This window comes from Rahnella ecdela, from assembly GCF_019049625.1.
In the GTDB taxonomy this organism is placed as follows: Bacteria; Pseudomonadota; Gammaproteobacteria; order Enterobacterales; family Enterobacteriaceae; genus Rahnella; species Rahnella ecdela.
Genome location: NZ_JAFMOY010000129.1, coordinates 57,672 through 115,342 on the forward strand (window position 1 = coordinate 57,672; position 57,671 = coordinate 115,342).

General features: G+C 54.2%; 48 protein-coding genes (2 of these 48 cut by a window edge). 30 read left to right on the top strand and 18 right to left on the bottom strand.

All coding sequences use genetic code 11. The annotated features are described in order from the left end of the window. The 7 genes from J1784_RS16115 to malK form a co-directional block, all read right to left on the bottom strand. Nucleotides 1–391, bottom strand: partial view of a methylated-DNA--[protein]-cysteine S-methyltransferase gene (locus J1784_RS16115; protein WP_217150084.1) — the 5' portion only. Its footprint begins 95 nt before the window's first position; the window shows 391 of its 486 coding nt (coding positions 1–391); the start codon lies at nucleotides 389–391; the stop codon falls past the left edge of the window. A 162-nt stretch (nucleotides 392–553) separates the two neighbouring features. After that, entirely contained in the window at nucleotides 554–1,252 is a 699-nt protein-coding gene (locus J1784_RS16120) for an acid phosphatase (RefSeq protein ID WP_217150085.1), read from the bottom strand. 70 nt (nucleotides 1,253–1,322) lie between these two features. Beyond that, complete coding sequence (locus J1784_RS16125; RefSeq protein ID WP_217150086.1) at nucleotides 1,323–1,760, bottom strand: DUF2000 domain-containing protein; 438 nt, start codon at nucleotides 1,758–1,760, stop codon at nucleotides 1,323–1,325. 51 nt (nucleotides 1,761–1,811) lie between these two features. Next, entirely contained in the window at nucleotides 1,812–2,651 is an 840-nt protein-coding gene (locus tag J1784_RS16130) for an AraC family transcriptional regulator (RefSeq protein ID WP_217150087.1), read from the bottom strand. A 120-nt stretch (nucleotides 2,652–2,771) separates the two neighbouring features. Next, nucleotides 2,772–3,668 (bottom strand): maltose operon protein MalM, encoded by an 897-nt coding sequence (gene malM, locus J1784_RS16135; protein WP_217150088.1) that lies wholly within the window; start codon nucleotides 3,666–3,668, stop codon nucleotides 2,772–2,774. A gap of 229 nt (nucleotides 3,669–3,897) precedes the next feature. Next, the gene (locus J1784_RS16140) at nucleotides 3,898–5,196 is read right to left on the bottom strand and encodes a maltoporin (RefSeq protein WP_162940769.1); all 1,299 of its coding nucleotides are present in this window, start codon (nucleotides 5,194–5,196) and stop codon (nucleotides 3,898–3,900) included. A 26-nt stretch (nucleotides 5,197–5,222) separates the two neighbouring features. Next, nucleotides 5,223–6,332 (bottom strand): maltose/maltodextrin ABC transporter ATP-binding protein MalK, encoded by a 1,110-nt coding sequence (malK, locus tag J1784_RS16145; protein ID WP_112286738.1) that lies wholly within the window; start codon nucleotides 6,330–6,332, stop codon nucleotides 5,223–5,225. A gap of 378 nt (nucleotides 6,333–6,710) precedes the next feature. Here malK and malE point away from each other — a divergent pair, with 378 nt between their 5' ends. The 3 genes from malE to malG all read left to right on the top strand — a co-directional run bounded on the left by malE (nucleotide 6,711) and on the right by malG (nucleotide 10,444). After that, nucleotides 6,711–7,910, top strand: a complete 1,200-nt coding sequence (malE, locus tag J1784_RS16150) for a maltose/maltodextrin ABC transporter substrate-binding protein MalE (RefSeq protein ID WP_217150089.1) — start codon at nucleotides 6,711–6,713, stop codon at nucleotides 7,908–7,910. 70 nt (nucleotides 7,911–7,980) lie between these two features. Further along, nucleotides 7,981–9,540 carry a maltose ABC transporter permease MalF gene (gene malF, locus J1784_RS16155; protein WP_217150090.1) on the top strand — a complete coding sequence of 520 codons (1,560 nt, stop codon included), beginning with the start codon at nucleotides 7,981–7,983 and terminating at the stop codon, nucleotides 9,538–9,540. A gap of 13 nt (nucleotides 9,541–9,553) precedes the next feature. Next, nucleotides 9,554–10,444, top strand: coding sequence for a maltose ABC transporter permease MalG (malG, locus tag J1784_RS16160; protein WP_112286742.1), 891 nt, complete (start codon nucleotides 9,554–9,556; stop codon nucleotides 10,442–10,444). A gap of 356 nt (nucleotides 10,445–10,800) precedes the next feature. Here the strand turns inward: malG and malQ are convergent, their stop codons facing one another. Together malQ and malP are read right to left on the bottom strand one after the other, a co-directional pair. Further along, nucleotides 10,801–12,888, bottom strand: coding sequence for a 4-alpha-glucanotransferase (gene malQ / locus J1784_RS16165; protein WP_217150091.1), 2,088 nt, complete (start codon nucleotides 12,886–12,888; stop codon nucleotides 10,801–10,803). Nucleotides 12,889–12,897: 9 nt separating this feature from the next. Then, nucleotides 12,898–15,300 carry a maltodextrin phosphorylase gene (malP, locus tag J1784_RS16170; RefSeq protein ID WP_217150092.1) on the bottom strand — a complete coding sequence of 801 codons (2,403 nt, stop codon included), beginning with the start codon at nucleotides 15,298–15,300 and terminating at the stop codon, nucleotides 12,898–12,900. Between the two features lie 323 nt (nucleotides 15,301–15,623). Between malP and malT the strand changes: the two genes are divergently transcribed. The 4 genes from malT (at nucleotide 15,624) to pdeR (ending at nucleotide 23,870) form a co-directional block, all read left to right on the top strand. Continuing rightward, nucleotides 15,624–18,350, top strand: a complete 2,727-nt coding sequence (gene malT / locus J1784_RS16175; RefSeq protein WP_217150093.1) for an HTH-type transcriptional regulator MalT — start codon at nucleotides 15,624–15,626, stop codon at nucleotides 18,348–18,350. Between the two features lie 252 nt (nucleotides 18,351–18,602). Then, nucleotides 18,603–18,887, top strand: coding sequence for a YjcB family protein (locus J1784_RS16180; RefSeq protein ID WP_217150094.1), 285 nt, complete (start codon nucleotides 18,603–18,605; stop codon nucleotides 18,885–18,887). Nucleotides 18,888–19,269: 382 nt separating this feature from the next. Then, nucleotides 19,270–21,567, top strand: a complete 2,298-nt coding sequence (bglX, locus tag J1784_RS16185; RefSeq protein WP_217150095.1) for a beta-glucosidase BglX — start codon at nucleotides 19,270–19,272, stop codon at nucleotides 21,565–21,567. A 284-nt stretch (nucleotides 21,568–21,851) separates the two neighbouring features. After that, nucleotides 21,852–23,870 (top strand): cyclic di-GMP phosphodiesterase, encoded by a 2,019-nt coding sequence (gene pdeR / locus J1784_RS16190; RefSeq protein WP_217150096.1) that lies wholly within the window; start codon nucleotides 21,852–21,854, stop codon nucleotides 23,868–23,870. 29 nt (nucleotides 23,871–23,899) lie between these two features. On the opposite strand, the gene J1784_RS16195 is transcribed toward pdeR, so the two are convergent. Continuing rightward, complete coding sequence (locus J1784_RS16195; RefSeq protein WP_113877142.1) at nucleotides 23,900–24,766, bottom strand: crotonase/enoyl-CoA hydratase family protein; 867 nt, start codon at nucleotides 24,764–24,766, stop codon at nucleotides 23,900–23,902. 395 nt (nucleotides 24,767–25,161) lie between these two features. Here J1784_RS16195 and J1784_RS16200 point away from each other — a divergent pair, with 395 nt between their 5' ends. Further along, the gene (locus J1784_RS16200; RefSeq protein WP_274387332.1) at nucleotides 25,162–27,198 is read left to right on the top strand and encodes an NADPH-dependent 2,4-dienoyl-CoA reductase; all 2,037 of its coding nucleotides are present in this window, start codon (nucleotides 25,162–25,164) and stop codon (nucleotides 27,196–27,198) included. Between the two features lie 82 nt (nucleotides 27,199–27,280). On the opposite strand, the gene rlmG is transcribed toward J1784_RS16200, so the two are convergent. Then, nucleotides 27,281–28,432, bottom strand: coding sequence for a 23S rRNA (guanine(1835)-N(2))-methyltransferase RlmG (gene rlmG / locus J1784_RS16205; RefSeq protein WP_217150097.1), 1,152 nt, complete (start codon nucleotides 28,430–28,432; stop codon nucleotides 27,281–27,283). A gap of 171 nt (nucleotides 28,433–28,603) precedes the next feature. Between rlmG and J1784_RS16210 the strand changes: the two genes are divergently transcribed. The 5 genes from J1784_RS16210 to sstT all read left to right on the top strand — a co-directional run bounded on the left by J1784_RS16210 (nucleotide 28,604) and on the right by sstT (nucleotide 33,513). Continuing rightward, entirely contained in the window at nucleotides 28,604–29,110 is a 507-nt protein-coding gene (locus J1784_RS16210; protein ID WP_112286754.1) for a M48 metallopeptidase family protein, read from the top strand. A gap of 22 nt (nucleotides 29,111–29,132) precedes the next feature. Beyond that, nucleotides 29,133–30,119: a Gfo/Idh/MocA family protein gene (locus J1784_RS16215; protein WP_217150098.1), complete on the top strand. Its 987-nt coding sequence runs from the start codon at nucleotides 29,133–29,135 to the stop codon at nucleotides 30,117–30,119. A 37-nt stretch (nucleotides 30,120–30,156) separates the two neighbouring features. Next, complete coding sequence (locus tag J1784_RS16220) at nucleotides 30,157–30,903, top strand: glutamine amidotransferase (RefSeq protein ID WP_217150099.1); 747 nt, start codon at nucleotides 30,157–30,159, stop codon at nucleotides 30,901–30,903. A 294-nt stretch (nucleotides 30,904–31,197) separates the two neighbouring features. Then, the gene (locus J1784_RS16225; protein ID WP_217150204.1) at nucleotides 31,198–32,166 is read left to right on the top strand and encodes a TerC family protein; all 969 of its coding nucleotides are present in this window, start codon (nucleotides 31,198–31,200) and stop codon (nucleotides 32,164–32,166) included. Nucleotides 32,167–32,364: 198 nt separating this feature from the next. Next, on the top strand, nucleotides 32,365–33,513 hold the full coding sequence (gene sstT, locus J1784_RS16230; RefSeq protein WP_338019913.1) for a serine/threonine transporter SstT: 1,149 nt from the start codon (nucleotides 32,365–32,367) through the stop codon (nucleotides 33,511–33,513). A 48-nt stretch (nucleotides 33,514–33,561) separates the two neighbouring features. Here the strand turns inward: sstT and J1784_RS16235 are convergent, their stop codons facing one another. After that, entirely contained in the window at nucleotides 33,562–35,964 is a 2,403-nt protein-coding gene (locus J1784_RS16235; RefSeq protein WP_217150100.1) for a beta-N-acetylhexosaminidase, read from the bottom strand. A gap of 133 nt (nucleotides 35,965–36,097) precedes the next feature. Next, the gene (gene mgtA / locus J1784_RS16240; protein WP_217150101.1) at nucleotides 36,098–38,800 is read right to left on the bottom strand and encodes a magnesium-translocating P-type ATPase; all 2,703 of its coding nucleotides are present in this window, start codon (nucleotides 38,798–38,800) and stop codon (nucleotides 36,098–36,100) included. Nucleotides 38,801–39,154: 354 nt separating this feature from the next. Here mgtA and treR point away from each other — a divergent pair, with 354 nt between their 5' ends. From treR to nrdG, 5 genes are all read left to right on the top strand, one after another. Next, on the top strand, nucleotides 39,155–40,105 hold the full coding sequence (gene treR, locus J1784_RS16245; protein ID WP_217150102.1) for a trehalose operon repressor TreR: 951 nt from the start codon (nucleotides 39,155–39,157) through the stop codon (nucleotides 40,103–40,105). 152 nt (nucleotides 40,106–40,257) lie between these two features. Beyond that, entirely contained in the window at nucleotides 40,258–41,676 is a 1,419-nt protein-coding gene (treB, locus tag J1784_RS16250) for a PTS trehalose transporter subunit IIBC (RefSeq protein ID WP_217150103.1), read from the top strand. Between the two features lie 22 nt (nucleotides 41,677–41,698). Continuing rightward, nucleotides 41,699–43,339 (top strand): alpha,alpha-phosphotrehalase, encoded by a 1,641-nt coding sequence (gene treC, locus J1784_RS16255; protein ID WP_217150104.1) that lies wholly within the window; start codon nucleotides 41,699–41,701, stop codon nucleotides 43,337–43,339. A gap of 346 nt (nucleotides 43,340–43,685) precedes the next feature. Beyond that, nucleotides 43,686–45,824, top strand: a complete 2,139-nt coding sequence (gene nrdD / locus J1784_RS16260) for an anaerobic ribonucleoside-triphosphate reductase (RefSeq protein WP_217150205.1) — start codon at nucleotides 43,686–43,688, stop codon at nucleotides 45,822–45,824. Between the two features lie 4 nt (nucleotides 45,825–45,828). Continuing rightward, nucleotides 45,829–46,293 (top strand): anaerobic ribonucleoside-triphosphate reductase-activating protein, encoded by a 465-nt coding sequence (gene nrdG / locus J1784_RS16265; protein WP_217150105.1) that lies wholly within the window; start codon nucleotides 45,829–45,831, stop codon nucleotides 46,291–46,293. A 281-nt stretch (nucleotides 46,294–46,574) separates the two neighbouring features. Here the strand turns inward: nrdG and J1784_RS16270 are convergent, their stop codons facing one another. Next, nucleotides 46,575–46,862 carry a helix-turn-helix domain-containing protein gene (locus J1784_RS16270; RefSeq protein ID WP_217150106.1) on the bottom strand — a complete coding sequence of 96 codons (288 nt, stop codon included), beginning with the start codon at nucleotides 46,860–46,862 and terminating at the stop codon, nucleotides 46,575–46,577. Continuing rightward, nucleotides 46,846–47,190: a type II toxin-antitoxin system RelE/ParE family toxin gene (locus tag J1784_RS16275; protein WP_238485556.1), complete on the bottom strand. Its 345-nt coding sequence runs from the start codon at nucleotides 47,188–47,190 to the stop codon at nucleotides 46,846–46,848. Before J1784_RS16275 ends, J1784_RS16270 begins: the two co-directional genes overlap by 17 nt. Nucleotides 47,191–47,494: 304 nt before the next feature. Between J1784_RS16275 and phnF the strand changes: the two genes are divergently transcribed. From phnF to J1784_RS16325, 10 genes are read left to right on the top strand one after another with little or no spacing between them, the layout of a single operon-like run. Next, nucleotides 47,495–48,220 carry a phosphonate metabolism transcriptional regulator PhnF gene (phnF, locus tag J1784_RS16280; protein ID WP_217150107.1) on the top strand — a complete coding sequence of 242 codons (726 nt, stop codon included), beginning with the start codon at nucleotides 47,495–47,497 and terminating at the stop codon, nucleotides 48,218–48,220. Then, nucleotides 48,221–48,664: a phosphonate C-P lyase system protein PhnG gene (gene phnG / locus J1784_RS16285; RefSeq protein WP_217150108.1), complete on the top strand. Its 444-nt coding sequence runs from the start codon at nucleotides 48,221–48,223 to the stop codon at nucleotides 48,662–48,664. It begins immediately after the preceding gene. 3 nt (nucleotides 48,665–48,667) lie between these two features. Then, on the top strand, nucleotides 48,668–49,249 hold the full coding sequence (gene phnH / locus J1784_RS16290; protein ID WP_217150109.1) for a phosphonate C-P lyase system protein PhnH: 582 nt from the start codon (nucleotides 48,668–48,670) through the stop codon (nucleotides 49,247–49,249). Further along, nucleotides 49,249–50,331, top strand: coding sequence for a carbon-phosphorus lyase complex subunit (locus tag J1784_RS16295; RefSeq protein WP_217150110.1), 1,083 nt, complete (start codon nucleotides 49,249–49,251; stop codon nucleotides 50,329–50,331). The genes phnH and J1784_RS16295 overlap by 1 nt, the downstream gene beginning before the upstream one ends. Beyond that, on the top strand, nucleotides 50,321–51,196 hold the full coding sequence (locus tag J1784_RS16300) for an alpha-D-ribose 1-methylphosphonate 5-phosphate C-P-lyase PhnJ (RefSeq protein WP_217150111.1): 876 nt from the start codon (nucleotides 50,321–50,323) through the stop codon (nucleotides 51,194–51,196). Before J1784_RS16295 ends, J1784_RS16300 begins: the two co-directional genes overlap by 11 nt. After that, complete coding sequence (phnK, locus tag J1784_RS16305) at nucleotides 51,196–51,987, top strand: phosphonate C-P lyase system protein PhnK (protein ID WP_217150112.1); 792 nt, start codon at nucleotides 51,196–51,198, stop codon at nucleotides 51,985–51,987. Before J1784_RS16300 ends, phnK begins: the two co-directional genes overlap by 1 nt. Before the next feature lie 27 nt (nucleotides 51,988–52,014). After that, complete coding sequence (phnL, locus tag J1784_RS16310; RefSeq protein ID WP_217150113.1) at nucleotides 52,015–52,722, top strand: phosphonate C-P lyase system protein PhnL; 708 nt, start codon at nucleotides 52,015–52,017, stop codon at nucleotides 52,720–52,722. Continuing rightward, nucleotides 52,719–53,855 carry an alpha-D-ribose 1-methylphosphonate 5-triphosphate diphosphatase gene (gene phnM, locus J1784_RS16315; RefSeq protein WP_217150114.1) on the top strand — a complete coding sequence of 379 codons (1,137 nt, stop codon included), beginning with the start codon at nucleotides 52,719–52,721 and terminating at the stop codon, nucleotides 53,853–53,855. The genes phnL and phnM overlap by 4 nt, the downstream gene beginning before the upstream one ends. Nucleotides 53,856–53,866: 11 nt before the next feature. Beyond that, nucleotides 53,867–54,442, top strand: a complete 576-nt coding sequence (gene phnN / locus J1784_RS16320; RefSeq protein WP_217150115.1) for a ribose 1,5-bisphosphokinase — start codon at nucleotides 53,867–53,869, stop codon at nucleotides 54,440–54,442. Nucleotides 54,443–54,450: 8 nt separating this feature from the next. Beyond that, entirely contained in the window at nucleotides 54,451–55,089 is a 639-nt protein-coding gene (locus tag J1784_RS16325; RefSeq protein WP_217150116.1) for an LbetaH domain-containing protein, read from the top strand. A gap of 111 nt (nucleotides 55,090–55,200) precedes the next feature. On the opposite strand, the gene J1784_RS16330 is transcribed toward J1784_RS16325, so the two are convergent. Further along, a complete protein-coding gene (locus J1784_RS16330) occupies nucleotides 55,201–55,842 on the bottom strand; it encodes a Rossmann-fold NAD(P)-binding domain-containing protein (protein ID WP_217150117.1) in 642 nt (213 codons plus the stop codon). Between the two features lie 212 nt (nucleotides 55,843–56,054). On the opposite strand from J1784_RS16330, the gene J1784_RS16335 reads away from it, so the two are divergent. Continuing rightward, nucleotides 56,055–56,573, top strand: coding sequence for a type 1 glutamine amidotransferase domain-containing protein (locus J1784_RS16335; RefSeq protein WP_217150118.1), 519 nt, complete (start codon nucleotides 56,055–56,057; stop codon nucleotides 56,571–56,573). A 36-nt stretch (nucleotides 56,574–56,609) separates the two neighbouring features. Here the strand turns inward: J1784_RS16335 and J1784_RS16340 are convergent, their stop codons facing one another. Further along, nucleotides 56,610–57,047 carry a YhbP family protein gene (locus J1784_RS16340; protein ID WP_217150119.1) on the bottom strand — a complete coding sequence of 146 codons (438 nt, stop codon included), beginning with the start codon at nucleotides 57,045–57,047 and terminating at the stop codon, nucleotides 56,610–56,612. Nucleotides 57,048–57,161: 114 nt separating this feature from the next. Between J1784_RS16340 and J1784_RS16345 the strand changes: the two genes are divergently transcribed. Then, nucleotides 57,162–57,491 (top strand): GIY-YIG nuclease family protein, encoded by a 330-nt coding sequence (locus J1784_RS16345; RefSeq protein ID WP_217150120.1) that lies wholly within the window; start codon nucleotides 57,162–57,164, stop codon nucleotides 57,489–57,491. Here J1784_RS16345 and J1784_RS16350 read toward each other — a convergent pair. Then, nucleotides 57,478–57,671, bottom strand: partial view of a helix-turn-helix transcriptional regulator gene (locus J1784_RS16350; protein WP_217150121.1) — the 3' portion only. It continues 664 nt past the right edge of the window; only the last 194 of its 858 coding nucleotides appear in the window; its start codon lies beyond the right edge, outside the window — the gene reads right to left on this strand; it ends in the stop codon at nucleotides 57,478–57,480. The genes J1784_RS16345 and J1784_RS16350 overlap by 14 nt on opposite strands.

The following is a 57,671-nucleotide window of genomic DNA, read 5'->3' on the forward strand; positions in this document are numbered from 1 at the left end:
GGCAGGGTGCCACAATGGAAATAGGATTGCGGCCGTTGGCGGCACCCACAGCGCGCACCGCTTTCGGGCGGCCGATGCGACGGGCAATTTCACCGTAGCTTCGCGTTTCCCCAAAAGGAATTTCCAGCAACGCGGCCCAGACTTCTTTCTGAAACTCAGTTCCGCTGAAATCGAGATCCAGCTCAAAACGGGTGCGCGCACCGGCAAAATATTCGTTCAGCTGTTGTTCAGTTTTCACCAGGATAGGAAACGCCGGGTCTTCCACCATTTCACCCAACGGCACGCGCCCGTCGATTTCGCTCTCCCACAAAATCGCCGTCAGTTTGTCGCCTTTTGCCGCCAGCGTGAGCAATCCGACCGGTGATGCGATGCGTTTAAATCTGTATTCCATGAGTTTCGTCCTCAGCGTATTTTGCGAAAGACACTTTACCGAAAGCGCGGAGGCTGACCAAGAGGCAAAACTGGAATTTGCGGGATGTCTTCCAGAGAACTTTTTTGAAATGAAAGCGTTACATCAGCAGGTGTAACGCTTCAGGGGGAGAAATCACGGGGATTACTTCAGGCCCAGCTGCGCACGCAGCTCTGCTTTTGCCGCGTCGAATTCAGTTTTGAAATCAGGCTGTTCTTCCATTTTCTGCGCAATCAGTGCAGCACCGGTGCGGCTCATCACGGTATCAGAACGGTAATGGAAACCGGCCACCAGACGGTTTTCAGCATAACCGGCCGCACGGGTGAACAGCTCATTGCGTTTTTCCGGCACCATTTCGCCCAGCACGGTGGCCATCAGATAACCGATAGTGGAATGACCGGAAGGCCATGAACCGGATTTCGATTTTTTCAGCAGCGGATGAATTTGTTCATCCAGTATATAAGGACGCGGGCGGTTAAAGGCTTTCTTGGCGTGATCGTCCACCACGTCTTCGGTCGCCACAATGCGGTCGAACAGCGCAGCGGTTTTCGGCAGTTTCGCGGCATCAAAATCCGGGCCCATTACATCGGCAAAACGCCATACGTTTTCTTCGGCATCAGCAATGGCTGCTTTTTCCTGCTCAGGCGTACGGGTGGCCTGAATCTCCAGCAATTCTTTCAGTTCAGCTTTGGTCTGAGCAGAATCATCCGCCGGTGGTGCAGGCAGATATTGGGTCAGATCCAGTTCCTGGCTGGTGATAAACGGCTTAGCTTCATCGGCGGCCTGAACGGCAAACGCAGAACCGAGGGTGAAAAGCAGCAGGGCAATGAGGGACTTACGCACGGTAAAACTCCTGATATTAGTTTGAATATCAGGAGAATAGACAAGGAATGTGACGGTTAAATGACAGGAATTAACCCAGTAATCCCAGTTTGCCGGTCAGCTTGCGGACCACTTTCTTATTTCCTGCCAGCGCGATCCCCAGCAGTTGCAGGTTTTCTGTCGGCACCGCTGAAACCGCTTCACGAAACGCCGCGTAATCGGTGGTTTGCTGACCTTCGACCGGGAAAATAATGCCGTCCATGTCGTCATCATTGAGCAGATGCTGATGAAGTTGCGTCAGTTGTTCAGTATCGGCCACTAACACGCTGATACCAATCGGGATCAGCCCCGGATGCTCGCGGTTATCGGCATCAATCAGCGGCGCGCCCACCAGCGACGGATGACGTTGTCCGAGCGTCAGCGCCAGAACGGCGGCAGCATTGGCGGCATGTCCGGCGGCGAGTTGCTGGTTGATGACAATCACGCAGCGTTCAGGCAGCGAAGGGAAAATAGTGGCAGACGTATTCATTATGACAAGCTCCGGTTCAGTTGAAATCTGAGCTTAACCTGTCACTTTTTCTCAATCTGGAAGATTTGTGCACAGACGCCGGTAATGTGCCGGAGTGAGCTGATAGGCGCGGCGGAACCAGCGCCCGAGGTGGCTCTGATCGGCAAACCCTAAATCTGCCGCCACCGCTGCTGGCGTGCGTCCCAGCGCCAGCCATTCCCGCGCACGGGTCAGTTTCAGCTGAATAAGATAGGCGTGAGGCGGCAATCCGAATTCAGCTTTAAACGCACGGCTGACGACAAAACGGCTTTCGCCAGTCGCCGCTGCCAGCTGCTCCAGGCCGATATCTTCATGCAGATGCGCGTGCAGATATTCCCGCGTCTGATGCGACACGCGTGACCACGGTGTAGATTTCTCATGCTGCGGCGGCTGCCAGGTGAGATGTCCGCCGAGCGCGCTGAGTAATCCGTCCAGCGCAGTCTGACGCACAATACGCAGTTCTTTGCCATGCAGCGCCTGAAATGCCAGCGACGTTGCCTGTGCCAGCTGCGGATCCTGCGCTAAGGTATTTTCGAAACTCGGGTCACCGGCAAAAGAAAGAGAACCACGTCGCGCCGCCAGTTCGCGACTCAGCCAGTGCGGGTCCAGATACAACATCTGATAAGTAAAACCGCCCGGCTGCACGGCATCGCCGTCGTGGATTTCGCCCGGCTCGAGCATAAACACTTTACCCGGCAGGCTCTGATGTTTCTGACGACGGCAGCTGAACTGCTGCAATCCGTATTGGGTAACACCGACTAAATAGCTGTCGTGCCAGTGAGGATCGTACGCATGGCCTTCGAAATGGGCGTGGATCGTCTCGATCCCGCTGTCTTTATCTTTCGATAACTCGACCCAGTTTGCAGACGCCATAGATCCCCCGCTGAATGAATTAACAACAGGGTAACAAATAGAAAGGGGAAATAGAAATGAGGAGATTCTGGTATGGCACGGTGTGCTCCCTCCCCAGCAAAGGGGAGGGAGCTAAAAAACTTAGTGTTTCACGCTTTCAATAAAGGTTTTACGGGCAGTTTTCGAACCCAGACGTTCGGCTTCGTCCAGCAGTTTCAGCGCTTTATCCACGTCCCCTGCTTTCACCGCTTTCTTAATCGCGTCGTTGAAGTAGGTTTCGGAATCACTGAGCATTGGCTCAGACGGTTTTGCCGGGGCTGCCGCAGGCGCTGGTGCCTGGGTGCTGCCGACAACCACTGGCGCAGCAGCAGCGGGTGCGGATGACGGGAAGATCTGACCAATCATCACGTTACCGGTTTTCTGCTCGGCGGTGACTTTCAGGCTCAGCGTACCGGTCGGGGTATGACGGGCAATCGGATCCGGGATATCCGGCACCGCGTTACCCACGCCAGCCGCAAAGGCTTTAGCCGGGTTCACCATCTGCGTGGTCTCTGCCAGATCCTGACGGGTGGTATAAACCAGCAGATAAATTTGTTTCTGACCCAGTGCTGGCGTGAGTTTCAGCGTGCCTTCCAGACGATCGCTGGAGACGATCCCCGGCTTCTGATACGGGAAATAGCTGGAAGGATAAAAGGCTGCCGGACGCATCTGCTCATCCAGCACCAGAACGTTTGGCGCATAAACGGTTTTACCGGTCGCGATACTGGTCAGCGTAATTTCAAGTGAACCACGGTCGGCAGGCAACGCGAAAGCCCCGACGGCGCCCTGAATTTGCCCCTGATTAATCTGTGCGCTGGAGGTCCCGAGCGTCACATCCTGCGTCACTGGCGGAACCAGCGGCGTCCATGAAAGGTTGCGTAAGGTCTGGCTGGAAATCGCCGGAGCGGTATTCGCATCATTCTGCGCCGCATTCACGACCGCAGGTGCAGCGGCCAGCAGGCTCAGCGACAGACACAGTGACAGCAGATTCTTTTTCATTTTTGTTTCCTTTGAAATCACCATGAAGGCTGGCGGTTATCAGCGATAACCGCCAGCCAGCACATCTTCTTTACTGCGATTTTTTAAAGCTTACATTGCCATTTTTCCAAACTCTTTCGGGTTGCCGGAAGGCGGCAAGCGTCCAAGTCCCCGGGAGCGTAGACTACTACGTGACCGGGGCGAGGACGCGCAGCCAACGCATCGGCAGCGCGAAGGAGGAAGGAAAAATTTACCACCAGATTTCCATCTGGGCACCGAATGTAACCTCATCATCATTACCGCGGCTGAAGGTACGGGTGCTGGTATCGTTCATTGCTAAGCCATTGTTTGCGCCGCTGTCGGTGTCGTAGCCCCATTTTTCATCCCAGTTTGCGTAGGTTGCAAACACACGGATGGCCGGACGTGACCAGATGCTGTCGCCAGCCTGCCATTGTTGCGCCAGGGTGACTTTGTACTGACCGTTTTTGTCGCCGGTGCGCTGGGATTTCACGTTGTCGTAACCGACTTCCAGCAAGGTGCTCATGATCGGGGTCCATTTGTACATCGGACGGACACCTACGGTATACCAGGTTGTCCCGTTATTGTTATCACGGTCAACATCCTGATACATCGCCACATACATCAGGCTCCAGGTATCGTTGAAGTCGATGGCACCGTGGTCGAGAACGCGGATCATGCTGCCGTTGTTGTCGATGGCTGCACCGTTGGAGTGGCCGTTCGCTGCGCCCTGGCCCGGATCGGTCATGGAGTCAGATGCGTATTGCAGGACGAATTTGTTATAGCCGTTGTAGATGCTCTGCGTGTGTTCCGCAGTGACCAGGAAGCCGTCTTTGGTCGCATTGTCTGCGAAGGAATAACCGTCACGCGCATTGGCACGACCGTAGTCCACACCTAACTCCAGCACACCGCCCGGGTTAGTTTGCAGGCCAGCTAAACGAACGTCGAACACGTCGTTGGACGTTGGTACTTCGTTACGCTGATCGGCGATATAGCCGTATGAGCCGCCGCTTTCTGTGTTACGGGTCGCTGCCAGAGACAGTTTACCAAAGCCCAGATCCACATCTTCCAGACCGGCACCAGGACCTGAAATATCCCAGTAGTAGAAGTCGATCATGTGAACGTCATGACGTTGGTAGAAACGCTTACCTGCCCAAATGGTGGAGCCCGGCAGCCATTCGATCAGGTTCTTACCCTTCACGTTTGCTTCGCGGAAAGCCGGATCGGTTGACTCCCAGTCGTTCTGTTGTGATACGGAGTACGCTACGTTGGTGTCGAAGTAGAAGCTCTTATCCCCTTCTTTCCACACTTCCTGACCGAGTTTTAACTCCGCATAGGTTTCACATTCGTTACCAAGACGGTATTTACTGTCAGCGCCTGTCGCTTTGAAACATTGCTGTTCGCCGCCGCTGCCAGTCCAGCCAATGCCCGAACGGGCATAACCGGTAAAATCAACTGCCATTGCTTGTGTAGAAAGGATTCCGGCAGCCACTGCCAGCGCCAGGGAAGAACTACGCATTGTGATCATCATTTTCTCCTGTAGGGGATCGCGTGCTTTCAAACACCAGATTCGGGATGTAACCGGCGACATGCAGTTCCGTCCTCGCGGAACAGATGGCAACGGTGTGGTGGCAACCCGATGGCGAATGTTGCACCTTCTTCTACCAGCACCACGTCGTTCTGGCGGTACACCAGGTTCTGACGAATTGCCGGAATTTGGATGTGGATCTGTGTTTCGTTACCCAGTTGCTCGACGACCTGCACTTCACCGGAAAGCGTCACTTCGGCGACGTCGCTTGGCAGAAGATGTTCAGGACGGATACCCAGCGACAGGTTGCTGCCGACTTTCACGTCGGTGCCTTCGACGGGCAGCCAGACCTGCTGGCGGTTTGGCAACTCGACCTGCACACGTGCAGGTTCTGCACCGGTGACTTTCACCGGCAGGAAATTCATTTTTGGAGAGCCGATAAAACCGGCGACAAAACGGTTGGCTGGATAGTGATACAGCTCGAGCGGCTTACCGACCTGAGCGATATGTCCGGCATCGAGCACCACGATTTTGTCGGCCAGCGTCATCGCTTCGACCTGATCGTGGGTCACGTAAATCATGGTGCGTTTCAGGCGCTTATGAAGGCGCGAAATCTCAATACGCATCTGCACACGCAGCGCGGCATCCAGATTGGAAAGCGGTTCATCGAGCAGGAACACCGTGGGTTCTGCGACCAGCGTACGGCCAATCGCCACGCGCTGACGTTGTCCGCCGGAAAGGGCTTTCGGGCGACGATCCAGCAGGTGCGCCAGCTGCAATACTTCAGAAACCTGATTCACCCGCTGATTAATTTCAGCTTTCTTTGCTCCGGCCAGCTTCAGGCCAAAAGACATGTTTTCTGCTACAGACAGGTGCGGATAAAGCGCATAAGACTGAAATACCATGCCGATGCCGCGGTCTGCGGGCGGCACTTCGTTCATGCGTTTATCACCAATCTTCAGTTCACCAGAGGTGATGTCTTCCAGACCGGCAATCATGCGCAGCAGGGTTGATTTGCCGCAGCCGGATGGCCCGACAAAAACCACGAACTCGCCCTCTTCGATTTCCAGATTGATGTCGCTGGAAATCACGGTTTCACCGAAGGCTTTGTACACGCTGTTAAGGGAAACGCTCGCCATCCTGAACTCCTGTACTTGCTGCCAGCGAGAAAACTCAATGCAACGAAGAGTGAAGGAATAGCGGCTAAGCGTAATCATCCGTAACAAAGTTTTTCATGGGGGAGGAGCAGGGAGGATGACGGTTTTGCGCAACCGGATGAAAGTTCACATCAAAAATCAAATTCGTGATCTGAATTGCAAAAAACGACGCATATTTTTGAGTGATGAACCACATAACGCCTGAGAGTGTCGGCGGGATCACATTCTGAGAGGCGGGGGCGTAGAGGGGGGGATGATGAAGCGTTGTCGGGTTGAATCCACACTGGCGTCGTACCCTGTCTTTTCCCGTCTCAGACGACAGAAAACCGACTCCTCACAGGAAATAAAAAGGATTGGATTATGACTCTCAGCATTAAGAAGATCGTAAAAAATACCCTGGCACTCTCGGCGCTGGCTACGCTGGTGCTGTCATCTTCCGCATTTGCCAAAATAGAAGAAGGAAAGCTGGTCATCTGGATCAACGGTGACAAAGGCTATAACGGCCTGGCGGAAGTCGGTAAGAAGTTTGAGAAAGACACCGGCATTAAAGTCACGGTAGAACATCCGGACAAGCTGGAAGAAAAATACCCGCAGGTAGCAGCCACCGGCGACGGCCCTGACATCATCTTCTGGGCGCATGACCGTTTCGGCGGTTACGCACAATCCGGTTTGCTGGCTGAAATCAGCCCGGATAAGGCCTTCAAAGACAAACTGTTTCCGTTCACCTGGGACGCAGTCACCTTCAACGGCAAGCTGATCGGCTATCCGGTCGCGGTTGAAGCGCTGTCACTGATTTACAACAAAGACATCATTAAAGAAGCACCAAAAACCTGGGAAGAAATCCCTGCGCTGGACAAAGAGCTGCGCGCCAAAGGCAAGAGCGCCATTATGTGGAACTTGCAGGAACCGTACTTCACCTGGCCAATCATCGCCGCTGACGGCGGTTATGCCTTCAAATATGAAAACGGCAAATACAACATTAAAGACACCGGCGTGAATAACGCGGGTTCTCAGGCTGGCCTGCAATTCATCATCGATCTGGTGAAAAACAAACACATCAACGCCGATACCGATTATTCCATCGCCGAAGCCGCCTTCAACAAAGGCCAGACCGCGATGACTATCGACGGCCCGTGGGCATGGTCCAACCTCGACAAGAGCAAAATCAACTACGGCGTGACGCTGTTGCCAAGCTTCCACGGCAAACCGTCTAAACCGTTCGTCGGCGTGCTGACTGCCGGTATCAACGCCGCCAGCCCGAACAAAGAACTGGCGAAAGAGTTCCTGGAAAACTATCTGATCACCGACGAAGGTCTGGCAGTGGTCAACAAAGATAAACCGCTGGGAGCCGTGGCACTGAAAACGTATCAGGCACAACTGGAGAAAGACCCGCGCATCGCCGCCACGATGGCTAACTCCAAAAATGGCGAAATCATGCCTAACATCCCGCAGATGAGCGCTTTCTGGTATGCAGAACGCAGCGCCATCATCAACGCGGTGAATGGCCGTCAGACGGTTCCGCAAGCACTGAAAGACGTAGAAACACGCATTACCAAGTAATGCCGAAGCATTAGCTCAATGAACGGTGCGGGGCCGCAGGTTCCGCACCGCCACCACAAGGATTGTCCTTATGCCAAGAGCCAAAAAACGGCCGTTCAGCAATGCGTTCAAATGGTTGGTCATCGCCCTGCTCGCCTGCTTTACCGGTTATCTGATCGTGCTGATGTATGCGCAGGGCGAAATCCTTTTTGCCGTTCTGACCCTCATCCTTTCCAGCGTCGGTTTATACATTTATGGAAACCGCCGCGCTTATTCGTGGCGCTATGTCTATCCTGGCCTCGCCGGAATGTCGTTATTTGTGCTGTTCCCGCTGGTCTGCACCATCGCGATTGCTTTCACCAATTACAGCAGCACTAACCAGCTGACGTTCGAGCGTGCGCAGTCAGTGCTGATGGACCGTCAATTCCAGGGCGGAAAAGCACTGAATTTTGCCCTGTTCCCTGCTGGTAAAGAGCCTGCCGGGGACAAATGGCAGCTGGCACTGACTTCTGCGGATAACAGCGAGACGCTGGTTTCCCCGCCCTTTGCTTTCAATGCCTCCGCGCCACAAACGCTGGAGATGATCCCGCAAACCGCCCCTTCCGCTGAAAAAGCCGGGCTGCGCGTGGTGACACAAAACCGGGCGGCGCTGGGCCAGATCTCAGCTCATTTACCCGACGGCGAAACGCTGCGCATGAGTTCACTCCGCCAGTTCTCCGGCACCCAGCCGCTGTACAAACTGGGCGACGATGAAAAGCAACTGACTAACGTTGAAACCGGCACAATCTACCGCCCGAACATGAAAACCGGCTTCTATCAGGCAGTGAATGCGCAGGGGGAATGGCAGGCCGAACAACTCAGCCCTGGTTTTACCGTCGGTATCGGCTGGGGAAATTTCCTGCGTGTACTGCATGACGAAGGGATCCAGAAACCCTTCCTGTCGATTTTCGTCTGGACCGTCGTTTTTGCCCTGCTGACCGTCATTCTGACCGTCGCCGTTGGCATGGTGCTGGCCTGCGTGGTGCAGTGGGAGGAGCTCAAAGGCAAAGCGGCTTATCGCATTCTGCTGATCCTGCCCTATGCGGTTCCGGCCTTTATTTCGATTCTGATTTTCAAAGGGTTATTCAACCAGAGCTTTGGTGAAATCAACCTGATGCTCAGCGCGTTATTTGGTATCAAACCGGCCTGGTTCAGTGATCCGTGGACTGCCAAAAGCATGATCATTATTGTCAACACCTGGCTCGGTTATCCGTACATGATGATCCTGTGCATGGGACTGCTGAAAGCGATTCCGGATGACCTTTACGAGGCGTCGGCAATGGACGGCGCCACGCCGATGCAAAACTTCTTCCGTATCACGCTGCCGCTTTTGATCAAGCCGCTGACGCCGCTGATGATTGCCAGCTTCGCGTTCAACTTTAATAACTTTGTGCTGATTCAGTTACTGACCAACGGCGGGCCGGACATGCTCGGCACCACCACGCCAGCCGGTCATACCGATTTGCTGGTCAGCTACACCTACCGTATCGCCTTCGAAGGCGGCGGCGGGCAGGACTTCGGACTGGCGGCGGCGATTGCCACGCTGATCTTCCTGCTGGTGGGTGCGCTGGCTATCGTGAACCTTAAAGCCTCACGCATGAAATTCGACTAAGGAGAAACAGACAATGCCGATGGTTAAACCTAAGTCGCAGAAAGTCAGATTGCTGGTGACGCACCTGTTGCTGCTGTGTTTTCTGGCGCTGATCCTGTTCCCGCTGCTGATGGTGTTCGCCATCTCGCTGCGTCCGGGTAACTTCGCTACCGGCAGCCTGATCCCGGATCAGGTGTCGTGGGATCACTGGAAACTGGCACTGGGTATCGCGGTCACCAACAGCGACGGCAGCATCACACCGCCGCCGTTCCCGGTCATGCTGTGGTTGTGGAACTCGATCAAGATCGCCGGGATCACTGCGGTCGGGATCGTTGCGCTTTCCACCACCTGCGCCTACGCCTTTGCCCGCATGAAATTCCGCGGTAAAAGTTCGCTGCTCAAAGGGATGCTGATCTTCCAGATGTTCCCCGCCGTCCTTTCGCTGGTGGCGCTTTACGCCCTGTTCGACCGCCTCGGCATGTATGTGCCATTCCTCGGGCTAAATACCCACGGCGGCGTAATATTTGCCTATATGGGCGGCATCGCGCTGCACGTGTGGACCATTAAAGGCTACTTCGAAACCATCGACGGCTCGCTGGAAGAAGCCGCCGCGCTGGACGGCGCAACCCCGTGGCAGGCATTCCGTCTGGTACTGCTGCCACTGTCAGTACCGATTCTGGCGGTGGTATTTATTCTGTCGTTCATCGCGGCGATTACTGAAGTGCCGGTGGCGTCGTTACTGCTGCGTGATGTAAACAGTTACACCCTGGCGGTCGGGATGCAGCAATATCTGAATCCGCAAAACTACCTGTGGGGCGATTTCGCAGCGGCGGCAATATTGTCCGCCATCCCGATTACGGCAGTATTCCTGATTGCTCAACGCTGGCTGGTCGGCGGTTTAACGGCAGGCGGTGTGAAAGGTTAAATGTAAGGCTAATGCGCTTGTTTCACTTTGTTTGATTCCCTGTGTCTTGGGCGGCTGAATAAGCCGCCTTTTTTTATGTTTGCAGATCTCGTGGATGTAAAAGTCCTGAAAATAAGCAGAATAGTGATGAGAACAAATGAAGAAATTTTAAAAACGTTTTTCCTGAAATAGTGGCTAATTATCATAGAACTAAAGATCAACGCCGTATTGTGGGCGACATGATGTTTACCCTTCCCGACCTCTGCGAAATTCTGGTGGGCATTCCTGCCAAAGGCGTGGATGCAAATTCACAAGGTTTCTTTTAGGCCATGCGCAAAAAAGCCCCTTACGGGGCTTCGTTTGTCCTTCTCTCTATTTCAGCTCACAGACACTTTCCTGCGGCGTTTATCGAGGTCTTTAATCAGCTTGTTCACCTGCTCATCGGCGAACATCTCTTCAAGGGATGTGGACAGCTTACGGCGCCAGTTCGGGTATTCGTCGCTGGTGCCGGGCACGTTAACCGGTGCGTCCATGTCCAGCCAGTCTTCCGGTTGCAGGCCGAGTAAGGCGCAGGCGCTGTCAGCGACATAGCGTTGCAGGCCACGGTTAATTACAGGCGTCATCTCCATCAGTTCCGCTTTACGTCCGGTTTTCTTAGGGATGCAATCGTAATGATGTAAGCCGTCAAGCAGCCCCTGACGCGCACGGGCGCGATCGGCATACAGCTCCTTAAGCACTTCTTCATCACGATATAATCCCAGCGATTTACCCAGCGCCAGGTCGTCGCTTTGCCAGTATCCGCGCAGCGTCGGCAGGTCATGCGTGGTGATAGTCGCCATCGCCTGAACCGGATACGACTGCGGTGCGCGGAAGTTGTTTTCCTCATCGCGCTCGAAATACAGCACTTTATAGGAATACACGCCGCCCTCGCGCAGCTTACTGACGATCTCAACCGGCACAGTGCCCAGATCCTCACCAATCACCATGCAACGGTGACGCTGACTTTCCAGCGCTAAAATGGCGAGGAGATCGTCCACCGGATATTGCACATACGCGCCCTTATCCGCCGTTTCACCGGCCGGGATCCACCACAAACGCAACAACGTCATAACGTGATCGATACGCAACGCGCCGCAGCTGGTCATGTTAGATCGCAGCAGATCGATAAACGGCTGATAGCCCCGCTTTACCATCACATGCGGATCCATCGGACGCAGATCCCAGTTCTGACCGAGCGGCCCGAGGATATCCGGCGGTGCGCCGACCGAAGCCTTCAGACAGTAAAGCTCGCCGTCACCCCAGGTTTCCGAGCCACCTTCCACCACACCCACCGCCAGGTCACGGTACAGCCCCATCGGCATATCGTGCTGCTGGCTGGTGTGATAGCACTGTGTGAACTGTGTTTCGGCCAGCCATTGCAGCCACAGATAGAACTCCACATCCTGCGCATGTTGCTCGCAGAAAGCCCGAACGGCGGGCCCGCGCGCATCATGATATTGCTCCGGCCAGCGGTTCCAGCCGAGGGCAACATCGGTTTCTTTCGCCAGATGTTCATATAACGCGTCAAACGCCGCCTGCAAATACAAGCTTTCACCGCCCTGCTTCACAAAAGCCGTCAGCGATTTAACCTGCGGATCCTGCGTTTTACGCTTCAGGAACTGCGTATAAGCCAGACGTAAACCTTCGAGTTTCAGCGGCATGACTTCGCCGTAATCCACCCAGTCGCTGGCGCGCACGGACTGCAACCGTTGCTGCGTGAGCGGCTGATGCCACCACTGTTGCGCGGCATCGCTCAGCCTGAAATCATCTACCGCACTGACGTCGATATAAATCACGTTCAGCCAGCGGCGGGACGACGGACTGTACGGGCTTGCCGCCACCGGATTGGCCGGATACAGCGCATGGATCGGATTTAGCCCGACAAACGCACCGCCGCGCTCCGCAACATTTTTCAGCAACAAACTGAGATCGCCGAAATCGCCGATGCCCCAGTTGTTTTCAGAACGCACCGTATAAAGTTGTACGCACGCACCCCACAGTTTTTTACCGACCAGCAGCGCATCAGGTTCATAGCAGCGTTTAGGGGCGACAATCACCCGGCAATCCCACTGCTGCGCATCCTGTGTCAGTGTCAGCTGATGATAACCGGCAGGAATTTTGCCCGGCAGCGCCAGCGTCATTTTGCCGCTGATGCGACCGTGTTGTGCCGCACCGCTTTCCAGTTTCAGTGTCCAGCCATATTCCCCTTCGCCACCGACCGGCAATGCCAGACGGCTACCACTGATGAACACTTTCACCGACGGCACCGGCGTGACAACCTGGCGGCGTTCTGCCACCCAGCCCATTGCCGACAACAGCTCACGCTTAGTTTCAGGTGCGATTGCCTGCTGCTTACCGTGCGCATTAATAAAACCAGAGGAAATACCCGCCTCCCTGGCGGCCTGCTCCAGTGCTTTGTTCTCCATGCGGGCTCCTTAACGTTTCGCCTGCCAGATCCGCTGCTGATAATCGCGGATCGAGCGGTCGGAACTGAACATCCCAACACGTGCCGTGTTGAGAATAGTTTTGCGCGTCCAGTCGTCCTGGTCGCGGTAAAGAACATCAACTTTTTGCTGTGCTGCGCAATAATCGGCAAAGTCCGCCAGCACCAGATACGGGTCGCCGCCGCCCAGCAGACTGTCGAGCATCAGGCTGAACGCCTGTTTGTCGCCATCGCTGAAGAAGCCGTTTTCCAGTTCTTTAAGAATTTTATCCAGATGCTTATCTTTCTTGCGGATCTTCAGCGGATCATAGCCTTTTGCCTGCAATGCTTTGACCTGATCGACGGTATTGCCAAAGATGAAGATATTGTCTTCTCCGACTTCTTCGGCAATCTCAACGTTCGCGCCGTCGAGCGTGCCGACGGTCAGCGCGCCGTTCAGCGCCAGCTTCATGTTGCCGGTGCCCGAAGCTTCTTTCCCGGCGGTGGAAATCTGCTCGGAAACGTCTGCGGCCGGGATCATCAGTTCAGCAACTGAAACGCGGTAATCCGGAATAAACACCACTTTAATACGATCACGCACCAGCGGATCGTTATTCACTTTCTCCGCCACTTTATTGATGGCATAGATAATGTTTTTCGCCAGGTAATAACCCGGTGCCGCTTTCGCACCGAACAGGAATACGCGCGGCACCATGTCCATTTCCGGGTTATCGCGCAGCTGGCGATACAACGACAGAATGTGCAGCAGGTTAAGGTGCTGGCGTTTGTATTCGTGCAGGCGTTTGATCTGCACGTCGAAAATCGCGTCAGGATTGAGCGTCAGCCCCATCACCTGTTTCACGTAGTGCGCCAGTTGGATTTTGTTTTCGTGCTTAATCGACTGATAACGCTGACGGAATTTTTTATTGTCGGCGTAACTTTCCAGCCCTTTCAGGGCATCGAGATCATTCACCCACTCGGTTTTCAGCGTCTCATCAATCAGAGAAGACAGTGCAGGATTGCACTGCTTCAGCCAGCGGCGCGGCGTAATACCGTTGGTGACGTTATGGAATTTGTTTGGCCACAGCTGGTGATATTCCGGGAACAGGTCTTTCACTACCAGTTCGGAGTGCAACGCCGCCACGCCGTTCACCGCAAAACCGCTGACCACACACAGGTTCGCCATGCGGACTTGTTTGTTCTGGTGTACAGACAGTTTTTCCCACACCGCTTTGTCGCCCGGCCACTGTTTTTCGACCACTTTTTTGAAGCGGGCGTTAATGGCTTTGATCAGCGAGAAATGGCGCGGCAACAGGCTGCGCACCAGTTTTTCGTCCCAGCATTCCAGCGCTTCCGGCATCAGCGTGTGGTTGGTGTATGCGAAAGTCTGGCTGGTGATCGCCCAGGCGGCGTCCCAGTCCAGCTGATGCTCGTCTAGCAAAATGCGCAGCAATTCAGGAATAGCAATCGTCGGGTGCGTGTCGTTGAGCTGGATGACTTCGAATTTCGGCAAATCCTGAATTTTACGACCCAGGAAATGATGACGGCGCAGGATGTCGGCGACCGAACAGGCGCACTGGAAATACTGCTGCATCAGGCGCAGGCGTTTACCGGCGTCATGGTTGTCATTCGGATACAACACTTTGGTGAGCTTCGCGGCATCAATGCCTTTCTGCTCGGCCTTGAGAAATTCACCGTCGTTGAACAGGGTCAGATCAAACGGGTGTACGTCGGTCGCCTGCCACAAACGCAGCGGCTGGGTGACGCCATTTTTGTAGCCGACCACCGGCAGATCCCAGGCTTCACCGCGCAGGGTGAACGCCGGATGCCACTGTTCTTCGCCATTTTCTTTCTTCGTCAGTTTGCCGCCAAAGGCGACGTCGACGGACAGCGAGCTGTTGTGGCTGAACCACGGATAGCTTTCACGGTGCCAGTTATCCGGCGCTTCCTGCTGCTTGCCTTCGCTGAAAGACTGGCGGAATAAACCGTACTGATAATTCAGGCCATAGCCGGTCGCCGGTTGCCCGACGGTCGCCATTGAATCGAGAAAACAGGCCGCCAGACGCCCTAATCCGCCATTACCCAGCGCCGGATCAGTTTCCTGTTCCAGCACATCGGCCAGCTCAACACCCTGTTCTTTCAGCGCCTGACTGACGGTTTCATACCAGCCGAGGTTGATCAGGTTATTCACGGTCAGGCGCCCGATCAGGAATTCCATCGAAATATAGTTAACGTGCCGTTGCGGCTGTTTTGTCATTTTTGGCGCGGGCTGCGCGCTCAGTTGTTCGGAAAGCGCAGCGCTGGTGGCCTGCCACCACTGATGCGGTGTCATATCCTGCGCCTGTTGCAAACCGAATCCCTGCCACTGGCGTTTTAGCGCGGCTAAAAACTGCGTCTTATCCAAAGTCACCTGCATCACATGCCTCTTTATCCGGGAATTTGTAGGGAAGTCTTCTGATGTTGATTATCACTATGCTGACGCTTGTGCCTGTGAGCGGCATCATCCTGCCAAAGATTAGGCAGGGAGGAGAAACGGGGCGTAGCCGGAGGAGACGGAGGATCAGGGGGAAGCTCTGAAAATTTGTATTTAGAAGTGTGATGCAGAGCAACTTAACGGCATGTAAAAACGTAACATTCTTGCAATCAATGTTTCAAAGGAGGACTTTAGAAAAAGTGATTAATTACACGCTGCGAAATAATTATTACGCCCCCTGACTACCGTCAAAAGAACAGAAAAAAATGCTGATCCCGTCGAAATTGAGCCGCCCTGTGCGGCAGCAAAATACAGTGGTTCGCGATCGTCTGCTGACGAAGCTCTCGACTGCGCCAAATTATCGTCTGACCCTGGTCGCCAGTCCGGCGGGCTATGGGAAAACGACGCTGGTCGCACATTGGGCGGCGGGAAAAAGCGATCTGGGCTGGTATTCACTGGATGAAAGTGACAACCAGCCGGAGCGTTTTGCCAGCTATCTCATTGCTGCCATACAGCAGGCCTGCGGGGGTCATTGCGTCAAAAGCGAAGCGCTGAGTCAGAAACACCAGTACGCCAGTTTATCGGCGCTGTTTGCTCAGCTGTTTGTTGAGCTTTCCGACTGGCACCGTCCGCTGCTGCTGGTTATCGACGATTATCATCTGATTTCAAACGACGCTATTCATGAAGGGATGCGTTTTTTCCTGCGCCATCAGCCGGAAAATATGTCGCTGGTGGTGCTTTCGCGCACCCTGCCGCCGCTGGGTATCGCCAATATGCGTGTACGTGACCAGCTGCTGGAACTCAACGCCACGCATCTGGCGTTTACGCATCCGGAAACACAGCAATTTTTTGACAACCGGCTGAAAGACCCTATCGACCAGGCTGACAGTGGTCGTTTGTGCGACGAAGTGGCTGGCTGGGCGACGGCGCTCCAGTTGATCGCATTATCCGCGCGTCAGTCCACCACCTCTTCTCAGCAATCCACGCAACAGTCCGCACGCAAACTGGCCGGGCTGAATGCCAGCCATCTTTCAGAATATCTTGTGGATGAAGTACTGGATCGCGTAGATGCGCCGACGCGAGACTTTTTGCTGCGCTGCTCGCTGTTACGCTCGATGAACGATGCACTGATTGTGCGCCTGACCGGCAGTGAAAACGGCCAGCAGCGTCTCGAGGAACTGGAACGTCAGGGGTTATTCATTCACCGCATGGATGACACCGGAGAATGGTTTAATTTCCACCCACTGTTTGCCACTTTCCTGCGCCAGCGCTGTCAGTGGGAACTGTCAACGGAATTGCCTGCTATCCACCGTGCCGCCGCTGAGGGCTGGCTGGCGCAGGGCTTCCCCGCCGAAGCCATTCATCATGCGCTGGGGGCGGAAGACATCAACATGCTGCGCGATATTCTGCTGCAACATGCCTGGGCGCTGTTCAATCAGAGCGAACTGGCGTTGCTGGAAGAATGTCTGGCGGCGTTGCCATATGACCGCCTGATCCAGAATCCTAAACTGGTGCTGTTGCAGGCCTGGCTGGCACAAAGTCAGCATCGTTATGCCGAAGTGGAAACGCTTTTAGTGCGCGCCGAAAGTGAAATGAAGCAGCGTAATATCGTGATGGAACAGGATCTGACCGCTGAATTTGATGCCCTGCGCGCGCAGGTAGCAATCAACGACGGTCGTCAGGATGAAGCTGAAAAACTGGCTACCGACGCCCTGAAATATCTGCCTTACGAAAGCTATTACAGCCGCATCGTGGCGACATCGGTCACCGGTGAAATCCAGCATTGCAAAGGTGACCTGACCCGCGCGCTGCCGCTGATGCAGCAAACCGAACAGATTGCCCGTCGCCATGAAGCCTATCACTACGCGTTATGGGCATTGCTGCAACAGAGTGAAATTCTGATTGCTCAGGGCTTTTTGCAGGCTGCGTTTGAGATGCAGGATCGCGCCTTTGAACTGGTCCGCGAACAGCACCTCGAACAGCTACCGTTGCACGAATTTTTACTGCGCCTGCGCTCGCAATTGCTGTGGTCGTGGTCGCGGCTCGATGATGCTGAGGACGCCGCACGTCAGGGGCTGGACGTACTGACTAACTTCCAGCCGCAGCAACAGTTGCAATGTCTGGCGATGCTGGCGAAATGCTCCCTCGCCCGCGGTCAGCTCGACAATGCAAATCATCACCTGCAACGTTGTGAAAGCCTGCTCAAAACCGGTCAGTATCATATCGACTGGCTGACCAATACTGACAAGCCCCGGGTGATTTACTGGCAGATGATCGGCGATAAAGCCGCTGCCCGCCAGTGGCTGCAACAGGCGCGTAAACCCGATATGGCTGACAACCATTTCCAGCAAGGCCAGTGGCGTAATATCGCCCGCGTGCAGATTTTGCTGGAACAGTTTGATGAAGCCGAAGTGGTGCTTGATGAGCTGAATCAGAATGCCCGTCAGTTGCGACTGACCAGCGATCTGAACCGCAATCTGCTGCTCAGCAATCTGCTTTGCTGGCACACCGGTCGTAAAAATGATGCGCAGCGGATATTAATTGAAGCGCTGGGGCTGGCTAACCGTACGGGTTTTGTCAGTCATTTCGTCATCGAAGGGGAAATGATGGCGCAGCAGCTGCGCCAGTTGCTGCAACTCAATTTACTGCCGGAACTGGAACAGCGTCGTGCCCAGCAGATTCTGCGTGAAATTAACCAGCACCATCGCCATAAGTTCGCCCACTTCGACGAAGGGTTCGTCAACAAACTGCTGACGCATCCGCAGGTGCCGGAACTGATCCGCACCAGTCCGCTGACCCAGCGCGAATGGCAGGTTCTCGGGCTGATTTACTCCGGTTACAGCAATGACCAGATCGCCGGTGAGCTCGACGTCGCGTCCACCACCATCAAAACGCATATTCGCAATCTGTACCAGAAACTGGGCGTCGCGCACCGTCAGGAAGCCGTTCAGCAGGCACAGCATTTGTTGCAGGTCATGGGCTACGGCGCGTAACTCAGCAAGCCCTTATGTTCAGAGGCACCTCTCTTTTCATAACACATCATCAAAATAAGTTGATGTGTTATGCCTATTTTTCATTAGCGAACATTTTTTGCTCAAAAATAAAATCCGGTGATATAATGTGACCGTCGTCACATTATTGTAATTCACCATTTCTTCAGAAAAGCCCGCTGCCAACTTGTTATCTCAGCCCTCTGGCTGATTTTAGCTTTGCGTAAGCGGCTGTAGTGAGTAAGGATTTTATCGATGGGTACGTTAACTGCCGGGATTGTCATGATGCGCTGGGAATTGCTGAGCGCCTTTTTAATGTTCTGCACCAGCCAGCTCAATATTGTTTGCCGCCAGTCCAGCCGTAATACCATGGCGTTCGTTTGCAGTGGTCTTGGTCTGACTGTGACCTGTTTCTTTGTCATGAGCCTGATGGGCATGAATTATAATGCCGTTGCCGTCGCGCAATTCTGGGCAAACACCAAAGACGTTTTCTTTGATGTTATGAGCAAAACCCCTACCGATATGTCTTATTACTATTAATCCGATTTCCTGACGGGTTATTCCAGATTTTAAAAGGGCAGAACATCACGTTCTGTCCTTTTTTATTGCCTCAGTAATGCCGGCTCAAACCTGACTTGCTGATTATTTGTCCACCTGCATATCATTTATTCCTAAATTTAAAAAAATGCGTGGCGTATCTGAGGTCTTTTTGTACGTGAGTTTCTGATTACCTGTAAATTGCAGTCTGTCCCGCAATGTAAAACGATATTGTGCGCAGGGCATAAACTATTCATTGCTAATAGTTGAAGGGTCGTATTAGATTCTCACACATACTTTTCTTAGAATGATCATTGCTTTGTTTGCTTCAGGCTGCTGAATTTTCACTGATTTGGCACCCCTGCTTATGGCTGAAGGAATTCCGATGAATACGCATCACGTGCTTGGCGCGTTAGTGTTACTGGTAAGTTCTGCTTCTTCGCTCGCCGTCGAAACGACGGGCATCCCCCAGGATCAGGTAAAAGAACGCAATGCGTTTATTGCTGACCTGATGAAAAAAATGACCATTGATGAAAAAATTGGTCAGCTGAATCTGGTCACTGTGGGGCCGGATTATCAGAAAGAAGCCATTATGGCTGACATCCGCGCCGGCAAAGTCGGTGGCGTGTTTAATACCGTCACAAAGCCAGATATTCGACGTATGCAGGACCAGGTGAAAGAAAGCCGCCTGAAAATACCTCCGTTTTATGCCTATGACGTGGTCCACGGTCAGCGCACTATTTTCCCTATCAGCCTTGGCCTGGCCGCCAGCTGGGATATGCAGGCCGTCAACACCAGCGCACGTATTTCTGCACTGGAAACCGCAGCTGATGGTCTGAATATGACCTTCTCTCCGATGGTCGATATTACCCGTGATCCGCGCTGGGGCCGTGTCTCCGAAGGCTTTGGCGAAGACACCTACCTGACGTCCCGCCTCGCACATGAAATGGTGACGGGTTATCAGGGGAATGACCCATCCGCACCTGATGCTGTAATGGCTAACGTGAAACACTATGCGCTGTATGGCGCTGTTGAAGGCGGTCGCGAATACAACACCGTGGACATGAGCCTGACCCGCATGTTCAATGATTATATGCCCCCGTATAAGGCGGCCGTTGATGCCGGTGCCGGTGGCGTAATGATTGCGCTCAACAGCGTTAACGGCATTCCTGCAACCTCAAATACCTGGCTGCTGAAAGATATTCTGCGTGATGACTGGCAGTTTAAAGGCCTGACAGTGAGCGACCACGGCGCTATCGGCGGTCTGGTTAAACATGGCGTGGCCGAAGACGATCGTCAGGCTGCGGCTATGGCGCTGAAAGCCGGTGTCGATATGGACATGGCCGATAATATGTACGGTAAGTATCTGAAAGGATTGCTCGCTGACGGTCTGGTGAGTCAGCAAGATATTGACCGTGCCGTGCGCGACGTTCTGGCCGCGAAATGGGACATGGGACTGTTTGTCGATGAATACCGTCATTTAGGCCCGCAGTCGAGTGACCCGACGGACACTAATGCCGAAAGTCGTCTGCATCGCACCGAAGCCCGCGAAGTGGCGCGCACCTCCCTCGTCTTGCTGAAAAACACCAATGAGACGTTGCCGTTACAGAAAAAAGGCACCATCGCCGTGATTGGCCCGCTGGCTGACAGTAAACGTGATGTGATGGGCAGCTGGTCTGCCGCCGGTAAAGCGGCTCAGGCCGTGACCGTGTTGCAGGGGATGAAAGATGTCCTCGGCGATAAAGGCACATTGTTATATGCCCGCGGTGCTAACGTCACCAATGATCAGGGGATGGTCGACTTCCTCAATTCCTACGACAAGCAGGTCATCAACGACCCGCGTAAACCGCAAGACATGATCGACGAAGCGGTAAAAACAGCCGAGAAATCAGATGTCGTAGTTGCCGTAGTTGGCGAAGCACAAGGCATGGCTCACGAAGCCTCCAGCCGTTCTGACATCAGTATTCCGCAGAGCCAGCGTGACCTGCTCAAAGCCCTGAAAGCCACCGGTAAACCGCTGGTTATCGTACTGATGAATGGCCGCCCTCTGACACTGACGTGGGAAAACGACATCTCCGATGCCATGCTGGAAACATGGTTCAGCGGCACCGAAGGCGGTCACGCCATTGCGGACGTTCTGTTTGGCGATTACAACCCGTCAGGCAAATTGCCAATGACCTTCCCGCGCTCGGTCGGACAAATTCCTTTGTATAACAGTGTGCTGAATACCGGTCGTCCGTTTAATCCGCAGCATCCGGATAAATACACCACCCGATATTTCGATATCACCAACGGTCCGTTGTTCCCGTTTGGTTATGGCCTGAGCTACACCAGTTTTAGCGTGTCTGATGTGAGCCTTTCATCAACCACTATGGATGCGAAAAATCCGCTGACGGCCAGTGTGACGGTGAAAAACACCGGTAAAGTCAGTGGCGCCACCATCGTCCAGTTGTATCTGCAGGATGTCACGGCCTCTATCAGTCGTCCTGTTAAAGAGCTGAAGAACTTTGAGAAAATCACCCTGCAACCGGGTGAAGAGAAAGTCGTGACCTTTACTGTTAACGAAAGAGATTTACGTTTTTACAATGACAAGCTGAAATGGGCATCTGAACCCGGAAAATTCAACGTATTCGTGGGATTAGATTCTCAGGACGTGAAGAAAACCAGCTTCCTGCTGAAATAACTTTTCGGGTCTGAATAAGCAGACCCGGAACGCTGTCAGCACTTTCTCTCGCAGGCGGAATTCCGGCAACGGAACCCGCCTGTTCTGAGCAGTAATTTCTGTACGGTGACTGGATATATAACTGACAGTTGCTAACCTTAAATTCAATGCGTTACGCCTCCCTGCTCTGTATCCGCTAATTGCGGAGCGGTGCGGGTGTGCTGAGCAGAGTAAACTCCGTCTGTGCTGACTGTCGCCATGTCGCCACACTGGCGGCGTATAGCGTTCTTTTCGGAGAAACATTCATGGTCGATTCTCAAGATGCCTCCATCCTGTACCTGCATTTTGGTACGCCCCGCCCATACTGGCGAGTGGGTTCAGACAGCAATGCACTGGAGCTGTCCGCAGAAAAGGGCGTCGTAAATGTGGCTATCTCCCTGACCCAATGGCAGGCGGGAAAAATCAGGCAACTGACCGGGATCACCTCAAGTTTCACACTGGACATCACCTTGTTCGGCTCCCCTGTACGCCTGTATCTTGTTGGCCGGAAAATCGACAGTAAAGCCTGGGCGGGTACCGCATCGGCGTATCAGGACACTGAATCCGTCGCACACGACCTTGAAGTCGGTCTGACTTTCGCTGAACAGGTGGTTTCCGAAGCCAACTCCGTGATCGTGATTATCGATCAGGAGGGCAAAATCCACCGTTTTAACCGGCTGAGCGAAGAATATACCGGCCTGCGCGAAGAAGATGTCATTGGGCGCAGCGCCTATGATCTCTTCATGTCGATGGAAGAAGGTCTGGCGTCACGTCAGAACATCAACGGTTTTTTTCAGCATCAGCAATCCTACGAAGTCGAACGCTGGATCAACACAGTTAAAGGCCAGCGGCTGTTTCTGTTTCGCAATAAATTCGTTCACAGCGGCAGCGGAAAACAACAAAAATACCTGATCTGCTCCGGCTCTGATATTACCGACGAACGCAAGGCGCAGGAACGTCTGCGCGTGCTGGCTAATACCGATTTGGTTACCGGTTTCGCTAACCGTAATGCGTTGCAGGAATCGCTGGCTAAAGCCCTTCTCGAGCGCGGCGAAAACAAAGTCGGACTGATCTATCTGGATCTGGATAACTTCAAAAAGGTGAACGATGCTTACGGCCATATGTTTGGTGATCACCTGCTGCGGGCGGTGTCAGATGCCATTCAGGATTGCCTGTCGCCAAACGATAAGCTCGCGCGCCTCGGCGGCGACGAATTTGTTATTCTCAGCACACATGCCGAACTGAGCACGCTGGAAGCACTGAGCCAGCGCGTGCTGCGCCGCCTGAGCCTGCCATTTCGTATTGGTCTCATCGAAGTTTATACCGGCTGTTCTGGCGGCATCGCCATCTGTCCGGAACATGGCACTGACGGCGATACGTTGTTGCAGAACGCCGATACCGCTATGTATGTGGCGAAAGAAAAAGGCAAAAATGCGCACTGCGTTTTCTCACCGGGAATGAATGAAAAAGCCTCAGAATACATGTGGCTGGATACGCATTTGCGCAAAGCGCTGACGGAAAAGGACGAGCTGATTTTGCACTATCAGCCGAAAGTCTCGCTTTATGGCACCGTGCAAAGTGTGGAAGCGCTGCTGCGCTGGAATTCGCCGGAACGCGGGCTGATCCAGCCGCAAAGTTTTATCCCGTATGCCGAAGAATCTGGCCTGATCACGCCCATCGGCAAATGGGTGATTGAAACCGCCACCCGCCAGGCGACCGAATGGCAGAAAAAAGGCCTGAATCTGCGCGTGGCTGTGAACCTTTCCGGACGTCAGCTGAATAACGGTTCGTTTATCACCACGCTTTCTGACGCCATGAAAAAAGCCGGAATGAAAGGTTGTCTGCTCGATTTTGAACTGACAGAAAGCTGTCTGGTGGAAGATGAAGGGGCGGCTGTCACCATGATTAACCAGCTGCATAAACTCGGCGCGCAGGTGCATCTGGATGATTTCGGTACCGGCTATTCTTCCCTGTCGCAGCTGGCGAGAATTCCGCTCGACTGCATTAAGCTCGACCAAAGTTTTGTCCGCGGGATCAACGACAATGCGGTATCACAGGCGCTGGTGCGGGCGATTGTGGCAGTGGCTAAAACCCTGCAACTTACCGTAGTGGCGGAAGGTGTGGAAACGGCCGAAGAAGAGAAGTTAATTGACGAGATTGGTGTGGACAGCAAACAGGGATTTCTTTACGCCAAGCCAATGCCCGCAAAGGAACTCGAGCACTGGCTTGAGGAAAAAATGGTTGCTTCACCCAATGTTTTTAAACATAAAGCAAAACAGAAATAGCGCCAGTGACGGGCCATTTCTGCCCGCTGCTAGCCGGTTTTACGCAGTGATGCAGTATGCCGGTTTTGCAGCATGACCAGACGCTCCATATAACTCAGGTCTTTCTCCTCAAGCGTAAACGCGGCATCCACCCAATCCTCCGTAATATCCATCAGTTCGGAACGTGAAAGTTGCAGTACACGCTGGCGTGCGCGGATCATCGCGCGGATCCCGTTGAGTTTTGGCCGCAGCACATCCATAAACGTACGCGTGGCGTTGAACGCCTCCCCCGGCTGGAACAGCACATCCACCAGACCGCGGCTTTCAAACCATTCCGCAGTATGAGACTCACCGGTCGAAATCAGTTCTTCCGCCAGCTTCATCCCCGCTTTGCGCGAAACAAGCGAATAACCGCCCATTCCAGGAAAGAGGTTAAACGCGATTTCCGGAAATCCCATCCGGGCCGTGTTTTGCGCCAGCACATAATGATGCGCCAGCGCCGCTTCGAATCCGCCGCCCAGCGCGGTGCCTTCAATCATCGACAAGCTGATCGCCCCCACATCAAACCCGCGCGCTGCGGCGTGAACACAGTCCACACAGGCTCTGGCGTAGGCACGCAAAGCCTCGCGCTTATTATTGACGATGGAGTCGACAAAGAAACTCAGATCACCTCCCACATTGTACATATTGGGAACCAAAGAGCCGGTGACCCAAAAATCGAAACGCAGCCCCGACGCCTTCGCGGCATACGTCAGGGTCATGATGTCCTCAATAAGCTCCTGATTAAAACATGGACGTGGATATGACCTGAGCATCATCCACATGACATTACGGCCCTCTTCATAATAGGCTGCAATCTGGGACAAATGCCCGGCTTCGGTAAACGGGCGGCAGGCTGTATGGTCAATAAGATTCATAGTATATATCCAGGTTAGAAATGAATTTTTAGGGTGAAGCAGCTCCAGCCTAGTCCAGCTCTAACCCGAACTGAATCGATTCGAGATTGTTTTATAAAAATAATCCTAAACACATTAATTTAATAAAAAAATGTTAAAAATAAACAACCTGCAACCAATCAATATTGTGTAAAAACAAAGAAATAATTATTTAACCTGCTACATCAGACGGTCAGACCCCCTCAAAAATAACCCTTATAATTAATATCCGGTGACTAATAATATGCGTAATAGTTAATTAACTCTCAGGGAATTCCTCAGAGTGATACGTATCACAGTCATTGCACGCTGACTTTCCAATTGCGCTGCCACCCGCTAAATTGAATTCATCTCCTCCGACCACTTAAGAGAATTCCATGACTGAACGCGCTTCGCTGTTTTATCCGCACCTGCTGGCGCCGCTGGATTTAGGTTTTACACAACTGAAAAACCGCGTGCTGATGGGTTCAATGCACACCGGACTTGAAGAACTGGAGGACGGGCCGGAACGTCTGGCGGCTTTTTATGCCGAACGCGCCGCAGCAGGCGTCGGGCTGATTGTCACCGGCGGCATTTCTCCTAACGCGCAGGGCGTGGTTTATCAGGGCGGATCAATTCTCGCCGAACAGGAACACATCACGCATCACCGCGTGGTGACCGATGCCGTTCATGCAGCGGGCGGAAAAATTGCGCTGCAAATTCTTCATGCCGGTCGCTACAGCTATCAGCCTCACCCCGTCGCGCCTTCTGCCCTTCAGGCGCCGATCAACCGATTTACGCCTCATGCCCTGAGCGAAGAAGAAATCGAATCCACGCTGTCAGATTTCGCCCGCTGCGCGCAACTTGCTAAAGAGTCCGGCTACGACGGTGTGGAAATCATGGGCTCCGAAGGTTATCTGATAAATCAGTTTCTCACCGCGCGCACCAATCAGCGTACTGACCGCTGGGGTGGATCCGCTGAAAACCGGATGCGGTTTGCTACAGAAGCGGTACGCCGCGTACGCGAAACTTGCGGGCGGGAATTCATCATTATTTATCGCTTATCAATGCTGGATTTAGTCGAAGAAGGCTCTGACTGGCTGGAAGTGGAAAATCTGGCGCAACGTATCGAACAGGCCGGCGCGAGCATTATCAACACCGGCATCGGCTGGCACGAAGCACGGATCCCCACCATCGCCACGATGGTGCCCCGTGCGGCTTTCAGCTGGGTAACACAAAAGCTGATGGGTAAAGTCGGCATCCCGCTCATCACCACCAACCGCATTAATGACCCGGACGTGGCAGAGAAAATTCTCGCTGAAGGCTGTGCGGATATGGTGTCGATGGCGCGGCCTTTCCTCGCCGATCCGGCATTTGTCGAAAAGGCGGCGCAGGGGCGGGCTGACGAAATCAATACCTGCATCGGCTGTAATCAGGCCTGTCTGGATCAGATATTCGCTGGCGAAGTCACTTCATGCCTGGTCAATCCGCGCGCCTGTCGTGAAACACAGCTACCGGTCACCCGTGCTGAAATCGCCAAACGGCTGGCCGTTGTCGGCTCCGGCCCGGCCGGACTGGCGTTTGCCACCACCGCCGCCAGCCGCGGGCATCACGTCACGTTGTTTGATGCCCACAATGAAATCGGTGGACAATTTAATATCGCCAAACAGATCCCCGGCAAAGAAGAGTTTTATCAGACGCTGCGCTATTACTCGCGTCAGCTGACGTTGCTCGGTGTAACGCTTCGCCTCGGTGAAACCGTCGCCGCCAGCCAGTTAACGGGCTATGACGAAGTGATCCTCGCCTGCGGTATTTTGCCGCGCCTGCCGGACATTGCGGGCATTGATCACCCGAGCGTACTGACGTATCTCGACGTGTTGCGCGATAAAAAACCAGTCGGCCAGCGCGTCGCAATTATTGGCGCGGGCGGTATCGGTTTTGATACCGCCGAATATCTGGTGCATAAAGGGGTGTCATCCAGCCTGAGTACCCAGGCTTTCAGTCACGAATGGGGAATTGACCAGAGCCTGATGCACCGCGGCGGTCTGGCGCCAGCCGGGCCGCAGCCGGAACCGGCCGCACGGGATATCGTTCTGCTACAACGCAAAACCACCAAAGTGGGCGCAGGACTGGGGAAAACCACCGGCTGGATACACCGTGCCAGCCTGTTGCACCGTGGCGTGAAGATGCAGAGCGGCGTGAGCTATGAGCGCATCGATGATGCGGGTTTGCATCTGATCATGAACGGCGAGCCGGTGTGTCTGGAAGTGGATAACGTGATTATCTGCGCCGGACAGGAGCCACAGCGCGCACTTTTCCAGCCATTGCAGGATGCCGGTAAAATCGTGCACCTGATTGGCGGTGCAGATGTCGCCGTCGAACTCGACGCACGCCGTGCTATCGATCAGGGCACGCGGCTGGCACTGAAAATATAAACATTTGATTAGAAAACTGCAGACGAAAAAAAAGCCGCGATTAGCGGCTTTTTCATTTCAGTTCTTCACACTAATGCTGCAATCAGTGATGCGACGCCGTTTTCACTGCACGCAAGATCACGAATTTCTGGTTGGTGGCGATGGTGGTGCAGTTACCGAACAGGCGACGCAGTTTCTGGTAGTAATCCAGATGACGGTTGCCGACAATACGCAGTTCGCCGCCGGTTTGCAGGCAACGTTTGGCGTCGCAGAACATGCGCCAGGCGGTGTCATCGCTGACCACGGTGCCCTGATGGAACGGCGGGTTACACAGCACGGCGTGCAGCGTTTCGCGCTCGACTCCGGCCAGCATATTGTTCACTTCGAAATGACAGCGGCTGACATCCTGCGGCAAATTGTTTTCGACGTTAATACGGCTCGATTCCACGGCCATGTAGGACTCATCAACAAACAGCATTTCCGCGTCAGGATTCAGCGCCAGTGCGGTCATGCCGATCACGCCATTACCACAACCCAGATCCGCCATGCGGCCTTCAATACCTTCCGGCAGATGTTGCATGAAGAAACGCGCACCGATATCCAGACCGCCGCGAGAGAACACGTTCGCGTGGTTAGAAATACGGAATTCGCTGTCATCGAGCGCCCATTCGGAAATCACCGGCTCAGCAGATTGTGCAGGCAGGGTCGCTTCGCAATGGATCAGGCGGGCTTTTTTCCACGCCAGACTGGTTTTGGTCGGCCCGAGGATTTTCTCAAACAACTGCAACGTGGAGGTATGGATATCGCGGGCTTTCGCGCCAGCGATAATCTGCGTGTCCGGCGTTACCACTTCACGCAGCGCCAGCAGTTGCTGTTCAAGCAGTGCCAGCGTTTTTGGCACTTTGATGATGACCAGACCCGGATTGATCGGCAACGGCACCAGGCTGCTTTGCGCCGCCACGCTGTCTTCGTCAAAACCGTTGAGGCGCAGGTTATGGCGCATCGCCAGCTGGCTCATGAAGGAATCATTAATGCTGGTCGGATTGTGTGGCTGCAATGCGCAGGCCAGTGTGCCAAAAGCATCGTTGAAAATCAGCAGCGGACGGCCGTTGAGCGCGTCGGTGTTCAGGTTTTGCAGCAGATATTCATCAGCCGCTTCCCATGCCTGCAATTGCGTTGCCGCTTCTTCCAGCGGATAACGTTCCAGACGCAGTTGCAATAACTGACCACCTGTTTCGGTTTCGAATTGGCTCATTAGCCCTCCTCAATATTCAATTTGCGCTGTTTATCCCTTAATTTGGTCTATCAGTAAAACGTTTTTTCAGTTAAAAAGGGGTTTATCTGCCGGATCGGCGCGATCGTAACGAAAACCCCGCTTACCGGTATGGCATCTTTTTCCCGGCAATAAGAGACAAAGCAAACAGTTATGCCTGAATTGACCTATCTGCAAGGCTATCCCGAGAATCTTCAGGCTCAGGTGCGCCAGTTAATCGAACAGGAACGTTTAGGTAAAGTGTTGCTGACGCGATACCCCGAACCGCACGAGCTGACCACTGACAAATCGCTCTATCAGTATACGCTGGACCTGAAAAACCAGTTTTTGCGCAGTTCGTCGCCGTTAAGCAAAGTCGCTTACGACAATAAAATCCACGTGATGAAACACGCGCTGGGCTTGCATACGGCGATTTCCCGCATTCAGGGCGGCAAGCTGAAAGCCAAAGCGGAAATCCGCGTCGCGACGGTGTTTAAAAGCGCGCCGGAAGCGTTTCTGAAAATGATCGTGGTGCATGAACTCGCGCACCTGAAAGAAAAAGAACACAACAAAGCATTCTATAGCCTTTGCTGTCATATGACGCCCGACTATCATCAGTTAGAATTCGATACGCGCATGTACCTGACGCATCTGGAAATATTCGGTAAGTTGTACCAATAATAATTAACTATAGGGATTTCTCATGATTCGTTTTGGTGTTGTGGGTACTAACTGGATAACCCAGCGTTTTATTGATGCCGCACACGAAAGCGGAAAAATGAAACTGACCGCGATTTACTCCCGCACGCTGGAAGGCGCTAAAAAGCTGGGCGAGGATTATCCGGTTGAGCACTATTTTGATTCACTGGAAGAAATGGCCGCATCTGATCTGATTGATGCCGTCTATATTGCCAGCCCGAATTCATTGCATTATCCGCAGTCCCTGCTGTTCCTCAGCCATAAAAAACATGTGATTTGCGAAAAGCCGCTGACGTCCAATCTGCATGAAGCCGAAAACCTGATCGCCCGCGCGAAAGAGAACAATGTGGTGCTGTTCGAGGCGTTCAAAACCGCGTATCTGCCGAATTTCCTGCACATGAAAGGTGCGCTGAACCGCATTGGTAAACTGCGCAAAGCCATTCTGAATTACTGTCAGTATTCGTCACGTTATCCGCGTTATCTGGCTGGCGAAAACCCGAATACCTTCAATCCGGCCTTCTCCAACGGCTCGATTATGGATATCGGTTATTACTGTCTGGCCAGCGCCATTTCGCTGTTTGGTGAACCGGAATCGGTAAAAGCCACCGCGACGTTACTGGAAAGCGGCGTTGACGGTCAGGGCACCGTGGTATTGACCTATGCGGATAATTTCGAAGTTGTTATCAACCATTCCAAAATCAGCGACTCCCATCTTCCGAGCGAAATTCAGGGCGAAGAAGGCACCTTGCAGATGGAAAAACTGTCTGAATGCCAGACACTCAGCCTGACGCCACGCGGCAGTCAGAAGCTGGATCTGACGCAGCCTCAGCACATCAACACCATGCTGTATGAAGCAGAAACTTTTGCGATTCTGGTCGACAGCCAGTTTGTCGCGCATCCGGGGCTGGAAGTCTCGCGCATCACCGCCAAAGTGCTGACGGAAATCCGTCGCCAGACCGGCGTGGTGTTCCCGGCAGACAGCCAGTCCTGATTATCCGTAAAAATTATCCATCGTTCGGGAGTAACAGATGATTGCACCCAGCCAGAAACCGCTGTTGATTTTACAGACCGGCCACGCACCTGAGCCTATCCGCCGCGCGCATGATAACTTCCCGCAGATGTTTATCCGTCAGGGTGATATCGACGCGCAGCAGGTGGTCATTGTGGATTTGCAGGCGGGTGAACGCCCGCTGCCGCCGGAAAACTATTGCGGCGCGATCATTACCGGTTCGCGCAGCATGGTGACTGAACATCTGGCGTGGAGCGAAGAAGCGGCGGACTGGGTACGTCTGGGCATGTTGCAAGAATTACCGATGTTCGGTGCCTGTTACGGTCATCAGCTGATGGCGTACGCACTGGGCGGCGAAGTGGATTACCATCCGCAAGGCATTGAAGTCGGCACGCACGAAGTGACGCTGACGCCTGCCGGGCATTTGGATCCGCTGGTATCGCAACTTCCGGCACAGTTCGCGGCAAATCTTATCCATCTGCAAACCGTTATTACGCCGCCCGCCACGGCGACGGTGCTGGCGAAAACGCTGCACGACCCGCATCAGATTTTGCGCTACGGCCCGAATGCAGTCAGCACTCAGTTCCATCCGGAATTCAGTCTGGCGGTGATGAAAACGTATTTGTCTTGGCTGGCCTCGATTGCGGAAGATGACCGCGTGGACTTTGCTCATCAGGCTCAGCAACTTAGCGAAACCCCGCTCAGTCAGGGGCTGCTGCTCTCGTTCGTCGGCGCACTCGGCAAGCGTCAGGCACTGGCGGGATAATGACCCATAATGTTTCTGAATGTTTGACATTCGACACATTTTGCATTAATTTCCGAGATGCAAAGGGGAGTAACTTCTTCGTCGGATAATCGTCATTACGGTGTCTGGACTCGCGCTTAGCGCCGTCTCAGCCACCCGGTTACCGGGGCAAAGATATGATTTCATATGAATACATATCTTTGTAAGTGAGACCTTGCCGGAAGGCGAGGTTTGCTCACAGCTCAAAAAATGAGCGGCTAACGTCTTCCGACGCTGGCCGTTTTTTTTTGATGTTTTTTCGAGGATACCGCAATGATGAACTCCGTTGGCAACCCGATTTTATGGGGCTCTTTTGCCGTGGTAGTGATAATTATGCTCGCTTTCGACCTGCTGTTGCAGGGGCGTAAAGGCGCGCAAACCATGAGCATGAAAAGTGCTGCGATGTGGTCGCTGGTGTGGATTAGCCTGTCGTTGCTGTTTAACTTCGGTTTCTGGTGGTATCTGAACGGCGAGTTTGGCCGTGAAGTGGCCGATGCCAAGGCAACGATGTTCCTGACCGGTTATCTGCTGGAAAAAGCGCTGGCGGTGGATAACGTCTTTGTCTGGCTGATCCTGTTCAGCTACTTCTCTATCCCGGCTAACCTGCAACGCCGCGTGCTGGTCTACGGCGTGCTCGGTGCCATCGTCCTGCGTACCGGTATGATTTTCGCCGGCAGCTGGCTGGTGGGGCAATTCAGCTGGATCCTGTACGTGTTCGGCGCGTTCCTGCTGTTCACCGGTATCAAGATGGCGCTGGCGAAAGAAGACGACGGCGAAGTGGGCGAGAAACCGATGATCCGCTGGCTGCGCAGTAAAATGCGTATGACCGACGATTTGCAGGGCGAGAAATTCTTCGTGCGCCGTAACGGGATCCTGTTTGCTACCCCGTTGCTGCTGGTGCTGATTATGGTGGAACTGAGCGACGTGATTTTCGCGGTGGACAGTATTCCGGCAATCTTCGCCGTGACCACCGACCCGTTCATCGTGCTGACGTCTAACCTGTTCGCGATCCTCGGCCTGCGCGCAATGTACTTCCTGCTGGCAGGCGTGGCGGAACGTTTCTCGATGCTGAAATACGGTCTGGCAGTGATCCTGATTTTCATCGGTATCAAAATGCTGCTGCTCGATGTGTTCCACATTCCGGTGGGGATTTCGCTGGGCGTGATCGCTTCTATCCTGATCATCACTCTGTTAATTAACACCTGGGTGAACCGCCGGGCTGACCTCGCAAAATCCCGAAAATAAGCGGGCATCGCTCGCAGAACAATACTTTCAAACGGACACTCATGAGTGTCCGTTATTTTTTGAGCTAAATTCTGCTAGTCTCCTGCGTTACCACTCAGGACAAGAGTGGCAATTACACTTAAAAAAGGAAAAATAATGCAAACACAATCCTCAGAGTCATTTCTGAAACGCTTCCTCAGTGGCAGTCTGGTGATGTAAATTCTGATCGGCCTCCTCGCGGGTATCGCCCTCGCCGCCCTGGCACCTGAAGCCGCTCAAACCGCGGGTCTGCTCGGCAGTTTGTTTGTGGGCGCGCTGAAAGCGGTTGCTCCGCTGCTGGTGTTAGTACTGGTTACTGCATCCATCGCCAATCATCCGAAGGGCCGTAAAACGTCGCTGGGCCCGATCCTGTTTCTGTATCTTTTCGGAACCTTTTCGGCAGCGCTGATTGCCGTCGTTGTCAGCTTTATCTTCCCTTCAACGCTGGTTCTGAAAATGGTTGACGTCGAAATCACGCCGCCGGGAGGTATCGCAGAAGTACTGAAAGGACTGATTATGAGCATCGTGTCCAATCCTTTCCGGGCGCTGATTGATGCCAACTACATCGGTATTCTGGCATGGGCGATTGGGCTGGGGCTGGCCCTGCGTCAGGCAGCAGATACCACCAAAATGCTGGTCACGGATGTCTCTGTCGCCGTCACCAAAATTGTCCGTGTGGTTATCCGTTTCGCGCCGCTGGGTATTTTCGGTCTGGTGTCAGAAACGCTGGCGACCAGCGGTTTCAGCGCGCTTTACAATTATGCGCACCTGCTGGCCGTGCTGATTGGCTGTATGTTGCTGGTGGCACTGGTGTTCAACCCGCTGATCGTGTTTTTCAAAACCCGCCGAAATCCTTATCCGCTGGTCTTCGCCTGCCTGCGTGAAAGCGGTGTCACCGCCTTCTTCACCCGCAGTTCGGCAGCTAATATTCCGGTCAATATGAATCTGTGCCGCAAACTGGGGCTGGATGAAGATACGTATTCCGTCTCGATTCCGCTGGGTGCCACCATCAATATGGCCGGAGCGGCGATCACCATCACAGTGCTGACTCTGGCGGCGGTCAATACGCTTGGGATTGAAGTGGATATCCTGACGGCACTGCTGCTGAGTGTGATGGCGGCAATTTGTGCCTGTGGCGCTTCCGGCGTGGCGGGCGGTTCGCTGCTGCTGATCCCGATGGCGTGCGGTCTGTTTGGTATTCCCAATGACATCGCCATGCAGGTGGTCGCGGTAGGCTTCATCATCGGTATTTTGCAGGATTCTGCCGAAACCGCGCTGAACTCATCCACTGACGTGTTGTTTACCGCCGCGGCCTGTCAGAAAGCCTGATCCACTAAACACCGGGTGCAAACTGCCGCCCGGTGTTTACCCTCTCCGTTACTGCGTGGCTTTAAGACCGGCCAGCAATTGTTCCAGCGGATACACCACCGCGATCACCAGTTCATCCTGCACCTTCGCCGCGTCGTCCAGTTTAGCCTGCGCCTGCTGGCGTTCCTGCGCTGTCAGGGTTTCGCCTTTTTGCAGTTTCTCCAGCCATGCCAGCCCTTGTGAAGACAAATCACCTACCTGCTCCGCCACCGGCTGCAACGGTTTCAGCACGTAATTTTGCGCCAGAAGTGGTTTCACCAAATCTGCACTGCGCTGCCAGCTTTCGAGCTGCTCGCGTACTGCTTTCGCCGCCTGCGCATTTTTCGGATCCTGCACCAGCGTGTTCATCTGCGCAGCAAACTCACGCACCGCGTTGCTTTCTGCCGGTAGCGCATCTGCCAGACGGTTCAACGGCTCGGACTGCGTGTAATGTCCGGCCTGGAATTTGATGTGCTGGCGGGTGTAATACTGCGCCGGTTCGAGTGTCGTCGAGAAGTTGAGCAACGACGTAATATCGGTGCTGTTGGCCAGTCGCGTCATCAGCCGCACCGTTTCCACATGCTGTTGCAGCCCGACCGATACCACCGACCAGGCATCGACTTTCGCCAGCCGCTGATACATATTGCCGGAATCTTTGACGTCCTGCGCCGACCACAGACGTTCGGCGACCACGAAGCCGCGTGGCCACAGTTTCAGATCCAGAATCTGCGACGTAATATTTTCCTGCCACAGCGCCGCTTCGCCACCGAGAATATTTTTCATGCCTTCTGCATCCGGCACCACCGGTGGCTGACCGTCCGGCACCGCACTCAGCTTGCTGCCGGTGACCGGATAGCGCGCATTGCCGATAATGAAATAGCCGTCAGTTTTACCGTCTTTCAGGCTCAGCACCGGGCGTGTATCACCCATCCAGGTATCGACGGCAAAACTCACGCGCCCGTCGTTGTGCCAGACAATGTCGCGCACCGCCCGGCGCGTTTTGCCGGTGAAATCAATAAATCCGCGCCAGCCGTCTTTGCCCTCAATCAACGTAAAGCTGCCGTCCACCGGTTTGCCTTTCAGGCGCGGCATGTTGAATGACCAGCTCTGTGCTTTCTCCCCTTCGCCCACATTCTGATCCACGCCCAGAGGCTGCGGCAGAACTTCGTTGCGGTAGTGATAGGCCGCGCTGTGCGGCTGATCGAGATAAAAACCGGTAGAAAGAATGCCCTGATAGCCCTTCTGCGCGCTGGCGCCCAGAGAATCCGGCCCTTGCCACGACTGGATCACAATGTCATGCGGCAGATCCGGATGGAAGATTTCGTCCCAGCCGACCATTTTGCGCTGGTGCTGATGAAGGATGGTTTGCAAACGGGTGTTGAAATAAGCCTGCAACGCGTGAGTATCGGCGACGCCCTTCTCTTTCATAAACGCCCGGATCGGCTTCGAGGTTTTCCACTGTGTCGCATCGACTTCATCACCGCCGATATGAAGATACGGATCGTGGAAAATCTGCGTCAGCTCGCCGACGATGGCATCGGCAAAGGCATACACTTTTTCATTGGTCGGATCGAGCGTCGGCTCGTGTACGCCCCAGGATCGTTCCATTTTGTACGGCCCCGGCGCGCTGAGCAGTTCGGGATATGCGACCGCTATTGCCGACGCATGGCCCGGCATATCAATTTCCGGCACCACGCGGATCCCGCGTTCCGTGGCATAAGCCACCACGTCTTTCATCTGCGCGACGGTATAAAACTGCCCGTCGCTGGCCAGTTCCTGCAATTTTGGATACTTGTGCGATTCGAATCGCCAGCCCTGATCGTCGCTGAGATGCCAGTGAAGCACGTTGAGTTTTGCCGCCGCCATACCGTCGAGCTGGCGTTTGATATCACTCACCGGCAGGAAATGACGGGCGGAATCGAGCAGCACGCCGCGCCAGGCAAAACGCGGCTGGTCATGAATACTGACCAGTGGAATAAAGGTATTTTCACCATCGTTTTGCACCAACTGCAACAGCGTTTCCATGCCACGCATTGCGCCGAAACGGGTATTAGCGGTCAGTGTTACGCTGTTCGCCGTGACCTCCAGCTGATAACTTTCGTCGCTGTCCGGCATCGGCTGCGCATCGACTTTCTTCTGAATATTGAGGGTAATGGTCGCCTGTCCGCTGACTGTTTCGGTGTTTTGCGGCAGCAAATACCAGCCGGTTTGCTGCGCCAGACGTTCGCGCCAGTGGTTAACTTCAGGTATCAGCGCATCACCTTTAACCTGAATCTGCAACGCATCATTGAGAACTAATTTACCGGCAGGCGACGTCACATCCACCTGTTGCGGCCACGGCATGAGCGGTAAATTAGCGGCCGGAGCAGCATAAGCGGAAACACAAAGCAGCAGGGATGAAGCCAGAAGGGTACGGCACAAAGGTAATGACATCGGTGAAATTCCTCAGAGTAAAAAAGCGCGCCATCTTAGCCCGCTGAATCTAAAGGAATAACTATAGCTGCTGGATAATAAAAAGGCGGTGACTGACTTAACAATCACCGCCTTTATGATGAATACGCCCCGATTACTGCCAGCCGTAACGACGCACGAACCAGCCTTTCACACACTGAGTCAGCACCATATAGCCCGCCAGAATCGCAATCAGCCACGGGAAATAGCTCAGCGGCAGCGGCTGCAATTGCAGGAATCCGGCAACCGGCGAGTAAATCAGGGCGATACCGGTGACCACCACCATCAGCGTCATGATGCACAGCGGCCAGGACGCACGGCTCTGAATGAACGGCACTTTGCGAGTGCGGATCATATGCACAATCAGCGTCTGCGACAGCAGCCCTTCAATGAACCAGCCGGACTGGAACAACGTCTGCGCTTCAACAGTATTGGCTTTAAACACCCACCACATCAGGCTGAAAGTCAGAATGTCGAATACGGAGCTGATCGGCCCGAAGAACACCATAAAGCGGCCTATATCCCCGGCGTTCCAGCGCTGTGGTTTTGCCAGCTGTTCTTCATCGACGTTATCAAACGGGATCGCCACCTGAGACACATCGTAAATCAGGTTCTGGATCAGCAGATGCAGTGGCAACATCGGCAGGAACGGCAGGAAGGCGCTGGCGACCAGCACGCTGAACACGTTCCCGAAGTTAGAGCTGGCGGTCATTTTGATGTATTTCAGCATGTTGGCGAAGGTTCTGCGCCCTTCTGTCACGCCCTGCTCCAGCACCATCAGGCTTTTTTCCAGCAGAATAATGTCGGCCGCTTCCTTGGCGATATCCACCGCAGAATCCACAGAAATGCCGATATCCGCCGCACGCAGCGCCGGTGCATCATTAATGCCGTCGCCCATAAAGCCGACCACATGCCCTTCGCCGCGCAGCACACGTACGATGCGTTCTTTGTGCATCGGCGTCAGTTTGGCAAATACCGTGGTTTCCCTGGCGACGTGCAGCAGCTGTATATCGTTCAGAATGTCGATATCGCTGCCGATCAGCACCGTTTCTGCACGTAATCCGACATCTTTGCAGACTTTACGCGCAACCAGCGGATTGTCGCCGGTGAGGATTTTCACGGTCACGCCTTTGCGCTGCAACGCTTCCAGCGCCGGTGCGGTGCTCTCTTTTGGCGGATCGAGGAACGCGATATATCCGGCAAGGATCAGGCTGGATTCATCGGTCACGCCATAACCCTGCGTGCGGGATGGCATCACTTTATGGGCCACAGCCACCACACGCAGCCCCTGCTGATTCAGGTCATCAGTGATACGGCGGATGCGCCCGAGCAGCACATCGGTCAGCGGCATAATCTCACCGTTGAGCTGCACCAGCGTACAAATCGACAGCATTTCTTCCAGCGCGCCTTTGCAAATCAGGCGGTGATTCTGGTCATTTTCTGCCACGACCACGGACATGCGGCGGCGGTCGAAATCAAACGGAATTTCATCCACTTTCAGCGAGTTATGTGCAGGACCGGCATCACCGGCTTCCAGCACGGCCACATCCAGCAGGTTTTTCAGGCCGGTCTGATAATGGCTGTTCAGCCACGCCAGATGCAGGACATCGTCGCTGGTCACGCCGAGCACATCGGTGTGGCGCTCAAGCACGATTTTATCCTGCGTCAGCGTACCGGTTTTATCGGTGCAGAGAATATCCATCGCGCCGAAGTTTTGAATAGCGTCCAGACGTTTGACGATCACTTTCTGGCGGGAGAGTTTCACCGCACCTTTCGCCAGCGTGGATGTCACAATCATCGGCAGCATTTCAGGCGTCAGCCCCACCGCCACGGAGAGCGCAAACAGCGCCGCTTCCCACCAGTCGCCTTTGGTGTAGCCGTTGATTACCAGTACTACCGGCGTCATCACCATCATAAAGCGGATCAGCAGCCAGCTGACTTTGCTGATCCCGGCCTGGAACGCATTCGGTTGAGTATCTTCCTGCACCACACGTTCAGCCAGCTGACCGAACCAGGTTTTGCTGCCGGTGGCGATCACCATCGCAATCGCGGTGCCGCTGACGACATTGGTGCCCATAAAGCACAGGGTGTTCAGTTCGAGCGGATCCGCCGCAACCGGTTTTTTCTCGCAGGCATGTTTTTCTACCGGCAGGGATTCGCCGGTCAGCGCTGCCTGGCTGATAAACAGATCCTTGGCGGAGAGAATGCGCAAATCCGCCGGGATCATATCCCCCGCAGAAAGCTTAATCAGGTCACCCGGCACCAGCTGGCTGATCGCGATCTCCACCGTTTCGCTGCGCCCGCTTTGCGCTTCACTGCGCAGCACCGTCGCGGTGTTGCTGACCATTGCTTTCAGCGCATCGGCGGCTTTGTTGGAGCGGGCTTCCTGAATGAAATGCATGAAGGTGGAAATAAACACCATCGCGCCAATCACCAGCGCCGCCGTGAGATCGTCGGTCGCGTAAGACACCAGACCCAAAACGGTCAGCAGCAGATTGAACGGATTACGGTAGCAGTGCCACAGGTGCAGCCACCACGGCGCAGGCTGCTGGTCGCCGGTCTGATTGAGGCCGGAAACCTCGCGAATAACGTCGGCTTCCTGCGTCGTCAACCCTTCAGGATGGCTGGCAAATTGCAGGTAAAGCTGATCTTCTGTCGCACGGGCACACGCCTGACAATGCGCAGCCATCGCCGCAGGAATCGCCTGAGCAGCGCGGCCTGGCACATTTTCGAGCATCGGATCGCGACGAACTAAACGGCGCGGTAAGTTACGGCTGAGCGCAATGAGCAGCCGGGAAGTGAAATTTTTGAACATCATTCGCACCTTATTGCGCCCACGGCAAAACGGCCGCAGACATGGCAAAAGGGTTGTAACAAAACAGGGGCGAACGAAGAGACGCGCACCACCGCTTACCTGATAACTTTTAACGTCACGGTAAGCAGCAGCAAAAAGCGGGTGCTTACCGGATCACAACGGACCTACAGAGTTGGGGTCGGGTTCCATGGGTTTTCACCTCCGGTAAGGAACGGTCTGGAAATTCATACGCATCGGGTATAAAAATCCGTTAGGGTAAAGCTGTAAACTACGCCTCAGGCGTATTTTTCGCGAATTATAGACCTGTTTACTGCAACCGAACTTAAACCTGATCAAACTTAATCATACAAAATAACTATGCAAAATCGCCTGACCATAAATGACATTGCGCGCCTGAGTGGCGTCGGAAAATCCACGGTTTCCCGCGTTTTGAATAATGAAGGTAATGTCAGTCCGCAAACCCGCGAACGCGTATTGCAGGTGATTGAGCAGCAACATTTCAGCCCGTCGAAATCGGCGCGGGCAATGCGCGGATTCAGCGATAAAATTGTGGCGATCATTGTTTCCCGTCTCGATTCTCCGTCAGAGAATCAGGCAGTGCGCGCCATGCTGCCGCTGTTTTATCAGCAGGGTTACGACCCGATTGTGCTGGAAAGCCAGTTCAGCGCCGAGCGGGTTAAAGAGCATTTGCAGGTGCTGAAACAGCGTAATATCGACGGCGTGGTGTTGTTTGGTTTTACCGGTTTATCGGCGCAGATGCTGACCCCGTGGCAGGACAAACTGGTAATGCTGGCGCGTGACATTCCGGGGCTGTCTTCTGTATGTTACGACGACGCAGGTGCGGTGCATTTGCTGATGCAAAAACTGATGGCACAGAACCTGCGCGAAATCGGCTTTATCGGCGTCTCCCCGCAGGACACCACCACCGGACAGCGCCGCAGCGAGGCCTATCAGGCATTCTGTCAGGAACAGGGGCTGACGCCGCACATTGCGCTGGGCGAACTTACCTATCAGAGCGGTTTCGAGCTGATCCCGCAATTGCTGAAAAGCGACGTTCAGGCGGTGATTTGCGCCTCCGATACCATCGCCATTGGCGCACAAAAATACCTGCAACAACAGCAAATTACCGGCGTACAGGTGTGCGGTATCGGCAACAACCCGCTGTTACGGTTCCTTTTCCCTGAATCTCTTTCGGTTGAACTCGGTTACGGCGAAGGCGGTGAAGCCGCGGCTAAACAGTTACTGGCGCAGCTCAATGATTCTGCGCCCCTGCAACAGCGCATTATTCCGGGGAAACTCTCCGTCTGACTGACCCTGCTTTCTGCCCTCTTCTTTTCTAAAAAGCAGAAACTTTGTGATCGTCCCGGCAAAACCGGGAACGTTCCCGGACAACTTCCCACCGCCTTCGCTATGCTTGAACCGTACCCTACACACTTACGCAAAATCACAGGCCATTCCCTATGAGCAAAGTTAAGCAACAGGATGTTGATCAGCTGATCGCCCTCGTTGGCGGCAGCGACAATATCGCGATGGTGACTCACTGCATTACGCGTCTTCGTTTTGTCCTCAATGACCCGTCCAAAGCCGACCCGAAAGGCCTCGAAGCCCTGCCGATGGTCAAAGGCTGTTTTACCAACGCCGGTCAGTTCCAGGTGGTTATCGGGCCGGAAGTGGACGATTACTACAAAGTATTGATCGCCAGTACCGGCAAAAGCACCGCCGGTAAAGAACAGGCCAAAGTCGCCGCCCGCCAGAATATGAGCTGGTTCGAGCGCAGCATTTCTCACTTCGCAGAAATCTTCTTCCCGCTGTTACCGGCGCTTATCAGCGGCGGTTTGATCCTCGGTTTCCGTAACGTTATCGGCGAAATCCCGATGAGCGGCGGCCAGACGCTGGCGCAGATGCATCCGCTGTGGCAGTCAATTTACGACTTCCTGTGGCTGCTCGGCGAAGCGGTATTTATGTTCCTGCCGGTGGCGGTGTGCTGGTCGACAGTTAAAAAAATGGGCGGCACCGAAATCCTCGGCATCGTGCTCGGTATCACGCTGGTGTCGCCGCAGCTGATGAACTCCTACAATCTCGGGCAGCAAATTCCAGAGGTGTGGAATTTTGGCTGGTTCACCATCGAAAAGGTCGGTTATCAGGCACAGGTTATTCCTTCCGTGCTCGCCGGAATGGCGCTGGCGATGATCGAAAATGGCCTGAAACGCATCATCCCGAATTACCTGTATCTGGTCATTGTTCCTGTTACTTCATTGATTATTGCCGTGTTCCTGGCGCACACGCTGATCGGGCCGTTTGGCCGCATGATTGGTGACGGCGTGGCCTTCGCGGTGAAATTCGTCATGACCGGCAACCTCGCGCCGATCGGGGCCGCGCTGTTTGGTTTCCTCTACGCACCGCTGGTCATCACCGGTGTGCATCAGACAACGCTCGCCATCGATATGCAGATGGTACAAAGCACCGGCGGCACCCCGGTCTGGCCGCTGATTGCGCTGTCTAACATTGCTCAGGCCGCTGCGGTCGTCGGCGTGATTATCGTCAGCCGTAAACATAACGAGCGTGAGATTTCCGTGCCTGCGGCAATTTCCGCCTTCCTCGGCGTCACCGAACCGGCGATGTACGGGATCAACCTGAAATACCGCTTCCCGATGCTTTGCGCGATGACAGGCTCCGCGTTTGCCGGTCTGATTTGCGGCCTGTTCCATGTCACGGCTAACGGCATCGGCGTCGGCGGATTACCGGGTATTTTATCCATCAAACCGCAGTTCTGGAGTATCTACGCGCTGGCTATGCTGGTGGCAATTGTGGTGCCGATTATCCTGACCGTGCTGGTTTATCAGCGCAAAGCCCGCCGTGGTGAACTGGCAGTGGTGTAAGACATTTAAGAAGGAAAATGGAATGAACAGCGAATTGCCGTGGTGGAAAAACGGCGTGATTTACCAGATTTATCCAAAGAGTTTTCAGGACACCACAGGCAGCGGCACCGGTGATATCAACGGTATCACGCAGCGTCTGGATTATCTGAAAACGCTGGGCGTCAATGCCCTGTGGCTGACGCCGGTGTACCTTTCACCGCAGATTGATAACGGCTACGACGTGGCGGATTACTGCGCGATTGACCCGGCTTACGGCACGCTGGAAGACTTCGAGCGGCTGACCGCAGAGGCGCATCAGCGCGGGATCCGCATCGTGATGGATATGGTGTTTAACCACACTTCGACGCACCATGAATGGTTCCGCCAGTCACAGGACCCGGGCAGTCCGTTCCGCCCGTTTTATATCTGGCGCGACAGCGCAACCGAAGGCGGCCCGCCGAATAACTGGCGTTCAAAATTCGGTGGCGGCGCCTGGCAATGGCACGAAACCAGCGGCCAGTATTATCTGCATCTGTTCGCAACCGAACAGGCGGATCTCAACTGGGAATACCCGCCGGTACGTGAGGCACTGAAAAAAGTTTGCCAGTTCTGGGCGGATAAAGGTGTCGACGGGCTGCGGCTGGACGTGATTAATCTGGTGTCGAAACAGCAGGATTTCCCGGCCGACCATACCGGTGATGGCCGGCGTTTTTATACCGACGGCCCGCGCATTCACGAGTTTTTGCAGGAATTCAGTCGCGATGTGTTTAAACCGCTCGGGCTGATGACGGTCGGCGAAATGTCCTCCACTAAACTGGAACATTGCCGCCGTTACGCCGCCAATGACGGCAGCGAACTGTCGATGACGTTTAACTTTCATCATCTGAAAGTCGATTACCCTGACGGACAAAAATGGACCGATGCGCCACCGGATTTCGTGCAGCTCAAACAGATTTTCCGCGACTGGCAGCAGGGAATGCACGGTCACGCCTGGAACGCCCTGTTCTGGTGTAATCACGATCAGCCGCGCGTTGTGTCGCGCTTTGGCGATGAAGGCGAACTGCGCACGACGTCAGCTAAAATGCTGGCAATGGTGCTGCACGGTTTACAGGGCACGCCGTATATCTATCAGGGCGAGGAAATCGGCATGACCAATCCGGGCTTTAAACATCTCGAGCAATACCGCGATGTGGAAAGCCTGAATATGTTCGCTGAACTGAAATCTGACGGGCGCAGCAACGAAGAGTTGCTGCGTATTCTGGCGAAGAAATCTCGCGATAACAGCCGCACGCCGATGCAGTGGAACGCCGGGGAACAGGCCGGATTTACCACCGGCACGCCGTGGATTTCTGTCAGCCACAACGCGCAGGAAATTAATACTGAACAGGCGCTGGCGGATAAAAACTCGGTGTTTTATCTCTATCAGCAACTGATCGCGCTGCGCAAAACGCTGCCGGTGCTGACTGACGGTGATTATCAGGATTTGCTGCCGGAACATCCGCACCTCTGGAGCTATACGCGAACGGCGACAGGCAAAACCCTGTGCGTGGTGGCAAATCTGAGCGCGCAGGATCAGGCTTTCTCGCTAACGGAATTCTCCGGCAAACCGCTGCTGAGCAATTACGACACACCCGCCACTTCCGGCATCCTTCGACCGTATGAGTGCCTCTGGAAACTCACCTGATAATCTGAAATTTCTGTTATGTCGGGTCGGTCACACTCGTGTCTGGCTCGTTTATTTTTTATGCATCTCCTTATAAAACAACACACAAAATTCAGGCCAGAATTTACATTTGGTCATCTATTCTTCCGCTGAAAAAAATCTTTGTTTCAGGTCAATAAAGTGAGAATTAACCCTCGCGTAGATCCTACATCTAGTGTGTATAGTACACACCCAACCCAACATATAGCGGTTTAACGCAAAACCCACACAACCGGCCTGCAAGCCTTGTGGAGTGCGGGATCCGCCCAAAAGGAGTGTCATTGTGAAGGCAGACAGACTGGAAACCGTTCCCGCAAAATCTAGCAAAATGCAGCCCGTCGTGATCAAGCGGGATGGTTGTCAGGTCCCTTTCGATGAAGTTCTGATTAAACAAGCCGTGCAACGTGCTGCCGCTGCTGCAGGTATCGACAGCGTGGATTATTGCGCGCAGGTTGCCCGTGTGGTGGCTGAAAGCCTGCAAGATCAGGCTCGTGTGGATATCCATGATATCCAGGATGCGGTAGAAAATCAGCTGATGGCAGGGCCGCATAAAAAGCTGGCACGCGCTTATATTGAATACCGCCATGACCGCGACGTGAAACGCGAAATGCGTGGTCGCCTGAATCAGGAAATCCGCGGCCTTGTTGAACAAAGCAATATGGCGCTGCTCAACGAGAATGCCAATAAAGACAGCAAAGTGATCCCGACGCAGCGTGATTTACTGGCAGGGATTGTCGCCAAGCATTACGCCAAACAGCATATTTTACCGCGTGACGTGGTGCTGGCTCATGAGCGTGGCGAAATCCACTACCACGATCTCGATTACTCTCCGTTTTTCCCGATGTTTAATTGTATGCTTATCGACCTCAAAGGCATGCTCAATCACGGTTTTAAAATGGGCAATGCGGAAATCGACACACCCAAGTCTATTTCCACCGCTACGGCCGTTACCGCGCAAATTATCGCGCAGGTCGCCAGCCATATTTACGGCGGCACCACTATTAACCGTATTGATGAAGTGCTGGCACCGTTCGTCACCGCCAGTTTCAATAAACATCGTCAGACTGCCGAAGAGTGGCAGATTGCCGATGCAGAAGCGTTCGCCCATAACCGCACCGAGAAAGAGTGTTATGACGCCTTCCAGTCGCTGGAATATGAAGTCAACACACTGCATACCGCCAACGGCCAGACGCCGTTCGTCACCTTTGGTTTCGGTCTCGGCACGTCGTGGGAATCGCGCCTGATCCAGCAATCAATTCTGCGTAACCGCATTGCCGGTTTGGGTAAAAACCGTAAAACTGCCGTGTTCCCGAAACTGGTGTTTGCGATCCGCGATGGCCTGAATCATAAAGCCGGCGACGCCAACTACGACATCAAGCAACTGGCTCTGGAATGCGCCAGCAAACGCATGTACCCGGATATTCTCAATTACGATCAGGTGGTGAAAGTCACCGGATCCTTCAAAACGCCGATGGGTTGCCGCAGCTTCCTGGGCGTGTACGAAGAAAACGGCGAGATGATCCACGAAGGCCGCAATAATATTGGCGTAATCAGCCTGAACCTGCCGCGTATTGCGCTGGAAGCGAACCGCGACGAAGCGGCATTCTGGGCACTGCTCGACGAGCGTCTGCTGCTGGCGAAAAAAGCGCTGATGACCCGCATCGCGCGTCTTGAAGGCATCAAAGCCCGCGTGGCCCCCATCTTGTATATGGAAGGGGCGTGCGGCGTGCGTCTGAAAGCTGACGACGATATTTCCGGCATCTTCAAGAACGGCCGCGCCTCGATTTCACTCGGTTACATCGGCGTGCACGAAACCATTAACGCGTTGTTCGGCGACCAGACTCACGTGTTCGACGCCAGCCAGTTACGCGAAAAAGCCGAGGCGATTGTTGCCCGTCTGAAAGCCGCAACAGAGAGCTGGAAAGACGAAACGGGTTACGGATTCAGCCTGTACAGCACACCGAGCGAAAACCTGTGCGACCGGTTCTGTCGTCTGGATAAAGCCGAATTCGGCCTGGTGGCCGGTGTCACCGACAAAGGGTATTACACCAACAGCTTCCATCTGGACGTCGAGAAGAAGGTTAATCCTTATGAAAAACTCGATTTTGAAGCGCCATATCCGCCGCTGAGCAATGGCGGTTTCATCTGTTACGGTGAATACCCGAACCTCCAGCACAATCTGAAAGCGCTGGAAGATGTGTGGGATTACAGTTACACCCGCGTGCCGTATTACGGCACCAATACGCCAATCGACGAGTGCTACGACTGCGGCTATACCGGCGAATTCGAGTGTACCAGCAAAGGTTTCACCTGCCCGAAATGCGGCAATCACGAGCCTTCCCGGGTGTCAGTTACCCGCCGCGTATGCGGTTATCTCGGCAGCCCGGATGCCCGTCCGTTCAACGCCGGTAAGCAGGAAGAAGTGAAACGCCGGATTAAACATCTGGGTAACGGCCAGCTGGGATAATACTGTGAATTTCCATCAGTATTACCCGGTAGATGTGGTCAACGGGCCGGGAACACGCTGCGTGCTGTTCGTGTCCGGCTGCGTCCACGAATGCCGCGGGTGCTACAACAAAAGCACCTGGCGGCTGGATTCCGGCAAACCTTTCACGCAGGAAGACGAAGACCGCATCATCGCCGATCTGCAAAACACGGTGATCCCGCGTCAGGGTCTGACGCTGTCCGGCGGCGATCCGCTGCATCCGCAAAATCTGTCGGCGGTGCGCCAGCTGCTGTTACGTGTACAGGCGGAATGTCCGGGCAAAAATGTATGGATGTGGACCGGTTACACGCTGGATGAACTGAGCGCTGAACAGCAGGAAGTGACAGCATTAATCAACGTGCTGGTCGACGGGAAATTCGTGCAGGAACTGAAAGACCCGTCACTTATCTGGCGCGGTAGCGGCAATCAGGTGATTCATTATTTGCGATAGACTCCATTCAGAGGGGAAATCATTCCCCTCACCTCTCTCAGATTCCATTCAATAAAAAATCAAACGCATTTTCACTTCATAGATTTCGCCATCGGGCTGCCTGACCTGATCGCCAATTTCTTGAGGTGGGATCCCGCGGGAATATGTGTCATCAGCACATAATGTTTGTGCTGAACTTTAAGTAACGGGCACCTTTTTTTAAGCGGAGAGGTCGTCATCGTCACCAGGATTGCGTAAATCACCCCGGTTAATTCCTGCGAGACGTCTTCCAACTCTTCCCCTTACGCCATTACTTTCCCACCAATTTCAATATGGGTGATATGCAGCTCGGCGCTCGCCAGCATGTTTACCAGCATATCAATACTGAATACTGAGATTTTGCCGCGCATCAGATCCGATATCCGTGGCTGAGTGACCCCGAAAAACTTCGCTGCCTGAGCCTGAGTCATTTTGTTCTTTTCGATATGAGCAGTGAGAACCATCATTAATTTTGAGCGTATTTTCATATTCTCAGCTTCCTGCGGCGTTTCTTCGATGGCATCCCATACATTGTCAAAACTCTGAATCATTTTTCCTCCGGCTTACTTCTGATTTATAGCGTCTTTTAGCCAGCTCCAGATCGTGATGGTTCGTGGCCTGGGTTTTCTTCTGAAAGCAATGAAGCACATAAATGGCTTCTTTAAATTTGGCGATATACAAAATCCGGTAGATGCCTTCTGTATCTTTAATTCGTATTTCCCTGACTCCCATCCCCACATCTGGCATGGGCTTCCAGTCAAAAGGCATTTCCCCATGTTGTACCCGATACAACTGATGGCCTGCTTCCCGACGAGCCTGCAAGGGAAAACACTGTAAATCCGCCAAACTGCTGTCGACAAAGAAAATCCTTTTCATCATACTCCCCCGAATAAATTATACAAAATTTTATATAAAAGGATAAAAATACGCCTTGTGAAATTCCGGCATCAACTGCTCTGGGGGAATGTAATTCCCCGCTCATAGCGGGTAAATCACCCTCTTTAATCCCTGCGCGTTGTCTTCCAACTCTTCACTTCCCTGCAACCAGACCTTCACCCAATTGTCATTTACCACGCCCAAAATGATGCCAACGCCACACTGAGGTTTGCATCATGACCCTTTCAGATCCGTTTCAACTTTCTCCTGCCACTGCCCGTTTATCCCGTGCGAGGTATTCATTGTGATGAACTTATCTAGACATCCGACCAGTCACACCACGGTGTATCAGCAAATCGCTGCCGAACTGGAGCAGGAACTGCGTAGCGGTTACCGCTGCGGCGATTATCTGCCGCCGGAACAACAGCTTGCTGAACGTTTTCAGGTAAACCGCCATACGCTGCGCCGTGCGGTGGATGAACTGGTAGATCGCGGCTGGCTGCAACGCCGTCAGGGCATTGGTACGCTGGTGCTGATGCGCCCTTACGATTATCCGCTGCACTCACAGGCACGGTTCAGCCAGAACCTGCTGGATCAGGGCAGTCACCCGACCAGCGAACGTCTGCTGGCGGTGCTTCGTCCGGCGACCGATCACGTTGCGGCGGCGCTGTCGCGTCAGGAAGGCGACACGGTGATCCACCTGCGAACGCTGCGCCGCGTCAACGGCGTGCCGGTCTGTGTGATTGACCACTATTTGCCCGATCTCGACTGGTGGCCTGCGTTGCAAAACTTCCATAACGGTTCGCTGCACGATTTTATCCGCGAAGAAATTAAGCAAAAGCTCAGCCGCCGCACGACCCGCATCAATGCCCGCCGCGCGCTGGCAAAAGAGAGCAAATTGCTCGAAATCGTCCCGCAGGCACCGCTGTTGTGTGTCCGCACCCTGAACATTTGTGAAGGCAGCGATTCGGTGGCGGAGTATTCCGTCAGCCTGACTCGCGCCGACATGATCGAACTGACCATGGAGCACTAAATGGATCACCTGCAAACCCGCCAGCGCTGGATGTCGGTGCTGGCTCACAGCCGTCCCGATGAGCTGATCGCCCACTGGCAGCCGCTGAATCTGTCCCCGCAATTTGAACGCATCCGCGCTGCGGAAACCGGTCTGACCCAGCTTCAGGGGCGGATGGGCGGTACCGGAAAGCGTTTCGTGATGGGCGATATGACCGTCACCCGCGCGGTTATTCAGTTAGATGGCGGCGTGTACGGCTACAGCTACGTCAGCGGACGTAATAAGCCTCACGCCGAACTCTGCGCAGTCATCGACGCCTTGTTGCAAATGCAGGGCATGGACGAACTGCTGCATAAACGCGTGATCGCCCCGCTGGCCGCACTGCAACAGGAACGCCGCCAGCAACGCGCCCGTGAAGTGGCTTCCAGCCGCGTCGATTTCTTTACCCTGGTTCGCGGAGAATAATTCATGTCACTTGTTGCCAGTTTTCAAAATCCGGTTGCGGATGCGCAGTTCAGTTTCCGTCGTATTCTCAAAGCGTTAAGCGAACCGGGTGTCAGTGTGCAGTTGCCTGCCATGCCCGGCTTCGGCGCTTTAGATTCCGCCAGTGCCTGCGTGCTGCTGACGCTTATCGACAGCGACACACCGCTGTGGCTGAGCGCCTCGCTCAACGATGAAATTCTGCGTAAAAACCTGCGTTTCCATACCGGCGCGGTGCTGACCGATGACCCTTCTGCCGTCAGTTTTGCGCTGGCCGATACGGCACTCGACAGCGCCACGCTGCTGGCTTTCCCGTGCGGTGATGAAATGTCGCCGGAGCTGGCCACCAGTGTGATAGTTCAGCTGGAGAGCCTGACCGGCGGCACGCTGCTGCGTCTGAGCGGGCCGGGCATTGAGAGCAGCCGCATGATTTCGCCGCAGTTGCCGGATTGTGTTCGTGATTATCTGCTCAACCGCCCTCACCGTTTCCCGCTGGGTCTGGACTTTATGTTCACCTGTGGCGAAGAACTGATTGCCGTACCGCGCACCACGCGCGTGGAGGTGTGCTGATGTACGTCGCCGTTAAAGGGGGTGAGAAGGCGATTGCCGCTGCCCACCAGCTGCTGGCGCATGAACGCCGCGGCAATACCGATGTGAATGAACTTGGTTGCGAACAGATTGAACAACAGCTGGGTCTGGCCGTTGACCGCGTGATGAGTGAAGGCGGAATTTACGACCGCGAGCTGGCCGCGCTGGCAATCAAGCAATCCGGTGGTGATCTTGTGGAAGCGATTTTCCTGCTGCGGGCGTACCGCACCACGTTACCGCGTCTGGCGACCAGCGAACCGCTGAATACTCAGGCGATGCGCCTCGAACGCCGTATCTCCGCCATTTACAAAGACTTGCCGGGCGGACAAGTGCTCGGCCCGACTTACGATTACACCCACCGTTTGCTGGATTTCGCGCTGCTGGCTGAAGGCGAAGCGCCGTTCACGCCGATTGCCGATGAACCGCAGCCGGAAAATTGCGGTCATGTATTTGATTTACTGTCCCATCAGCAGCTGGCAGTTCGTGAAGAAGATGACGGAACCGAACCGGAAGATATCACCCGCACGCCGCCGGTGTTTCCGGCTTCCCGCGCGGCACGCCTGCAACAACTGGTGCGCGGTGACGAAGGTTTTCTGCTGTCGCTGAGTTATTCCACCCAGCGTGGGTACGGGCGTAACCACCCGTTCGCGGGTGAAATTCGTACCGGCTGGCTGACTGTTGAAATCGTGCCGGAAGAATTGGGTTTTGCGATTGATATCGGCGAAATCCTGCTGACCGAATGCGAAATGGTGAACGGCTTTGTCGACCCGGAAGATAAGCCGCCGCACTTTACGCGGGGTTACGGGCTGGTGTTTGGGCGTGCCGAACGCAAGGCGATGTCGATGTCACTGGTCGATCGCGCGCTGCAAACCCGCGAATACAACGAGCAGATCAGCAGTCCGGCGCAGGACGAAGAATTCGTCTTGTCCCACGCCGATAACGTCGAAGCCGCCGGTTTTGTCTCGCATCTTAAACTGCCGCATTACGTCGATTTTCAGGCCGAACTGGAATTGCTCAAACGCCTGCGTGCCGCGAAAGAACAGGACTCCGCCAATGAACAATAATACCGCCCACCCCCTGAAGGGTTATAACCATGGTTATCTCGACGAGCAAACCAAACGCATGATCCGTCGCGGGATCCTCAAAGCCGTGGCGATCCCCGGTTATCAGGTTCCGTTCGCCGGACGTGAAATGCCGATGCCATATGGCTGGGGCACCGGAGGGATACAGCTGACCGCCAGCGTGATCGGCGAAAAAGATGTGCTGAAAGTGATCGATCAGGGCGCAGATGACACGACCAATGCCGTGTCGATCCGCAAATTCTTCCAGAGCGTCGCGGGGGTAAAAACCACCGAGAAAACCGTGGAAGCCAGTCTGATCCAGACCCGTCACCGCATTCCCGAAACACCGTTGCAGGAAGATCAGATCCTAATTTTCCAGGTGCCGATCCCGGAACCGCTGCGTTTTATCGAACCGCGTGAAACCGAGACCCGCAAAATGCACGCGCTGGAAGAATACGGCGTAATGCAGGTGAAGTTGTACGAGGACATCGCGCGCTTCGGACATATCGCCACAACTTATGCATATCCGGTGAAAGTAAATGACCGCTACGTGATGGATCCGTCGCCGATCCCGAAATTTGATAACCCGAAAATGAACATGATGCCCGCATTGCAGCTGTTCGGTGCCGGACGTGAAAAACGTATTTACGCTCTGCCGCCGTTCACCAAAGTCGAAAGTCTGGATTTTGACGATCACCCGTTCACCGTCCAGCAATGGGATGAGCCCTGTGCGATCTGCGGCTCGCACCACAGCTATCTCGACGAAGTGGTGCTCGACGATCAGGGCAACCGCATGTTCGTGTGCTCCGACACCGATTTTTGCGCTCAGCAGCTTGAGCAACAGGCTTCCAACGAGGGTAACCGCTGATGAACACTCCGTTAAATCTGGCCGCAAAACCGCTGCTGTCGGTAAATAACCTGACCCATCTTTATGCGCCGGGCAAAGGCTTTAGCGATGTGTCGTTCAACCTGTATCCGGGTGAAGTGCTGGGCATTGTCGGGGAATCCGGCTCGGGTAAAACCACGCTGTTGCAGTCTATTTCCGCCCGCCTCGCGCCACAGGAAGGGCAGGTGATTTACAACAACGGGCAGGTCGCCGCGCAGTCGCTGTATGACATGGCGGAAAGTGACCGCCGTCGCCTGCTGCGCACCGACTGGGGCGTGGTGCATCAGCATCCGATGGACGGTCTGCGCCGTCAGGTTTCTGCCGGTGGAAATATCGGTGAACGCCTGATGGCCGTGGGCGAGCGTCATTACGGCGATATCCGCAAGAAAGCCGGTCAGTGGCTGGAAGATGTCGAAATCCCGGTTTCGCGTATTGATGACCTGCCGACCACGTTTTCCGGCGGGATGCAGCAGCGTCTGCAAATTGCCCGCAATCTGGTGACACATCCGCGTCTGGTGTTTATGGATGAGCCGACCGGCGGACTCGACGTTTCGGTTCAGGCGCGTCTGCTGGATTTGCTGCGCACGCTGGTGGTGGAAATGCAGCTGGCGGTCGTGATTGTCACCCATGATTTGGGTGTCGCCCGCCTGCTTGCGCACCGTCTGCTGGTGATGAAACAGGGTCAGGTGGTGGAAAGTGGTTTAACCGACCGCGTGCTCGACGATCCGCATCATCCGTATACGCAGCTGCTCGTTTCTTCCGTGCTGTCCTAACCTAATTTCAGAGAAAGAGTGACCAAAATGACGACGAAGCTCAGGGTCGAAAATCTCAGTAAAACTTTTGTTCTGCATAATCAGAACAGCGCCAGATTGCCGGTTTTCAGCAACGCCAGCCTGACGATAAATGCCGGGGAATGCGTGGTGCTGCACGGTCATTCCGGCAGCGGAAAATCCACCCTTCTGCGCTCGTTGTACGGCAACTATCTGCCGGACAGCGGCAAAATTTGGGTCGAACATCAGGGTCAGCAGATTGATATGGTCAGCGCCGAAGCGCGCGAGATTCTGGCCGTTCGCCGCCATACGGTCGGCTGGGTCAGCCAGTTTCTGCGGGTCATTCCACGCATCAGTGCGCTCAATCTGGTCATGCAGCCGCTGCTGGAACTGGGGGTGGACAAAACTCAAAGCGAAGCCCGCGCCAGCGCTTTATTGCGCCATCTGAATGTGCCGGAACGTCTGTGGCATCTTGCGCCGTCGACGTTTTCCGGTGGCGAGCAACAGCGCGTAAATATCGCCCGTGGTTTTGTGGTCGATTATCCGGTGCTGTTGCTCGATGAACCGACCGCCTCACTGGACGCCACCAACCGCGCTGCCGTCGTCACGCTGATTGAGCAGGCCAAAGCCCGCGGTGCGGCGGTGGTGGGGATTTTCCATGATGAAGATGTCCGCGAACGCGTTGCCGACAGGTTGTATGAAATGAGCCCGGAAACGGCTCCGGAGATGTCCGCATGATCATAAATGACGTCAAACTGGTGCTCGACGATCAGGTGGTTGAAGGGTCGCTTGAGATGCAAAACGGCATGATCAGTGCCTTTGCTGACAGCCGCAGCCAGCTGCCGCAGGCGCTGGATGCTCAGGGCGGCTGGCTGCTGCCGGGATTCATCGAACTGCACACGGATAATCTGGATAAGTTTTTCACACCACGTCCAAAAGTTGACTGGCCTGCACACTCCGCCATGAGCAGCCACGATGCGCTGATGGTCGCCAGCGGGATCACCACCGTGCTGGACGCCGTCGCGGTCGGTGACGTGCGCGACGGCGGCCATCGTCTGGATAATCTGCAAAAGATGATCGACGCGATTGTGAACAGCCAGAACGCCGGGCTGAACCGCGCCGAACACCGTCTGCATCTGCGCTGCGAACTGCCTCACGGGACGACCTTACCGCTATTTGAGAAGCTGATGGACACCTCAGTACTGTCGCTGGTTTCGCTGATGGACCATTCGCCAGGTCAGCGCCAGTTCGCCACGCCGCAGAAATACCGTGAGTATTATCAGGGCAAATACCACATGAACGATGAGCAGATGGACGATTTTCAGGAAGAACAAATCGCCCTCTCCCGTCGCTGGGCACAGCCAAACCGTGAAGCGATTGCCGCCCATTGCCGCGAGCGCAATATTTCTCTGGCCAGCCATGACGATGCTACGGCAGCGCACGTCGAAGAATCACTGGCGCTCGGCAGCGTGATCGCCGAATTCCCGACCACCGAAGAAGCCGCACGCGCCTCACATCACAGCGGATTGCAGGTGCTGATGGGCGCGCCGAATATCGTGCGCGGCGGTTCGCATTCCGGAAATGTGGCGGCGCATCATCTGGCCTCGCTGGGTCTGCTGGATATTTTATCCTCCGACTATTATCCGGCCAGCCTGCTCGACGCGGTATTCCGGATTGCCAATGATCAGGGCAATACGTTCAGCCTGGCACAGGCGGTGAAGCTGGTGACGCGCAATCCGGCTAACGCGCTGGGTCTGAAAGATCGCGGGGAGATCGCCGAAGGCAAACGCGCGGATCTGGTTCTGGCGCGCGCGCATGGCGATCACTACTTTGTGCAAAACGTCTGGCGTCAGGGCATTCAGGTGTTCTGAGAGGAGAAAGGATGAGCCGTTTACTCTATCTGATGGGTGCATCGGGATCGGGAAAGGACAGTCTGCTCGACGCGTTACGTCAGCATTTACCCGCTGATGTCGCCGTCGCGCATCGTTATATTACGCGGCCTGCGGATACCGGTTCAGAAAACCATATCGCGCTGAGTGAGGCCGAATTTATTCAGCGTCGCCAGCACAGTTTATTCGCCATGGACTGGCATGCGCATCAGTGCCGGTACGCCGTGGGCATTGAGATAGACACCTGGATGCAGCTCGGTTGTCACGTGGTAGTTAACGGTTCGCGCGCGCATCTGGAAAAAGCCCGGCAGCGTTATGGCCAGCGGCTGGTACCGGTCTGTTTACAGGTTTCAGAAGCCGTATTGACGGAGCGACTGACCCGTCGGGGGCGCGAAGATTCGGCGCAAATTGCCTGTCGTCTTCAGCGCGCCAGAGAGTACGAAAACGCCCTGCCCGCCGGCTGCCACCGGCTGAACAACGACGGCGCGTTGCACGAAACTTTGCAGCATCTGCTGGCCATTCTTGCCTTGCCGGTCAGTGCGTTTATTTATCCCGTCACTTCATCATGAGCGATTTTATGACAGACATCATTCATCCGTTTTCGCTGGCTGACGAGCAGGATTATTCGCGGCCAAAAATCGGTCAGCAGGTTGAGCTGAACCGGTCCACACTGGGTCAGTACGTGCATATTGCGGACCACGCGATCCTCGAAGAAACGCAGATCGGCGATTATTCGTATACCGCAGGAAACAATCAGATCTTCTACGCCACCATTGGGAAATTTGTGTCGATCGCGACATATGTACGGATCAATCCCGGCAATCATCCGACCTATCAGCGCGTTGCCCAGCATCATTTCACCTACCGCAGTTCGGTCTACGGATTAGGGGAAGACGATCAGGAATTTTTCGACTGGCGGCGTGAACATCATGTCACCGTCGGTAACGATGTGTGGATCGGGCATAACGCGGTCCTGATGCCCGGCGTGAAAGTCGGCAACGGCGCGGTGATCGGCACTTCTGCCGTGGTAACTAAAGACGTTGAGCCTTATTCGATCGTCGCAGGCGTGGCGGCGAAAAAGATCGGCATGCGCTTTGATGACACGATGATCGAACGGATCGAGAAAAGCCAGTGGTGGGACTGGGATCATGAAACGCTGAAAGAAAGGATGCCGGACTTCAGGGATCTGACCGTTTTTGCAGAAAAGTATTTATAAGGATCAGGTGTGATCGTCGGTGAAGAACAGCCTTAAGTATGACCAGGCAGAAAATTCACGTTTTTTGCCTGATACCTTATCACAAGGATCCGGCTCAGCGGATCACGTGAATTATAGATCTTCGATACTGGCGGCAATCTCATTGGATTCCAGCACCGTGATGCCGCCTAATCCGGCATTAAATGCCTGCTCCTGCAACGCCTTAGCCACCACATCCGAATCAATTGCTTTCCATTTCCCCGGCAGCATTTTAAACAGCGGCGCACTGAGTTGTTCCAGCAGGCGTGGCGGATGACGTTTTCCGACCAATAATGAAGGCCGGACTAATGTCAGCAACGGCCATCCCTGTTGCATCAGCGCCAGCTCCATTTCGCCTTTCGTGCGGTTATAAAGGAAGCGCGAATGCGCATCGGCTCCGTTCGCGCTGACGGCAAGACAATGGCGTGCGCCGAGTTCGCGCGCCGCTTTGGCACAATCCACCACAAGGTCGTAATCCACCGCCCGGAAAGCCTGCGCGCTGCCTGCCTGTTTTCGCGTGGTGCCGAGACAACAAAAGAGTAAATCGATTGGCTCATCGAGTGCGACCACCAGTGAGGTGAGATTGTCGCCCAGCGGATTAAACAACTTATTCCCTGGCAGCAGCGGACGACGGCTGGGTGCCACGATGCGGCTGACACGCGGATCGAGTTGCAGCAGGCGTAAGAGCTCGCGCCCGATCAGGCCACTTCCTCCCAGCAGAAGAACTTTTGCCATATCACTTCCTTTTAAAAAACGGCTTTCGCATAGCGATTCTGAAACATGAAAGCATGAACAGATATTTGAAGTGTTACCTGAATGTAAATATCACGCTATAAGACAGTTCCTGTTACCTCAGCAGACTCGGACGAATCCAGTTTGATCCGCCAGCCCGTGGCTTCTAGGCTTAAGAATGTATGACGAACAACACATTCTCAGCAGGAGGAACCATGAGCAAGAAAATAGCGGTACTCATCACTGATGAATTTGAGGATTCAGAATTCACCTCACCTGCAGAGGCCTATAAAAAGGCGGGCCATCAGGTTATTACTATTGAAAACAAAGCCGGTAACGTCATCAAAGGCAAACAAGGTAAGGCGAAGGTCACCATCGATAAGTCTATTGATGATGTGAAGGTGGACGACTTTGATGCCCTGCTTTTACCGGGCGGACATTCGCCGGATACGCTGCGCGGTGACGACCGGTTTGTCGAGTTCACACGGGCTTTCGCCAAAAGCGGCAAACCGATTTTCGCCATCTGTCACGGCCCGCAGCTACTGATTAATGCCGATGTTGTTCGTGGCCGGAAGCTCACAACAGTGAAACCGGTCGTCGTCGACGTTAAAAATGCCGGTGCTGAGTTTTACGACAAAGAGGTTGTGGTTGACCATAACACCCTGGTCACCAGCCGGACGCCGGATGATTTGCCTGCCTTTAATCGCGAATCCCTGAAGATCCTGGCGGCGTAGATCCTGTGCCCCTTCTGCGGAGGGGGCCACGTTTTGTCAGACTGGCTTGTCCCACAGCAGTTTCTTGCCAAATCCCAGCGCATTATCGGTCATTTTGATATGACTGAGTTTCAGCGCCCAGACCGGGGCTTTCATGGCGATGGCGACCGGAAAATGTTTGCAGTACAAATGCCGCGCATGGGCCTCTTCTTCACCGCCAAGAACGGTGGCTTCGCCGCGATACTGAATGCCTTTGATAAGCGCGATGGTTTTCGGATGCGGGGCAATCGTGCCGACAATATGCGGTGATTTCGCCATCAGCGTACCGTGCAGGGTTTTCATTTCGGTCATGAAGTACAGCGTCATGCTTTGGGCATCTGTGACGTAAAAGCAGTTCGCGCTCCACATCTCGCCGTCCGCAACGGCACACAGCGCCAGCACATGGTGTTTATTCAGAAACTTCAGAATATGTTTCAGGTCATCAGGGTTATTCATCACGCATCCTCAATTTTCAATCCTCTCAGTTTAACGCCCAGCCCCGATGTTTTACCTCACTCTGTGATGTCTTTCGGGTAAACTTACACAACATTTTCCCGACACGCTGAAATTATGTCTGCCACACAAAACTGGTATTTATACATGCTGAGAACGCCGACCGGGATGCTTTATACCGGCATCACCACTGACGTGGTGCGTCGTCTCGGTCAGCATCAGACCGGTAAAGGAGCAAAATCGTTGCGGGGAAAAGGCGATCTGACGCTGGCATTTCACTGTCCGGCAGGCGACCGTTCGCTGGCATCAAAGCTGGAAATTAAAGTCAAAAAGCTGAGTAAAGCGCAGAAAGAGTTGCTGGTAAACAGCGCACCACAATGTCTGGAAAGTTATCTGGGATTGCCGTCCGTCACAGTCCCCGCCTGCGTAAAGATCACGCCTGTTTAACTGCCGAAGGTGCATAACCAAACTTCTGTTTGAACGCTTTACTGAAGTGGAAAGAGTCGAAGAAATTCAGTAAATCCGCCACCTGACTGACGTTGTAATTCCCCTGGCGAAACAACGAGAGCGCCAGCTCAAGCCGCGCATCAAGGTAATATTCTTTGGGTGTTTTACCGGTGTATTTCA

Excerpts from the sequence above, each read along its gene's own strand:
- J1784_RS16125 (WP_217150086.1), bottom strand. The coding sequence starts at position 1,760 with ATGAATACGTCTGCCACTATTTTCCCTTCGCTGCCTGAACGCTGCGTG.
- J1784_RS16130 (WP_217150087.1), bottom strand. The coding sequence starts at position 2,651 with ATGGCGTCTGCAAACTGGGTCGAGTTATCGAAAGATAAAGACAGCGGG.
- malM (WP_217150088.1), bottom strand. The coding sequence starts at position 3,668 with ATGAAAAAGAATCTGCTGTCACTGTGTCTGTCGCTGAGCCTGCTGGCC.
- J1784_RS16140 (WP_162940769.1), bottom strand. The coding sequence starts at position 5,196 with ATGATGATCACAATGCGTAGTTCTTCCCTGGCGCTGGCAGTGGCTGCC.
- malK (WP_112286738.1), bottom strand. The coding sequence starts at position 6,332 with ATGGCGAGCGTTTCCCTTAACAGCGTGTACAAAGCCTTCGGTGAAACC.
- malE (WP_217150089.1), top strand. The coding sequence starts at position 6,711 with ATGACTCTCAGCATTAAGAAGATCGTAAAAAATACCCTGGCACTCTCG.
- malF (WP_217150090.1), top strand. The coding sequence starts at position 7,981 with ATGCCAAGAGCCAAAAAACGGCCGTTCAGCAATGCGTTCAAATGGTTG.
- malG (WP_112286742.1), top strand. The coding sequence starts at position 9,554 with ATGCCGATGGTTAAACCTAAGTCGCAGAAAGTCAGATTGCTGGTGACG.
- malQ (WP_217150091.1), bottom strand. The coding sequence starts at position 12,888 with ATGGAGAACAAAGCACTGGAGCAGGCCGCCAGGGAGGCGGGTATTTCC.
- malP (WP_217150092.1), bottom strand. The coding sequence starts at position 15,300 with ATGCAGGTGACTTTGGATAAGACGCAGTTTTTAGCCGCGCTAAAACGC.
- malT (WP_217150093.1), top strand. The coding sequence starts at position 15,624 with ATGCTGATCCCGTCGAAATTGAGCCGCCCTGTGCGGCAGCAAAATACA.
- J1784_RS16180 (WP_217150094.1), top strand. The coding sequence starts at position 18,603 with ATGGGTACGTTAACTGCCGGGATTGTCATGATGCGCTGGGAATTGCTG.
- bglX (WP_217150095.1), top strand. The coding sequence starts at position 19,270 with ATGAATACGCATCACGTGCTTGGCGCGTTAGTGTTACTGGTAAGTTCT.
- pdeR (WP_217150096.1), top strand. The coding sequence starts at position 21,852 with ATGGTCGATTCTCAAGATGCCTCCATCCTGTACCTGCATTTTGGTACG.
- J1784_RS16195 (WP_113877142.1), bottom strand. The coding sequence starts at position 24,766 with ATGAATCTTATTGACCATACAGCCTGCCGCCCGTTTACCGAAGCCGGG.
- J1784_RS16200 (WP_274387332.1), top strand. The coding sequence starts at position 25,162 with ATGACTGAACGCGCTTCGCTGTTTTATCCGCACCTGCTGGCGCCGCTG.
- rlmG (WP_217150097.1), bottom strand. The coding sequence starts at position 28,432 with ATGAGCCAATTCGAAACCGAAACAGGTGGTCAGTTATTGCAACTGCGT.
- J1784_RS16210 (WP_112286754.1), top strand. The coding sequence starts at position 28,604 with ATGCCTGAATTGACCTATCTGCAAGGCTATCCCGAGAATCTTCAGGCT.
- J1784_RS16215 (WP_217150098.1), top strand. The coding sequence starts at position 29,133 with ATGATTCGTTTTGGTGTTGTGGGTACTAACTGGATAACCCAGCGTTTT.
- J1784_RS16220 (WP_217150099.1), top strand. The coding sequence starts at position 30,157 with ATGATTGCACCCAGCCAGAAACCGCTGTTGATTTTACAGACCGGCCAC.
- J1784_RS16225 (WP_217150204.1), top strand. The coding sequence starts at position 31,198 with ATGAACTCCGTTGGCAACCCGATTTTATGGGGCTCTTTTGCCGTGGTA.
- J1784_RS16235 (WP_217150100.1), bottom strand. The coding sequence starts at position 35,964 with ATGTCATTACCTTTGTGCCGTACCCTTCTGGCTTCATCCCTGCTGCTT.
- mgtA (WP_217150101.1), bottom strand. The coding sequence starts at position 38,800 with ATGATGTTCAAAAATTTCACTTCCCGGCTGCTCATTGCGCTCAGCCGT.
- treR (WP_217150102.1), top strand. The coding sequence starts at position 39,155 with ATGCAAAATCGCCTGACCATAAATGACATTGCGCGCCTGAGTGGCGTC.
- treB (WP_217150103.1), top strand. The coding sequence starts at position 40,258 with ATGAGCAAAGTTAAGCAACAGGATGTTGATCAGCTGATCGCCCTCGTT.
- treC (WP_217150104.1), top strand. The coding sequence starts at position 41,699 with ATGAACAGCGAATTGCCGTGGTGGAAAAACGGCGTGATTTACCAGATT.
- nrdD (WP_217150205.1), top strand. The coding sequence starts at position 43,686 with ATGCAGCCCGTCGTGATCAAGCGGGATGGTTGTCAGGTCCCTTTCGAT.
- J1784_RS16270 (WP_217150106.1), bottom strand. The coding sequence starts at position 46,862 with ATGATTCAGAGTTTTGACAATGTATGGGATGCCATCGAAGAAACGCCG.
- J1784_RS16275 (WP_238485556.1), bottom strand. The coding sequence starts at position 47,190 with ATGATGAAAAGGATTTTCTTTGTCGACAGCAGTTTGGCGGATTTACAG.
- phnF (WP_217150107.1), top strand. The coding sequence starts at position 47,495 with ATGAACTTATCTAGACATCCGACCAGTCACACCACGGTGTATCAGCAA.
- phnG (WP_217150108.1), top strand. The coding sequence starts at position 48,221 with ATGGATCACCTGCAAACCCGCCAGCGCTGGATGTCGGTGCTGGCTCAC.
- phnH (WP_217150109.1), top strand. The coding sequence starts at position 48,668 with ATGTCACTTGTTGCCAGTTTTCAAAATCCGGTTGCGGATGCGCAGTTC.
- J1784_RS16295 (WP_217150110.1), top strand. The coding sequence starts at position 49,249 with ATGTACGTCGCCGTTAAAGGGGGTGAGAAGGCGATTGCCGCTGCCCAC.
- J1784_RS16300 (WP_217150111.1), top strand. The coding sequence starts at position 50,321 with ATGAACAATAATACCGCCCACCCCCTGAAGGGTTATAACCATGGTTAT.
- phnK (WP_217150112.1), top strand. The coding sequence starts at position 51,196 with ATGAACACTCCGTTAAATCTGGCCGCAAAACCGCTGCTGTCGGTAAAT.
- phnL (WP_217150113.1), top strand. The coding sequence starts at position 52,015 with ATGACGACGAAGCTCAGGGTCGAAAATCTCAGTAAAACTTTTGTTCTG.
- phnM (WP_217150114.1), top strand. The coding sequence starts at position 52,719 with ATGATCATAAATGACGTCAAACTGGTGCTCGACGATCAGGTGGTTGAA.
- phnN (WP_217150115.1), top strand. The coding sequence starts at position 53,867 with ATGAGCCGTTTACTCTATCTGATGGGTGCATCGGGATCGGGAAAGGAC.
- J1784_RS16325 (WP_217150116.1), top strand. The coding sequence starts at position 54,451 with ATGACAGACATCATTCATCCGTTTTCGCTGGCTGACGAGCAGGATTAT.
- J1784_RS16330 (WP_217150117.1), bottom strand. The coding sequence starts at position 55,842 with ATGGCAAAAGTTCTTCTGCTGGGAGGAAGTGGCCTGATCGGGCGCGAG.
- J1784_RS16335 (WP_217150118.1), top strand. The coding sequence starts at position 56,055 with ATGAGCAAGAAAATAGCGGTACTCATCACTGATGAATTTGAGGATTCA.
- J1784_RS16340 (WP_217150119.1), bottom strand. The coding sequence starts at position 57,047 with ATGAATAACCCTGATGACCTGAAACATATTCTGAAGTTTCTGAATAAA.
- J1784_RS16345 (WP_217150120.1), top strand. The coding sequence starts at position 57,162 with ATGTCTGCCACACAAAACTGGTATTTATACATGCTGAGAACGCCGACC.